Origin of the sequence: Paraburkholderia sp. BCC1886, from assembly GCF_900996245.1 — a bacterium.
GTDB lineage: Bacteria > Pseudomonadota > Gammaproteobacteria > Burkholderiales > Burkholderiaceae > Paraburkholderia.
The window spans coordinates 57,672-115,342 of sequence record NZ_CAAJGK010000037.1 but is presented as its reverse complement, the minus strand read 5'-3'; the positions used below and the strand labels follow the sequence as shown (position 1 = coordinate 115,342).

Genomic DNA, 57,671 nt, shown 5'->3' with positions numbered 1-57,671 from the left:
ACGATCTCCGCGCCCTCCAGCACCGCCAGATAAGCCGACAACCCCGTCTGTTCGACGAGTCCAGGCAGAATCCGGCGCGCTCGTGCGGTGAGGTCGGCACCGCCCAACGCGCGCGCGGCGAGCGTCAGGAATGGCATGGCCAGACGATACGAACCGCCGCCGGCGCCGTCGGCTTCGATCAATCCCGCCGTTTTCAGCGACTCCAGGAGACGCATCACCGTAATCCGGTTCAGGCCGATTTGCCGCGCGACGTCGCTCAGGTTCGCGGTCGAGCCGCCTTCCGCGATGAAACGCAACACGCGGAACGCGCGTTCGACGGGCGAGGCCGACGGGTCGGCGGGGCTGGGATTCTCGGCGGTGTCTGTCATCTCTACGCGGTGAGTGTGATTCGCGACGGCGGCTTGAAACGGAGTCCGGCCGATCAGGCCAGCGGCACGGTCCACGCGTCGTAACCGTAGACCCAGTCGGCGTTGCCGCCCGTCTTCAGCCAGTTGTTGCCGCGCGAACCGATCTGGATCTGCGCCGTGCGCTGCTGACGCGCGCCGGCATAGCGTGCGAGCGCCTCGGCCAGGCCATCGCCCGACACATCCTTCAGCGCGCGCGACAGCACGACCGCATCTTCGATTGCCATGCCTGCGCCCTGCGCCATGAACGGCATCATCGGATGACAGGCGTCGCCCAGCAGCGCCATGCGTGCGCCGGTCCATTGCGGCAGCGGATCGCGAATATACAACGCCGACGCCAGCACCGTGTCGCACGCGGCGAGCAGTGCGCGCGCTTCCGGATGGAACGCCGCGTAGGCCGCGCGCAATTTGTCGGGGTCGCCGGGCGCCGTCCACGATTCGTTCGTCCAGTCGCTTTGCGACGTGGTCGCGAAGATGAACACGTCGCGGCCGCGATTCAACGGGAACGTGACGATCTGCAGATCGTCGGTCGGCCCCCACCATTTGACGAACGCGCCCAGGTCGCCGCCGCTCAGGCGCTCCGCCGGCACCACCGCGCGATACGACACGATGCCGGTGAACTGCGGACGCTCGTCGCCGAACAGGAATTTGCGCACGCCCGAATGAATGCCGTCCGCGCCGAGTAGCAGGTCGAAGGCGTGCGTCGAACCGTCGGCGAGCGTCACCGTGGCCTCCTCTCCGTTCTGCGCGAAGCCGACCGTGCGTTTGCCCAGCAACAGTTCGTCCGGCAACAGCGCCTGTTCCAGCGCGGTCATGACGTCGGCCCGGTGCATGGTGAGTTGCGGCGCGCCGTATTTGCGCTCCGCTTCGTCGGACATGGCCAGACGCGAGGTTTCCTCACCGGTATCCCACATGCGGCTGATGCGCGCATTCGGCCGCGCCGCCGTCTCGCGCAACTGTGCGCCGACACCGAGGCCGTCGAGCGCGCGAACCGCGTTAGGCGTGAGGTTGATGTCCGCGCCGACGCGCCCGAAGCGCTCCGCCTGCTCGAACACCGTGACCCGATGCCCCGCCTGCCGCAATGCGATGGCTGCCGCCAGTCCGCCAATCCCGCCGCCGATGATGCCGATCTTCAACATGCTTTCCTCGTGTCGATTCTTTATGACCTCATTCCAATATGTTCATTTTTGAACACATAGAACATAAATGAACAGCCATTCTGGCGGCGAATTCAGTCGGCGGCAAGCGGAAAAGAATTCGGGGAAACCCCGCCTGCAGTGAAACACGCTGTGTGCGGGGACCCACCGGGCGACGAGACGAACGGCAACCTTTCTGGATTTTGGAGAGGTTGTGTGCCCTGGTCGGGTGGCCAAGAATTCGCTCATCGCGGGCAGTGCATTCGATTGCACCGAGGCGCGTTTCCCACCTTCGAGGACACAGAACATGTTGAGTCAGGAAAAAAACCGGCTGCTCACCCAGGTTGGCCCCGGCACGCCGATGGGCGATTACTTGCGCCGTTACTGGCACCCCGTAGCGGGTGTCGCCGAGTTCGATCAGAAAGCGGTGCGCCCCATCCGGTTGTTCGGAGAAGACCTCGTGCTGTTCAAGGATCTGGGCGGCCAGTTCGGCCTGGTTCAGCGGCGCTGTCCGCATCGCAATGCCGACCTCGCCTTCGGCTTCGTCGAGCAATGCGGACTGCGTTGCGCGTATCACGGCTGGGAATTCGACAGGAGCGGTCAGTGCACGCATCAGCCGTTCGAAGAAATCGTCGACGAGGAAGCGCGCCTGCGTCGTAAAACCAGAATCACCGCCTACGAAGTGCGGGCGAAAGCCGGCATGGTGTGGGCGTACATGGGACCGTCGCCGGCACCCGAGTTGCCGGACTGGGAGCCGTTCAACTACACCAACGGTTTTGCACAGGTCGTAATGGCTGAGATTCCGTGCAACTGGTTTCAGTGCCAGGAAAATTCCATCGACCCGATTCACTTCGAGTGGACGCACAACAACTGGACCGAACGGCAACAGAACAGCCACGCGGAACACGTGCCGACGCATCTAAGTACGAAGTACGAGGAGTTCGATTACGGCTTCATCTACAAACGGCTGCGCGCGCACGAAAACGAACAGAACCCGATGTGGACCACCGGCCGCGTGACCTTGTGGCCGAACGGCTTCTATCTCGGGCACCACTTCGAATGGCGCATTCCTATCGACGATGAAAACACGTTGAGCCTGCTATGGGTGTTCAATAAGGTGCCGAAGGAACAGGAGCCCTACGTTCAGTCGCATATTCCCGCCTGGTATGGGCCGCTGCGCGACGAGAACGGCGACTGGATCACGAGTCATGTGGCCAATCAGGACTTCGCGGCGTGGGTCGGTCAAGGCACGATAACGGACCGCACGAAAGAGACGCTCGGCGCGAGCGATCGCGGCATCGTCATGCTGCGCCGACGCTTTTTCGAAGAGCTGGAAGCAGTGGCCGCAGGCGCCACGCCGAAGGGGCTGATTACCGACAGCGCCGCCAATGAGAACGTCTTCCTTCCGTCAGCCTGTCGCGATGAAATGCTCGACGGGATGACGCTCGAAGCACTCTCGGCGCATCCGCTGCTCGGCGCCTATCTGCGCGACTTCTTCGGACAGTACGGTCAGCCCGATAGCGTGCGCGACGCGTACGAAGCCGCGATCGGTCAGAAAGTGCAGCGCGCGCAGTTTTTCTCCGTGCACGGCGTGCGTCAGAAAGACGATCTCGAAACGGAAGCGTCGCCGGGAGCATGAGGCCATGGATCAGTCATCCGTTTGTGAAGCGGTGCGGTCCGTGAACGACGCGCGCACGGCGAAAGACGCTAGCGCGCCACTGCTGGCGCGGGTTCGTACGCTGCGTCATGAAGCCGATCGCGTCATGAGCGTCGAGCTCGTTCCCGCACCGGGATCGGTGTTTCCCGCTTTTACACCGGGCGCCCATATCGATCTGCATCTGCCGAACGGGTTGATCCGCAGTTATTCGCTCGTCAATTCGCCCGGCGAAACGGATCGCTACGTGCTCGGCATTCTTTCCGACGAGCGCAGCCGCGGCGGTTCGAAGTACGTGCACGAGCAGCTTCGATGCGGCGCGGTGCTTCCCATCGGCCGGCCGCGCAATCACTTTGCGCTGGACGAAGCGGCCGCCTCGACGGTGCTGATCGCCGGCGGTATCGGCGTGACGCCGATGCTGTGCATGTACCGCGAATTGCGTCGGCAAGACCGCGCCGTGAGTTTCGTGTACTGCGCACGCAGCCGTGCACAAGCCGCGTTTCTCGCCGAACTGCATGCGCTTGGCGGCGATGTGCGTCTGTACTTCGACGACGAGCACGACGGCCGTCCTTTCGATCTCGCCGCCTTGCTCGCGCAGCAATCCCCGGGCGTCCACGCGTATTGCTGCGGACCGAACGGCATGCTGAAGGCATTCGAAACAGCATGCGCGGTCGCGGGTATCGAGAACGTGCATATCGAACGCTTTGCCGCGAGCAGTCCCGTTAGCGCGATCGCCGCGACCGGCTACACGGTCGAGCTTGCCCGCAGCGGCCGAACGCTCGACGTCCCCGCCGGCAAAGCACTGCTGGACGTGCTGCTGGAAGCCGGCGTCGAGGTCGATCACAGTTGTCGCGAAGGCTTGTGCGGCGCCTGCGAAACGCGCGTGCTGGGCGGCTGCATCGAGCACCGCGACTCTGTCCTCACGCAATCCGAGAAAGCCGCCGGCAAGGTGATGATGATCTGCGTCTCCACCGCGAAGAGTGGAACGCTCGTCCTCGATCTCGCCTGAACCGCCGGCTCATTCGCCTGTATCCCCCACATTTCCTTTGAGGACACGATGGAACTCTCCAGCACAGTAAAAGAGTGCGGCACGAACGTCGACGCGAACGTCGCGGCGCGCGCCAGCGACGGGCATGACACCGCGTCGATTTCGGCGCGGATCGAAAGGCTGCCGTTCACGCGCTGGCATGCGCGCGTGCTGGGCGTCGTCGGCTTCGTCCACATGACCGACGCGTTCGATGCGTTGACCATCGCCTACGTGCTGCCCGTGCTGATCGGCTTGTGGCATCTGTCGCCGGCTCACGCGGGCTGGCTGGTGTCGGGCGGCTATGTCGGACAGACCATCGGCGCGCTGCTGTTCAGCGCGGCCGCCGAGCGTTACGGACGGCTGCGCGTGCTGCGCTGGTTGCTGGTGATTCTCGCGGCCGGCAGTCTCGCGTCGGCTTATGCGCCGAGTTACGCGGTGTTCATCGTGTTGCGCTTCTTTCAGGGGATCGGGCTCGGCGGCGAGTCGCCGGTGTCCGCGACGTATATGAACGAGGTCTGCCCGGCACGCATTCGCGGACGGCTCATCTTCGTTCTGCAATCGACCTTCGCGGTGGGCAACCTGATTGCCGCGATTGCCGCGATGTGGCTGATTCCCGTGTATGGCTGGCAGGTGATGTTCTTCGTCGGCGCGCTGCCTATCGTGCTCGCCGCGATCCTGCCGCGCACCGCGCCGGAGTCGCCGCGCTGGCTCGCGATCAACGGCCGGTATGCGGAGGCGGATGCGATCGTCAGTGGGATCGAGAGGTCGTTGCCGGCCGGTTCGGCTAGCCGTTCGACGGTGGCCGAGGTTGCCTCGGTGGCCTCGGTGGCCTCGGTAACGGTGGCGAAGGTGGCGAAGGTGGCGAAGGTGGCGAACCCGGCGGCAAGCTCGGGCCTCGACTCGTTTCGCGCGCTGTTCGGCCGCGGACTGGCGACGCGCACGATCGTCGTGTGGATCATGGCCTGCTGTGCGAGTCTCACGACGTATGGGATCCTGGTGTGGCTGCCGTCGCTATATCGCACCGTCTACCATCTGCCGCTCGATGTCGCATTGCGCTACGGCATGGTGAGCATGATCGCTACATTGCTGGGCACGCTGGCGGGCATCTTCCTGATCGATCTACTCGGCCGCAAGAAGACCTTCGCACTGGCCTTCCTCGGCGCCGCGTTGCCGATGATGTATCTCGCTTTCAGCGGCACGCATGTCCCCGCTGCGCAGGTCGCCGTGTTCGCGTCGATCAGCGTCGCCATGATCGCGATCGTGCAGTGCGGCGTGTATGTGTATGCGCCGGAGGTGTACCCGACGCGCATCCGTGCGCGCGGCGCAGGCGCGGCCTCCGCGTTGACCCGCATCTCGTCCGTCGTCGGGCCGGTGATCATCGGCGCCCTGCTCACGTATCTCGACGTCGAGGCCGTGTTCGGCTACTTTGCCTGCGTGTCGATGCTCGGCGCGGTCGTGCTCGCGGTCTTTGCGCTAGAGACGGTAGGGCGCACGCTGGATGAAATATCCGGCGCGCAAGTGGCCGGTCTTGCGGAGACGCGAACCGTTGGACATTGAGGTCGACGTCCGTATGTTGCATTTTGGAAAGAATTTGCTTTTTGGAAAGTCTTTCCAATCGAACATAGCCTTGCTCGATCAGGTCTGCGAGCAGCCGGTGCGTGGCGCTGACCGGCATGTCGTGAGTCGACGCGTGTTCGGACAGCGTTTTGCCCATTTCCGGATCGTAGCGAATGCCTTGCCGCGCAATGCGCAGGTGATGTCGAGTACCGCATATCTCGACCGGCCGAACGATCCGACGCTCTGGACGCAGAGGATCATGCCCACGTTGGCGCTGTTTCGTCGCGGCGGCGGCGCGATCGTGGCGCAAGGCGGCAATGCAAGCGGACATGCCGGACATATTGCGATTGCACGCTTCGACGACGCGCTGCCCGACCGTTTGTGTGCCGGCGAAGGACAGCGCCTGGTCGAAACGCTCGCGCAAATCGATTGGGTGGTGAACGCACAGGTCCTGTCCGTGACTGACGAAGCGACGTCGATCGCCACTCAGGAGAAATCGATGCGTAAAAGTTCGGAAGGCAGTTTCGCGGGTTTGCTGATCCTGGAAACGCTCGACGCTGCCACACTGGACCGCGCGGTGAAGCGAGCCAGCGAGCTTGGCGGTGCGGGTGTCGAGCCGGAGCGCTTCGACTCGTACGACATGGTGTTTGCCTGCCACGCCAGCTAGCCCGGTACGCTTGCGCGGGACGCGACTGCTTCACGCCTTCCTTTCATCGAACATTGCCTGCGCCTTTTCAATGCTGCCGCCGTGAGTCGCCGCCCAGGACACGAGCGCGACGAACGGGTCCTGCAGCGAGCGTCCCAACGTGGTGATCGAATACTCGACCGCCACCGGCGACGACGCGATTACCCGGCGATGAACCAGGCCGTTGCGCTCAAGCCGACGCAACGCCTCGGTCAACGCCTTGTGCGTAATCGGATCGAGCCGCCGCTTGATCGCGTTGAAGCGCGACGGTTCGCTGCACAGCACGGTCAGGATCAACACCGACCACTTGTTGGCAATCTGTTCGAGAACGGGTCGCGTCGCGTTGATTTCGGCGAGCGGAGATTCGAGCGTGGTCGACATCGCGGTTTCCTTTCGTATATCTAGTCTATCGACGGTGCGTAATTGACACTAGATATACGCAGTGTATCTTCACTCCGACTGAACGAACGAGGAGTGAACTGTGTTGAAGCTCGAAGGGAAGACCGCCGTCGTGACCGGTGGCAATAGCGGAATCGGTCTCGCGATTGCACGACGTTTCGCCGCGGAAGGCGCGTATGTTTTTCTGACCGGTCGCCGTCAGGCTCAGCTCGACGAGGCGGTTGCATCGATCGACGGACGTGCCGAAGGCGTGCAGGGCGACGTGACGGATACGCACGATCTCGACCGACTGTTCGAGCTCGTCAGGACGAAGGCCGGCAAGCTGGACATTCTCGTCACGTCGGCGGGGCATGGGCAGTTCGGCACACTCGACGCCACCACCGAGGAACATTTCGACCACGCGTTCGACCTGAACGTTCGCGGTATGGTGTTCACCGTGCAGAAGGCCGTGCCGTTGATGAGCGAAGGCAGCAGCATCGTGCTCATCGGCTCGATTGCCGGGTCGGTCGGCAATCCGGGCTACGGCACGTATTCGGCCACCAAAGCCGCTGTGCGCTCCTACTCGCGCACGTGGACCGCAGAACTGGCAACGCGCGGCATTCGCGTCAACACACTGAGCCCCGGCCCGATCGACACACCGATGTTCGACGGTGTCAGCGACGAATTGCGGCAGGCGCTTACCGAACGGATTCCCATGAAGCGCCTTGGCCGTCCCGAGGAAGTCGCCAGCGCGGCGTTGTTTCTCGCGTCGACGGAGAGCAGCTTTATTGCCGGTGCGGAATTGTGTATCGATGGTGGCATGACTCAGGTTTGAGCGGATCCTGGTGTGCCCTGCTGCGCTTTTTGTCGTTGCGCCGCCCGCTCGACGGCAGAGTCGAACCAACCGCGCCGTCGCGTTACCGGGGCATGCCTTCACTTTCGAGCCACGCTCGAAACAACACGACGCGCTCATCCGCGGATTTTTCGTCCGCCACGTAAGTGCAGTAACTGCGCGAGGGCAACACCGGCCCGGCGAACGGTTTGACGAGCCGGCCGGCGGCGAGGTCTTCCGCGATGAGCGCGGTGGGTCCCATCGCGATGCCTATTCCGTCGATGGCTGCCTGCACGGTGAGATAGAAGTGGTCGAAGCTCACCGTCGCGGCCGGGCGCAGCGCGGGCAGTTGCACCTTCGCCAGCCAGTCGGGCCACAAGCGCGGCAAGCTCGCCGTGTGCAGCAAGGTGTGCCGCCGGAAATCTTCCGGCACGTCCAGCGGGATGCGCCGCAATAGCGCGGGGCTGCAGACGGGAACGCGCGCTTCGTCGAGAAACGGCCGCATCGTATAGCCATAAAACGTGTCCGGGCCACCGCGCACGACGATGTCGAAACTGTCCTTCAGACCCTCCACCGGTTCGTTCGATGTAGCGACCGTGACGTTCAAGTCGGGATAATCGGCGAGAAACCGCGCCAGCCTGGGCAGCAGCCAGCGCAACGTGAAGCTTGCCGGCGCGTTCAAGGTCAGGGTTCGCGACGCGGTGGCCGGTAAGCCGTATCGTGCGGTCGACTGCGACAGTTGCTCGAACAACGGGCCGATATCGTCCAGGTAGGCCTTCGCCGCCGGCGTCAGCACCACGCGCCGGTTGTGCCGCTCGAAGAGCGGCGCGCCTAACCACTCCTCCAGCAAACGCACATGCTGACTCACGGCGCCGTGCGTGACGTGTAATTCGGCGGCCGCATCCTTGAAACTGCCGAGCCGTCCGGCAGATTCGAAGGCGCGCAACGCATTCAGGGGAGGGAGAGGTCGCTTCATTGATTCATAAGAGTTTATCTAACCCGGGCAACCAATTTATCTGGTTTGTTGCCGCATCACAAGATAGATATCCTGTCGAGTACGGCGTCGATGGGACTGCGCTCGCCCGTGCGGAGTCTCGACTGCCGCCGTCTCGTTCAACTGGATGGAATCTGCATGCTGAGTTATACCGGCGCTTTCGTGCTGCTTGCCGCGCTCCTTCACGCGAGCTGGAATGCGATGCTGCATGGCAATCGGGATCGCTATCTCTCCATGACGTGGATGAGCATTGCCATCGCGGTCGTTTCCACCTTCGCCATTTTATTTTTGCCGCTTCCAAAGGCCGCCGCGTGGCCTTATATCGTCGCGTCGGGGCTGGTGCATATCGTCTACAACGTGACCCTCGTGCGTTCTTATCGCCGCAACGATCTGGCGCAGGCGTACCCCATTGCGCGTGGCTCTTCGCCGCTGCTGGTCACGCTAGGCGCGGCGCTCTTCGCACACGAGGCGATCGGTGCGTGGCACGTGCTCGGCATCGTGCTGATCTCCGGCGGCATCATCGCGCTCGCAGTGAATGGACGTAATGTCTCGCGTGCAGGCGTGCTCGCTGCGTTGACAACCGGCGCGACCATTGCGCTTTACACCGTGATCGATGGAATCGGCGTGCGCCTGTCGGGCGGCGAGGCGTTGGCTTATACCGCGTGGATGTTCTTCTTTTATTGGTTGATGCCGGTGTTATTCGTGACTTCCCGCGGGCTTCCGGCGCTTTTGAAACCGGTGACGCAAACGCCTATGGCCGTGGGCTCGTCGCTGATCGGCGGATTGGTGTCTATCGCCGCGTATGGCATCGTGATCTGGGCGCTGCAGTCCGGTGCGATGGGCGCGGTGTCCGCGTTGCGCGAGACGAGTGTCGTGTTTGCCGTGCTGATCGGGCGAGTGTTCCTGGGTGAGCCGGTTAGTGCGAAGAGATGGGTCGCGTGCGTGGTGGTGGCCGTGGGCGCGGTGTGTTTGGGGGCTTGAGTTTCGTGGCCCTTCGTTTTCGGCGTTTTTGAGTGCTGCGCCGGGAGATCGATAAGAGACTCAACCCCACGCGCAATCGGACTGGTCCGATATTTGACTTACCGGTTTCCCTGGCTTCGCTGGCGGGATTATCCGTCATACGATTACTCCCGTTGACCTTCTGCTCTCCGTCGAACACGACTCATCAACCGTTTCGCATTCCCGGTCGACTTCGCTCAGAAAAATCAAAATAAGGAGTAGTACGATGTCGCTTCATCCCGGCCTGAAAGACTGTCTCGAATCCAGTGTATTCAATCTGAAACTTGCAGAGCATCCGTATTTCAGGATGCTCTGCTCAGGGAAGATGTCTAAAGAACAGTTCCTGAAAAGTCAGATCGAATTCGCTCCGCTGGTTCAGTTTTTCAATCGCCCAATGGCGCAGGTTATTGCCAATATTCCAGATGCCGTGCTGCGTATCGCACTGGTGGACAACCTGTGGGAAGAGCACGGCAAGGGCGTGCCGGAGAAAGTGCACGGCAAAACCATCATGACCTTGATCGACCGACTGGGCGGTGATGCGTCGATGGTCGATCAGAATAATCCGTCGGCGAACGTGCGCATATTCAACGAAGCACTACGCGGAGCGTCGGCGTTCGAAAGCTATCGATTTGCGGCGGCCATGTTCAGCGGAATCGAACGCACCTTTGTCGATGTGTCGTCGCTGATTTGCCAGGCAATCGTCGACAACGACTGGCTGCCAGCAGAGCGCATCACTCACTACGCGCTCCACAAGGAAATCGACATCCAGCATGCCGAGGATTTCCTCATGGTCGTGAACCACGACTGGGCTCATCCCGACCATCAGCGCGTGATCAAAGAAGGCGTGCAATTCGGCTCGTGTCTGTTCGCGAATGTCTACACGGGTTTCTATCACAACATCGTCCGCTGACTCGACCCGGCGCATCGTGCTGCCCCTTTTCCGAGCGCTCACGTGGCGATCGACCCGTTCGACTTTCCCTATTCATCCATGCCCTATTCCTTGACGCACGCCGTAGGCAATACTCCGCTCGTTCATTTAGACAAGTTGTCCGCGGGGCTCGCGGGCAATATCTATCTGAAGCTGGAATTTCTGAATCCATGGATGTCGGTCAAAGACCGCGTCGCGCTTAATATCATCGAAACCGCCGAGCGCGAAGGCAAGCTGAAACCGGGCACGCATGTTATCGAGGCAACCAGCGGCAATACGGGTATTTCGCTGGCAGGTATCTGCGCGGCAAGAGGCTATGAAATCACGATCGTGATGCCCGAGTTCGTGTCGCTCGAACGCAAGCTGCTGCTGCGCATGCTCGGTGCCCACCTCGTGTTGACACCCGAAAGCCAGGGCCTGCTCGGCCCGGTCGCCAAGTCATTCGAACTCGCGGAAAAATATCCAGCGTCGTTTATTGCGGACCAGACGCGCAACCCCGCGAACCCCGCCGCGCACTTCAAGACCGGCGAAGAACTACTCCGACAACTCGACGGCCAGGTCGATGCGTTTGTCGCCGCATCGGGCACTGGCGGACATATCAGCGGAATTGGCGCGTACCTGAAGAGCAAGCGGCCGCAAACCCTCGTGGTCGCCGTGGAACCGCGCGAAGCCGCGGTGCTGTCGGGGCAGGTCGAGATTGGCGAAGCCGAAGGCAATCACGGCATTATCGGCATCGGGCCTGGTTTTATTCCCGAGACGCTAGATCGGGCGGTAATCGATCGGGTAATGGTGATCGATACCGACGACGGTTATGCAACCACGCTTCGTGCAATCCGCGCAGAAGGCGTTCTGATTGGAATCAGTACCGGTGCGGCATTGCAGGCTGCGATCGAACTTGCCAGTGAACCGCAGATGGCCGGGAAAAATATCGTGGTGGTGGCAGCCAGTTCCACCGAACGTTATCTCAGCACGCGACTGACAGCCGACGCGCGTGCCTATCTCGACACGCTCGAGACCTCACTCGCGCCCGAACGTCATATGCATTCCCTGATGCAACGTCCGGTTAAAGCCTGATGCTCCGGCAATATTGCGTAAAGGCTTTCTCTACCAACCCGCTGGAAGGTAACCCTGCAGCGGTCGTGCTTTTACGCGACGCACTGCCTGAGCCGTTGATGCAGCGCATTGCGTTCATCAACGGGTTTCCCGAAACGGTATTTTTGCGGTCGCGTTCCGACGATTCCCGTCATTACGATATCCGCTGGTTCACACCGACGCGCGAGGTATCGAACGCCGGTCACGCCACGCTCGCCGCGCAATACGTGCTGGCCGCCGTCGCGGAGCATGACTGGACCTCGATCACCCTGCATTGGACCGATCGGGCGCCAGGATGCGAGCGCGTATCCAACGTGTCGCGTGAAAAGGCCGACGTGCTCGACTGCGGTCCCGCGCCTGCGTTGCGGACGCCGGGCAACGCGGCAGCGGACCTGGGCGTCGCCACCAAGCTGTCTTGCGGCGACGATCTCGTACTGGTGATGGATAGCGAGGATCAGGTCAAGCGCTTCGATGCGCCGTTGGCGCAACTCGTCACCTTGCCGTATCGCGGACTGTGCGTCACCGCCCCCGCCGCACGACACGACTACTGCGCCCGATTTTTTGCACCCGCTTACGGCGTGCCGGAAGATTTCGTGACCGCATCGGCGCATCACTACCTGGCGAGTTTCTGGGCACAGCGCCTCGATAAGAGCGTACTCAGCGCTATCCAGCATTCCGCAAGCCCGGGTGTCCTGACAGCCAGCGTCAGTGCCGGGCGCGTCGAGCTGCGCGGTTCGTGCTGCATTTATTCCATCGATCAACTCTACGTGTGAACGCGTTCCCGCTCTTCGCGATCAACAAGGTACTACCCATGCTTGAATACATCTACGGTGGAGAGCACGTCCTGACTCATGTTCTGAACGCGCGCCGCTTAGGTGCAGGCGCGCCATCCAGCCATACTCCGGACGAGGACAGCGCAGTGATCGCGATGGGCGACTTCCTGCTGGAAGACGACCGGGTCGCAAGAATCGTTGCGGCATCGCGCGCCGACATCGATCTTTTCGTTTCCGGCGAGCCCGCCCCCTACGGCATCGCGCACGAACTCGCTGCGCAGTGGACGCTCGATCGAAGTATCGATATGAGTCATGTGGTCGGTCTTCATGTGAGGCGTGGTGTGCTCGCCGCAATGGGCAATAGCAGTTCTCCGGACTTGAACATACAACGGCACATCATCGCTCGCCCACTGCTCTGCACGCCGGGCTTCAGCATTCAGCAGCACGCGCTGACGACGAAGGGTGCCACGCTGCGGTTCTTCGCCGGTTTGCTGACCGACGCAACGATAGATCCCGGCCTGCTCGTGACTCGCGCCGAATGGTGCACCGAACGGCAAGCGTTTGTCGATCGCGTTATCCATCAAGAGTCACCTATCTGGATTGCGCGCAGCAGTGCCGTGTCCGAAGACAGCTTTACTTCGTCGAACGCCGGCGCCTATACGAGCGTGATGAACGTCGACGGCCGAGACGGCGACGCCATCGCGCAAGCAGTCGATACCGTGTTCCACTCATACGGCAGAGGATCGCCGCACGATCAGGTTCTGCTGCAAAGACAGATTGTCGATGCCGCTATGAGCGGTGTCTGCGCGAGCCGCGTCGTCGGTCGCAATGCACCGTACTTCGTCGTCAACTACGACGACAGTAGCGGCCGCACCGATACCGTGACGTCCGGCACCACGAACGCGCTAAAGACGCTTTATGTCAGCCGCACCGCCCACGCCGCCCAGATACGAGCGCCGCGTAGTGTGAGGCGGCTTCTCGCCGTGGTACGCGATATCGAACGATGCGCCGATCACACCGCGCTGGATGTGGAATTCATCGTCGATCGCGCCGGGATCATTCATATTGTGCAGATCCGGCCACTCGTGGGCGATTACGGGCAAACCTGCGACGCCGCTGTCGAGGCACGCATCCGCTCGAGCATGCGCCTGATGAGCAGCAGGCAGATTACCGGCGACGGCATTCTCCAAGGCGAAAAAGCGATCTTCGGCATCATGCCCGATGCGAACCCGGCCGAACTGATCGGCATCAAACCCAGACCGCTGGCGTTTTCGCTGTATCAACGGCTTATCACGGACTCCGTCGTTACGAACCAGCGGCTGGAATACGGTTACCGCGATGTCCGGCCAGTCCAGCACATGCTCAGGCTCGGCGGCAATCCGTATATCGACGTGCGCTCGAGTTTCAACTCGTTCACGCCCGCCGCCTTGTCCCCGACGTTGGCCAACAAGCTGTTGAATCTCTATGTCGCGCGGCTCGAATGCGACCCCGGCTTGCATGACAAGGTCGAGTTCGAAGTAGTGGTCTCGACGTGGTTTCCGGGTCTGGCGAACTGGCTGCAAGCGCGCTACGGAGAAGCACTTTGCGGCGCCGAAATCGCGGAAATCTGCGCGGCGGCAAAAGACATCTTTCATTCGGCGCTGCGACGCGTCGAGGCCGATCATACGGATGTCGAAAGCTACGGCAACCTGTTCGACGCGGTGATGTCATCGGGCCACGAACCGTTGCATAAAGCGTGGCGCCTGATCGAAATCTGTCACCACCACGGTTGCAAGCCATTCGCGCATCTTGCGCGCGCTGCTTTCGTCGCCGTGAGTACGCTCAAGGGTCTCGTGAACGTCGGCGTACTCGATCGCGTCGACTATGAAAACTATCTGCATTCGATTCAATCGATCAGCGGCGAGATGGAACGCGATGCCGTGAAGGTGCAAACCGGCGAACTCGCGAGAACCTTGTTTTACGAGCGTTACGGACATCTGCGGCCGGGCACCTACGATATTCTGAGTCCCGCGTATTTCGAAGACCCGGCGCGCTATCTCGATCCGTTCATCGACGCGGCGAAGGCCGTCGACAAATCGGGCTGGACGCTCCCGCCCACGACGATCGCTGCGGTCAACGCCGCTTTGAGCGATGAGTTCGAAGGCCTGAGCTTCGAAACAGTCGACCGCTTTGCGCGCCGGGCCATCCACGGTCGCGAGTATGGGAAGTTCGTCTATACCCGCTACCTCAGTCACGGGTTGAATCAGCTTCTGCTGTGGGGAGAACAACTCGGTCTTACGCGCGACGACCTCGCGTATCTGCATCTGCACGATCTCGACGAACTGATCTCCGGTATGAGACAACCCGATGTGGCGCAACTAAAAGCGACGATCGGGTCACGGCGCGTCGATTACGACCTCGATAGCCGAATCGAGTTGCCCGATCTGGTGTTCAGTCCCGCGGATTTCTTATCGTTTCACAAGCGGCCGGGCCAGCCGAATTTCATCACCAACCTGGCAGTCGATGCCGGGTCGGTGAATGTGCTGGCAACAAGCGATCCGCGAAGTCTCGAGCTTGCGGGCAGGATTGCGGTCGTCGAGAGTGCCGACCCCGGCTTCGACTGGCTTTTCGGGCATTCGATCGCCGGGCTGATCACGCGCTATGGCGGCGCTAATTCACATATGGCGATTCGTTGCGCGGAGTTGGGCGTTGCTGCGGCGATTGGCGTTGGCGACGTGCTGTACGGCAAGGTGGAGCAGGCGGCGAGGATCGTGCTGGACTGCCACGCCAAGCGGATTACCGTCGTGCAGACGGCTTGAGGCCGTCGTGAACACAAAGGCGGCTTGTTCCGAACGAGGCCGGGCCTCCATCAGACGATTATTCGCGGCGTGCACGATGGCTTCGGCATTGACCGTCACGATGGTCGGTATCGTGACGAGTCGCGACTTAAACGTGTTTTCGGGCGGACTATATTGGGTGGCGCTGGTCTGCCTTTGGCGCGAACTCTCAGCACGTAGCCAGCGACAGATGCTATGGATTGTCGCGGCAAGTCTGCCAGGGCTCGTAGTCGGCGTGACGAGCGGCACGCCGCATTTATGGCAACGCGCACTGTCGGCGAACAGCGGCATGATCTCGATGCTTATCGCGGTCGGTTTCATTTCACTGCTGCCCACGGCAACACTCCAGCGACCGCAGGCAGGCTTGAAAGGCTTACTGTGCACGTTTGCGAATGTCCATCTGGTCGGCGCCATCATCAACTATTCGTCGGTGATCATCTTCGGGGACCGGATGGCGCGCGGGCGCGGACTGCGACTCGATCAGGCAATGGTGTTGTCGCGTGCTTTTGCGTCGGCGGGATTCTGGTCGCCGTTCTTTGCGACGATGGCAGTCGCACTCGGTTATGCGCCCGGTGCGCAATTCGTCGTGCTGTTGGAGGCCGGAATGGCGATGGCGTTGCTTTCGCTTGGCGTGTGTATCTGGGATATCAAGAAAGCGGGTGGTTTGGCCGCGTTCGAGGGAATTGGACTGAGTGTCAGAGGCATGCAGCTGCCTGCGTTGATCGGAGCGATTGTCTTGGGCGCGCAATGGCTGACGCCCGCGTGGACTGTTTTGAGTACTGTTACGCTGGTCTGCCCGGCGATGGTTTGCTGTTTGTCTTTCTTGAGACCGGGAAAGCTTTCGTCCGCGTCTGTTGCGCTGGTGGCGCTTGTTGCGCATGTTCGCAGTGAGTTTCCACGGCATGCGAATGAGCTTGCGTTGTTTCTGGCAGTCGGGATGTTCGGGGTGTCGTTGATTCCGCTTCTCGGGCTTTTGCCCTCGACCGTCGTGCTCGCGAATTTTCGGCTTGTGGAAGCTTCTCTGGGGTTGTCGGCGGTGGTCGTGGCTGCGTTGTTCGGCATTCATCCGTTGGTAAGCATTGCCGTGCTGACTCGTTTGGTTCATACGGACTCCGTGAACGCTAACGTGCTTGGGTTCGTCATCGTTGCCGGGTGGGCCATCAGTTCGGCTGTCGGGCCGCTGTCCGGTCAGAACCTCGTAATACAGGGGCGTTATGGCGTGAGCAGCACTGCGTTGATGCGGGCGAATTTGGGGTACGCGGTCTGGATGGGGATAGGAGCGGTGGGGTGTATCTTTTTTATTCTGTGAGCATATTTTCTGACTTCCGGCTCGTTGGTTCTGAATGTTCTCAATGTTGCTGGGGAAATTTCCGGCACATCTTCGTTTCCAGTTTCCTGATGATGACGGGGCACGCTAAAAAGTGCCTGAATGGTCGACGGGATTGGACTGGGTGGAAACGATGAGTTACTTCAAAAAGTATCGGTGCGCTGCGGTTTCGCTGGTGGTTTTTTTGGCAGGAATGTTTCTTGGACACTCATTTAACAAGATCGAAGACAGGACCAACAATCTCGCCAAGTTCACAGACGCAAAAAATGATACGGGCAGTTTAGCCAATAGGAAATCTGTCGCACCCGTTTCGAATGACCCGGGAGCCTGGGTCAATCCGTATACAGCTTCTTCACCGATGCACAAAGAATTCGATAATCATCGTGATTGGGTTCTGGCCAACAAAAAATTGATATCTTTTGCTGGGTCGTCGGACCCGGACCGGCTCATGGAAGTGTCGAATCAACTTGCGGGAAAAGGAGTGCCTGCTCTCGCCACCAATCTACTGGAACAACGTCTTTCATCTCTAACAAAAATATTTCCGTCACTGTCGGCCCATACCTGCAGCACGTTTCTGAAGGGTGGATTTAGCAGCAGCGATTTCATGGATCAGGCCCTTCCCACCTTGGACTCTTTTAGCGGCGAAGAGGCTAAAGCATGGTTTGTCTTCATTAAGACATCTATTGACGCGGCTCTAAGCCAGTCACCGCTTATAGTCCTTCCAACCGAAGATGCAACCCGGGCGGTTCTAAAAATCACCCGATCGTTGGATGAGTCGCGATCCAAGGCGTTTGCTGCGGGGTTAATGGCATTGCGGACCGCCAGCGACGAAGAAGTGTGCGCAACGGTGCGGACACTTTATTACAAGGGGAATGCGCTTTCTGAGCCATATCGCGGATACATGGCGAGAATGCTTCTCACAGGGCAGCGGGGAAACGAGAAATTCTAGACGTGACAGACCTTCTTATCTAGACGTAGGTTCGCCAGCTGAGAATTGCTGCTCACAATCAATAAGGGATTTTCAACTATGCTTAATTTTTCGTTTTCCAACAATCTGCGGCCACTGTATGACACCGCCGTATCAGTTGCGTCAGTCGGCGAAACCGCGGCCAGCGGAGACATGATGGGGGCCGTTATTGGCATGGGCACCACCATTGCCAGTGGTCGCGCAACCCTCACGGGTAATCAAGCCTCGGGAGCACTTAGTTCCGTACTAGGAGCAGGCAGTTCAATCATCACGGCCTACAACAACCTAGGCAAACAGATCGAGTCAATGTCCGCGTCGATCACCACTTACAACAACGCTGTCACGTCCGGTCATCAAGGTTCGATCAGCGCCGCCGCCCTCAATGTAACCAGCACCGTCTCGACCGTCGTCAATACCATAGGCGCGGTTATCTCGGGAGTGGCTGGCGCCATTGCAGCGGCAGGCGCCGCCGGTGCCGCAGCAGCCGCGCCCATAGCCAGTCTCGGCCTTGGGATATCTGCGATGGCAGGACTCATCGCCATGACCGCGAGCAACGCGGTGACCGATGCAGTCAAATCCGCCGCCGCCGAGATCAGCCATCTGCTCGACAGCATCTCATCCCAATCCGGCAACGGCTCAGGGAGCACAGCGCCCGGAGGCGGTGACTCCGCGAGCAACAGCAACCCCGCGAGCACGGACAGCAAATCCCCAGAGTCCGGCGCGGGCAGCAGCGCAATGGGTCGGTACCCCGATAGCGGACGAAGCTATACCAGCCCACTCGTCCTCGACCTCACCGGTTCAGGAATCGACCTCACACCGCTCAACACCAGCGCGCCCTACTTCGACCTCGCCAACGACGGCTTCGCTCGCCAGACCGGATGGGTCGGAACGGGAATGGGACTGCTATGCCTCGACCCGGACGATCGCGACATCACGAACATCACCCAGCTCTTCGGCAACGAGACGACTGACGGTTTCGACATTTTGCGCAAGCTTGACGCCAATCACGACGAGGTAATCGACGCGCTCGATCCAGCTTTTGCAAACCTCCACGTGTGGATCGATGCCAACGGAAGCGCCGTCTCGGACGTGGGTGAACTCCATACGCTCGGCGAACTCGGCATCGCATCGATCAACCTCAATGCGGCTGCCGTCACCGAAACCATCGCGGGCAACAAAATCAGCTCGACCAGCAGCTACTCGCTGGTAGACGGCACCACTCACGAAATAGTCGATGCATGGTTCGCCAATAGCACCATGAACACCAGGCCGGTCACGCCGGTAGACGTAACGGCATCCGCCGCCGCGCTTCCGCAGATTGCAGGCGCTGGCAGATTGCGCGACCTGCGATCCGCCATGACGCTCGATCAGGGACTGCAGGATCTGGTACAGGCCTTCATGGATCAGTTGGCTACCGCCAGTCCCCTCGCTATTGAAAGCGCCGCGCAGGCAGTTTTATATCGATGGGCAGGAGTCGCGGAGCTAGACCCGATGTCGCGCGGAGGCTCCATCGACGCCCGCCAACTCGGCTTTGTCGATGCCTATCTGGGTCGCTCGTTTTATAGCGTCGGCGACGGAATCAACCCGGGAATCAGGGCCGCGGCCCAGTTGCAGCAAGCCTGGAACGATCTGTACGATGCAGCTCTCGCCCGGCTTGTCCTGCAGTCCCCATTGGCTGCCGCCCTCGCCCCGGAGTTCAGGTACGACGCTTCCACGGACACGGTCCAGGCCTGTGAGACTTTCGCTCCTGCATTGGCCGCTGCGTTCCGCCGACTCGGAGAAATAACCGCCGCGAACTTCAGTTCGTGGGACCTGCTTCTACGCGTCGCCGATGCCGCGCGATTCGACATGGGGATGTCGACCTCGCTGTTTGAAAAGTACGTCGCCGCAGCAACGAACAATACCGTCGCATCGATCGCCAACGCTATCGCTGCCGGGCTGAAAATCGACATCGATAGTTCGGGGCGCATTCACGAGACTGGCTCTACGATCTATCACGACTTTTATGCTGGACCCGGCATCAGTTCGCTCATAGGCGAACGGGCTGGAGGCGACCCAAGCACCCAGTTGCCAGGGCATGACGTCTTCCATTACGCTGCCGGCGATGGCATGGTCGAGATTCGCGAGAATGACCCGAATTCCAGCAAGCCTGCCAACACGCTGCGATTTGGTACAGGTATCGACCCATCGTCGATCAAAGCGATAGTGCTCGCCAACGGCGATATGGTTTTAACCGACGGAATAAGCGGAGATCGGATAACGCTAACCGGCGAATTTCACGACGGCGGACAAGGCATCCAGTTCGTCCAGTTTGCGGACGGCACGACCTGGAACAAATACCAACTGATTCAGGTCGCCGCGATCTGCGGAACACGCGGTGATGATGCATTTTACGGTACCGGGAACGCCGAAGTATTCGACGGAAAAGGTGGCGATGACTTCGTTCGCGGCGGCGGTGGCAACGACACTTTCCTCTTCGATGCAGGATACGGGAAACTTGAAATATCCGAAACCGACGATAGCGCTAACGCCTACAACGTCCTTGCTTTCGGTCCCGGCATTAGTGCCGCATCCGTCTTCGTGCGCACCAACGCCAATTCGGCCATCGTACTTACCGACTCCATTTCTGGCGACCAGGTCGTTCTCGATCTCGCCATGCTCTTCTACAACATGGGTGTACAGGCAGTGCGGTTCGCGGACAACACAGTCTGGACACAACAGCAACTGCTTCGGATGGCAACCACCGGCAGTTCGGGCAACGACATTATCTACGGCACCAGAAACGCTGAAGTATTCGACGGAAAGGGCGGCAACGATTATGTCCAGGGCGGGGGTGGCGGTGACACGTTCATCTTTAATGCAGGGTACGGGAAACTCGAGATCAACCAATATGATTTCGACAGCGCACCTCGCAACGTTCTTCACTTGGGCGGAGGAATCAACGCGTCGTCAGTGACGGCGAGGGCCACGAGTAACGCAGGCCTGCTGCTGACGGACGGCATCTCCGGGGACCAGGTCACCATTGCCTCCTTCATGCAGGGCAACGGATGGGGCGTGCAGGAACTGCGCTTTGACGATGGCACGATATGGAACAGGCAGAAGCTGCTTCAAATGGCAACGACGGGCACTCCGGGTGACGACAGTATCTATGGGACCAGCGGCGCGGACGTGTTCGATGGAAGGGGCGGCAACGATTATGTCCAGGGCGGCGGCGGCGGAGACGTCTTTATCTTCGAGGCCGGTTATGGAAACCTGGAGATTGCAGAATCGGACACGAGCATGGCACCTCACAACGTTTTGCGACTGGGTGCAGGAATCAGCGCATCGTCGGTCAAAGTGGGCAGGTCTGGCCAGAGCCTGGTGCTGACAGATCACATAGCAGGCGACAGGGTCGTTCTGGATTCGTTCATGTACGGCACTTCGTATGGCGTGCAGGAGGTCCAGTTTTCCGATGGAACGACTTGGGGCCGCGACCGGTTGATCGATATGGCGAACCATCCGGGTCTGCATGCTGAGCGACAGGTCGACAACCTGATCGCTGGCATGGCGTCTTACGGCGTGCAGGCTGGTGCAACTTCGCAGATAACTTATGCAGTTCAACCGCAACCGCAACCGCAACCGCAGCCAATGCTCTCGGCCAATCTGTACTGACGCACCCGACCCTGCATTCGCAATCGCGAGGTCGCGAATGCGCCACTATCAGCCCGCCTTGAACGCTCCCGACTCTACTCAACCCATGCGTGATCCGGCACTCGCGTGCCTCGTCGTTATCGCCAGATATCACGGCATCGCCGTTGACGCGACGCAGTTACGTCATGCGGCCGCTCGCAACGATGAGCCGTTCGATAGTGATGCGTTAGTGCTAAGTGGCCGATCGGTCGGCCTGAAAGTTAGTCCGGCGCCTCTGCGGATCGACCGCCTCGACCACACGCCTTTACCGGCGCTGGCCTTCGACAAGCACGGCAGGCATTTCATCATTGCGAAATGCGACGGCAAAACGGCATTTATTCTGGAAGCAGACGCGGCCTCGCCAACCGTCCTACCGCTCGACAGTCTCGCTCTCCGCGTGACCGGTCGCCTTCTGTTATTTACCTCACGCGCCTCGCTTGCCGGGGAACTGGCACGTTTCGACTTTTCCTGGTTCGTTCCGGCAATCGTCAAGTACCGGCGATTACTGCTAGAGGTAGTTGGCGTATCGCTGGTGCTGCAGATTCTCGCTCTTGTCTCGCCGCTCATGTTTCAGGTGGTCATGGACAAGGTGCTCGTTAACCGCGCCTACAACACACTTGCCGTCGTAGGAACTGCACTGCTCGTATGTGCGGTGTTCGAGGTGCTGATGACCGGTCTGCGAAATTTTACGTTCTCGCACACCACGAACCGGATCGACGTGGAGCTGGGCGCGCGCCTGTTCAGGCATCTGCTAGCGCTTCCGCTCGCCTACTTCTCGGCACGGCGGGTAGGGGACACCGTCGCGCGAGTACGGGAGCTCGAGAATATCCGCAACTTCCTGACCGGACAGGCACTGACTGCCATCATCGATCTGGCCTTTTCTATCGTCTTTATCGCAGTGATGTGCCTCTATAGCGTCTGGCTAACGCTCGTCGTCGTAGGGTCTCTGCCACTTTATGCCGCTGTCTCGGCGGTACTCGTACCATCCCTGCGCCTACGTCTCAATGAGAAATTCGCGCGAGGCGCGGATAACCAGTCGTTTCTGGTCGAAGCAATTTCCAGCATGGAAACGGTCAAGGCTATGGCCGTCGAACCCCAGTTCATCAGAAAGTGGGAAATGCAACTTGCCGCCTACGTCGCCTCGGGTTTTCGAGTAACGGTGGTGGGTAATATCGGCCAGCAATCAATTCAATTTATCGGCAAGCTGGTGACACTGGCCACTTTAATACTGGGCGCAAAGCTCGTCATCGACGGTCGGCTGACCGTCGGTCAACTGGTCGCGTTCAACATGATGTCGCAGCACGTTGCCGCACCGGTCTTGCGTCTTGCACAACTTTGGCAGGACTTTCAGCAGATCGGCATTTCGATGAGCCGTCTGGGCGACATTCTCAATACCCGCAGTGAACTACTCCAAAACCGGCAAGTACTTCCTGCGCTAAAGGGCAACATCCGCTTCGAGCATATCGGCTTTCGCTACCGAACCGACGGCCCGCCCATTCTTAAAGACATCTGCCTCGACGTGCAGGCCGGTGACGTCATCGGCATAGTAGGGCGCTCGGGCTCGGGAAAAAGCACGCTCACCAAATTGCTACAGCGTCTTTACCTGCCGGAATACGGCACGATAAGACTCGACGGGATCGATCTCGCGCAGACCGATCCCGCCTGGCTCCGCCGCCAGGTCGGTGTAGTGCTGCAGGAAAATACCCTCTTCAACCGCTCGATACGCGAGAACATCGCGCTGACCGATCCGGGCGCCCCGCTCGATGCCGTGATGAATGCGGCGAAACTCGCAGGTGCACATGAGTTCATTTGCGACCTGCCTCAAGCTTATGACACGCCGGTCGAGGAACACGGCGGCAACCTGTCCGGGGGCCAACGCCAGCGGCTCGCGATTGCGCGAGCGCTATTAACCAATCCCCGGATCCTGATCTTCGACGAGGCGACCAGTGCGCTCGACTTCGAAACCGAGCGCATTGTCCAAAACAACATGCGCGCCATTTGCAATGGACGAACAGTCATTGTCATCGCTCATCGTCTCAGTGCCGTGCGGCACGCAAACCAGATTATCGCCATGGACAAAGGCCGGATCGTGGAGCGTGGCACACACGACGCCTTGCTCGCTCAAGGCGGCTACTACGCCCACCTCGTTTCTCTCCAGAACAGTTGACGATGCGACTTCACCGCCACGCACTCGCCGACCTGGTCCGTCGATACACAGCCGTTTGGCGAGCCGCGTGGTCTTTGCGCGATGCACTCGACGCTCCGAAGAAGCTGCAATACGAGCTTGCATTCCAGCCGGCACATCTCGAACTGGTCGAAACCCCGGTTCACCCGGCTCCTCGCTGGGCCATGCGTATGCTCGTGATTCTGTCCGTACTCATCCTGCTGATCGGCATCGCCGGGCGGCTGGATATCGTCGTGACGGCCAAAGGCAAGCTGGTCCCCAATGAACGCGTCAAAGTCATCCAGCCCGCTATCACCGGGGTGGTACGGCAGATCCTCGTCCAGGATGGTCAACGAGTGAAAGAGGGACAGGCACTGCTGGTGCTGGATGCCACGCAAGCGGCGGCAGATTCGAGCAAAGCGCGTTGGTCGCGAGTCGAGGCCGCACTCGCATCAGCGAGAGCGGTTTCTCTATTGGATGCGGTCAGAAGCGGACATCCTGGGACGCTGCCCAAGGTAGATGGCGCTTCGCCTGAACAACAATCGCAAGCGCAGCGCTTCGCCGAGGGCCTGTACCGCGAATACGCCGACAAGATCGCCGCCGCGCAAGCCGAATTGCTCAAGCGCCAGGCCGAACTTTCGACGACTCGCCAGCAAGTCGCAAAACTTCAGGCAATCGCTCCCCTCGCCCGCAAGGCAGCCGACGACTACAAGTCGCTGGCACGCGACCAATACGTTGCACAGCATGACTGGATGGGCAAGGAGCAAGCGGCGCTCGAACACGAACACGAGCTGACCGCTCAACAGAGCCGCAGCGGTGAACTCATGGCATCGATTCAGGAACAGAAGGCTGCGATAGCGGCGATCACGTCCCAGTTCTCCCGCGAACAACTCGACGCACTCGATCGGGCCACGCAGCAGCTTACGCAACACCATGCGGACGAGATCAAGGCCAATACGCGACAAGACCTGATGACGTTGTATGCGCCGGTAACAGGCACCGTCGAGCAACTTGCCGTACACACGCCAGGAGGGGTCGTGACGACCGCACAGGCCGTCATGGATATCGTTCCGGAGGATGCGCTGGAAGTCGAGGCCAGCATCGAGAATAAAGACGTTGGCTTTGTCAGAGCCGGACAGGATGCGATCGTCAAGATCGATGCGTTTCCTTACACGCGATACGGCTACCTGAAAGGCACGATCACTTTGGTATCTAACGACGCTAAACGAGAGAGGGACCGCAAACTCGGTCAGACGTTCGCCACGCGTATCACGTTGTCAACTAGCCAGATGCTGATCAACGGGGTGCAAGCTCATCTCACGCCGGGCATGGAAGTGACGGTGGAAGTCAGAACCGGGCGGCGCAGTGTCGCCGGATATTTCTTCGATCCGCTGCTGCGCGCGAGTGGAGAAAGCTTGCATGAACGCTGATACCTTGGCTCGCAGCAGTCGCCGCCACGCGCGCGCTTCAACGGCTCTGATCAGTCTTTACGTGTTGGGCGCGCTTCCACTCTCTGCGTATGGGTTCGATATTTTCGGTACCAATTCCGCAGTGACGTCCACGCCCGCCGGAATTTTCGCGGACGCCGGAAGCGGTCGGCCCTGCCTGTTCGGTCCGGTCGGCACTCCGCTCACGCTAAGCGAAGCTGTGGACAGGGCGCTTTGTGGAAACCCGAAGACCAGCCAGGCGTGGGCGAATGTGAAGGTGCGGGCCGCTGCTGTGGGGACCGCGAAATCGGCGTACTTACCGACCCTGAGCGCGTCGCTGCAGGGAGGTCGCGACGACACGTCGACCGACGTGAAGAACCACCCACGTTTGGATTCGATCAACCGGTCGAACGTCTATTCGACTTCGGTCTCGGCGAACTGGGTGCTCTACGACTTCGGCGGAAGGAAGGCCGGGCTGGATAACGCAGAGGCCCTTCTCGCGGCGGCCCAGGCAGCCCAGGAAGCCTTGCTTCAGCAGATGTTTTCCACCGTCGCCACCGATTACTACGCGGCCCAGTCCGCAGCAGGAAAGTTGGCGCAAGCGAAGATTGCGGAAGACCTGGCGCATGACAGTTTCACCGCGGCATCGGCACGGGTAAGCCGAGGCATTGCCGCCATTTCCGATCAACTGCAGACACAGACCGCCTGGGCGCAGGCAACCTTCGTTCGTACCGAGGTCGAGGGCGAGTGGCTGACTGCACTCGGCACACTCGCCTCCGACATGAACCTGAACCCCGACCACGCAATCCAGCTACCCGATGGGGAAGACGGCAACACACCCGCTGACGACTTTACGGAAACGGTCGCAGCTATGATCGACAATGCGCAGCGCACTCATCCGTCGATTGCCGCAGCAAAAGCCAGACTGAACGCTGCCATGGCCAGCGAGCGCCAAACCCGTGCGGAAGGATTACCCGTTTTTAGCCTGGCGGGAAAGTACAGTCAGAACAACCAGCCCGCGAGCCTCGGCTTGGGTGAACCGCAATTCCCTGCGACCGGACGCGACTGGTATGTGGGCGTGCAGGTACAGATTCCCTTGTTTGAAGGGTTTGGACGCATCTACAGGACAAGCGCTGCACGTTCGCAAACTGAACTGCAGACCAGCATACTCGATGAAGTACGGCAGCAGATCGGGCTCGATGTCTGGAAGAGCTATCAGGCATTGCGGACGGCAACGCAAAACTCGGTGAATGCGGCCACGCTCGTCAGCGTTGCAGCGCAATCATTCGAAGCCGCACGGCACCGCTATGCGGCAGGCGTCGGAAACATTCTTGAACTACTAACTGCACAGAAAACGCTATCAGAAGCGAGGCAACAGCGCATTCACTCACTCACCGAATGGCGTGCAGCAAGAATTCACCTCGCCTCAAGCCTGGGACGATTAAACGCCAACGACATCCGTCCCTGAACTGCACACAAAAAAACCGCAAGCCCCTCACGAAGCCTGCGGTCCAATCAACACACAACGATACCCGTCGACGCGGGCCTGAAATCAGAACAGATTGCGCAACCCGATAGCCACGCCGGTCTGGTTATTCCGCCCCGGGTAATCCGCGAGGAACGCGCCATTACCGCGAGTAAAGTCGACCGTGCCATAAACCTCGGTGCGCTTCGACAACGAATACTCGGCAAGAACCGTAGCCGAATAATTGACACCCGCACCCAGCGAACCGCCGAGCGTTGCCGCATTACGCGCGTGATCGTAATAACCCGCGAACGTCAATGCGAGCGGCGGCGTCACCTGCCACGTCGAGCCGACATAGAAGCTGTCGTCGATACGATTCGGACTCACGCGCGCCAACGTCGGTGCACCCGACTGCTGCATATCCACATCGGCCAGACCGGTGTTGTCCTGCGAATGCAGCCAGCCCGCCAGCAACTTCAGCGATTGCGTGAACGTGTAAACGGCGCTCACGTTCACGATATTGAATTTCTTGCCCGACACGTCGTTCTGCTGGAAGCCGACATCGGCCGACAGCGGCCCCACGTCGTACGATGCAGTCAGCCCATACATGCTGTTCTCGCCGACGCTCCCCGCCACGCCGCCGAAGCCATACATACCTTCGACATGCAGTCCGCCGAACTGCCCCGTGTACTTGACCGAGCTGTTGGTGAACAGGAACGGTCCGACCGGGTTATAAACCCAGCTGTCCTGCCAGTAATCGCCAACCGTCATCGGGTCGTAAGTATTGCCCATCTCGTCGAAGAACGGCGTTTGCTGGCGACCGAAGGTCAGCGTACCGTACTGATTGTTCGAAAGACCCACGTAAGCATTGCGCTGAAACAGCGTGTTGTTGCTGTTGTCCAGCTTGCCCGACCAGAGCTGGAACTGGTTTTCCAACTTGAAGATTGCCGACGTACCGCCGCCCAGATCTTCGGTGCCCTTCAAGCCGAAGCGGCTCGGCGTCTCGACGCCTTCACCCATTGCCACCTGACCATCGTTGTTCGAATTCGCATTGGTCAGATAGCGCACGCTCGTATCGACGAGACCGTACAACGTGACCGAGCTTTGCGCAAAAGCGCCTTGAGCTGAAAGAGCCAACAGGCTCGCGCCGACTGCAGCGATAGTCTTCTTCATGAAATCCCCGAGTATCTTCATGAAACAGCGACACGTGATATCGCGCGCTGATTCCAGTGACAAGAATTCCGACATGCCGTTGGTCACGACATATCGACGGGGGCGATCTTATTTCGATCAAATTAAAAGCGGAAACGTAATCAGGGCCAATGTCGCCTGTTGGCAACAGGCATTGACACAACGCACGATGGGCGCATCGTGCGTTGCGCCCATCAGCTTGCAAAACCTACGAAAAGATTACTGCTGCGCGTGCTTTGCAGCGTCTTCGATAACAGCGGCCACTTCTTTCGGACGCGACTCGTACACAGAGTGACTCGCGCCTGCGAGTACCGTGGTGTGACTATGCGCGCGCTGGTAATAGAAGCGTTCGAGATCGGGGTTGATGATCTTGTCGGCTCCCGCCACGATGCCCCAACTCGGCTTGCTGGTCCATGCGGCCACCGTCATGGGTGCGGAGAATACTTTCGCGGCTGTCAGTATTTGCGATTGCGCTTCGAAGCGCGCCTGTTTCACGGGCAGATCGGCAGCGAAATCCTGCGGGAAATCCGCCGGGTTCAAATACGTGTAGCCGTCATTGGTCTTTCTGATCGCGCCTTGCTGCTGCGACGTATAGCTCGGCATCTTCTTGCCGAGGTCAGACTCGTCTTCGCCGACAGCGGGTGCGTGCGCGGCCACATAAACGAGACCGGCTACTTTAGGATCAACGCCGGCTTCCGTGATGACCGAGCCGCCGTAGCTATGCGCGACGAGAATGGTCGGGCCATCCTGCAGGTCGATCACACGTTTGGCTGCGGCGACGTCGTCGTCGAGCGAGCTCAGCGGTTCCTGCACCATCGTGACGTGGTAACCGTCTTTGGTCAGGATGTCGTAGACCGGCTTCCATCCCGAACCGTCCACCCATGCGCCATGAACCAGCACGATGTTTTTGACTGGCGCGGCGGCCGGTTGTGTGTCTTGCGCCATCGCGCCCGTCGAGGCGAACAGGCAGGCGGAAAGCGAAAGAACCGACGCGGCAAAAGGCAAAATTTTCACGACAAATCTCCAGAGATAGAAAGGGTAGTCAGAGCCCGGGTTGCGAAGATCAGCTGCCGAAGAAAACATTGCAGAAACTGACCGGTCCCACGCAACTGGATGACATCGCCATATGACGCGGCGCACCGGACGCCGAGGTACCGGTTTGCGTAACACCGCCCACTGCATCGTTAGTCATGCGGCTATCGCTTTGTGCTGCAATCTTCGATTCGGCGGCCTGAATATCTGCCGGATAGTTGATGTCGTTGGCGCTCGGCACATAGCCGGCCTGTTCGACACGTACGAGGTCCGCACGCACTTCGGCACGGGTGATCGGGGCAGAAGACTGGGCGAAGCTGAGAACCGGTGCGCCGAACGTAGCGGCAACGAGAGCGATACCAACGAAGAGTTTCGACATGATTGACATTCCTATATAAATTGAATTTGGTCAGTAGAAGAAGTGCTTGCCAGAGGCTGCTTTTGCACTGTGTTCATGTGAGTGCAAACACGGGCCGTCCAGGTTTATTCCAGATCTTTCGCAAAATTATTTTCGAGGCAGGCAGATTGCGTTGGTGCTGTCCGAGAAGCCTTTGCTGGTCGCACCGGAGTTCGACTTGTTACGACGGACGAATAGTCGCTCTGCCGGTCGTCGGTCTCCATCGGTTTGCGACGAAACGGCGCTACGCGTCGTGAAGCGCCGTTTCGAAGACGCGAGACGCAAGGGCATATCCGTGCGCTGCCTGAATACGGCTGCCGCTCTATGCGCCTGGTTCGAATCCGCCACAGATTTCGTTCTGTACCGATCTCGCTTCCACGCAACTGGCGCCGCGGCGGCAGCGCTTCGCGCCGTCGAACCGCACTTCGTCGCAGGCCGGTTGAGCCACCCATATAGAGGCGTCAACATCGGTGCATCGACGTACAATCGTCGCGATCCGCTCAGGAACCCACATGTCACCTTCCGCCTTGTCCCGGCTGCAGCCCGTCTGGCACAGACTCGGCATCTATGGACTCACCACGCTCGGCTGCGCGTGGCTTTACAGCACGATCTACCGGGAGTCGTTCGCTCAGGACCTTGTCTATTCGGCCTGCGTCGTGGCCATTGTCCAATGTCTCGGAGCCGGCGGACGTTATCTGTTCACCGCGCGTCTACGACGCCAGGGTGTCGCTAACGAAGACGCCGCGCAAAACTGGCCCGGGTGGAAGTGGATGCTGCCGTGGCTGATCGTGAGCGTGGTGATCGGCTATTTCGCCGGCATCCGTATCGGCGACCTGTTGCTGGGCATCCGCTACATGCCGATCGTGGCCGCGCACGATGTCCGCATGGTGCTGGTCAGCCTCACGGTGGCACTCGCGCCAGCCGGCTTCGTGACGTACGTGCTCTATGCACGCAACCGGATGGCCGCAATCGAGTTGCGTGCAGAGTCCGCGCAACGCACCGCCGCGGAGAGTCAATTGAGACTGCTCGAATCGCAACTCGAACCGCACATGCTGTTCAATACGCTCGCCAATCTCCGTGTGCTGATCGCGCACGACCCGCAGCGCGCGCAAGGCATGCTCGATCACCTGATCGCATTTCTACGCGCCACGCTGGCGGCGTCGCGCGCCGGGGCTCATCCGCTGGCCGCGGAGTTCGCCCGCACGTCCGACTACCTCGCGTTGATGCAGATCCGCATGGGACCGCGGTTGAAGGTGCAGCTCGATTTGCCGGAAGCGTTGTCGGCCTGTCAGGTGCCGCCGTTGCTGCTGCAACCGCTGGTTGAGAATGCGATACGGCATGGACTCGAACCCAAGGTTAGCGGCGGCCGCGTGGTGGTCAGCGCCGCGCGTCGAGCCGACGACCTGGTGCTGACGGTTCATGACACCGGCGTCGGCCTCGATGCACCGTCGGATCATGGCGCCCGTTTCGGTCTGCAACAGGTGCGCGAACGACTCGCCACGCTGTATGGCCCGGCCGCGACGCTCGATCTGCGCGCCGCCCTGACCGAAGAAGGCGGCACGCTCGCCGTCGTCACCCTGCCCTGTTCCTGGAGCCGTGCCTGATGAAAGCGACTGCATTGATCGCGGAAGACGAAGCGCTACTCGCCGTCGCTCTGCAAACGGAATTATTCGGCTTATGGCCGGACCTGGAGATGGTCGCTATCGTCGGTGACGGTCGCAGCGCAGCCGACGAAGCGCTGCGCCTGCAACCCGACATCGTGTTCCTCGATATCCGCATGCCGGGCATGACGGGACTCGAATGCGCGCAGACGCTCACCGAAGAATGGCCCGACGCGGGCAAGCCGTTTCCGCTCGTCGTGTTCGTCACCGCCTACGACCAGTACGCGGTGCAGGCCTTCGAACGCGCGGCGTTCGATTACGTGCTCAAGCCCGTGCAAACCGCGCGGTTGGAACAGACCTGCGACCGTTTGAAAGAGCGGTTGCAGGAGCGTCTGCTCGAACGCTCACAAGAAAGCGACGCCAGCACATCGCTAGACGTCATCGTGACTCAGATGCGTGCACTGCTCGCCGCCGGCGCATCTCGAGAAGATTCCGTTTCACCACGAAACGCTCCATTGCGGATCATTCAGGCGAGTACGGGTAACACCATTACGATGGTGCCCATCGACGACGTGTTGTACTTTGAAGCAGCGGACAAATACGTGCGCGTCGTTACAGCGGAGCGCGACTATCTGATCCGCTCGTCGTTGAAAGAATTGCTCGTACGACTCGACCCGGAGCGCTTCTGGCAGATTCATCGCGGCTCGGTCGTGCATTGCGATGCGATTGCCAGCGCGCATCGGGACGAGTCGGGCAAACTCACGCTGACCTTGCGCACACGGCCCGACAATCTGATCGTCAGCCGCCTTTACGCGGAACGATTTCGCGGTATGTGAAGTCAATGCCGTTCAGATCCTCGTATGAATTGCGCGTTCGAATTGCACTCACAGACGGGCAATCTTTGTGTGTCGGTATACGCGCAGATGCAAATGTGAAATGATCCGCGGATACGGTTGAGTCGCCGCACCGGCCGATCCAACTTCCGTTTCAAGTCGCAGTCAACTGGAACGGGCTCACGCCCGATGCATTCATGAGCCAGAGGCTGCCTCACGAGGACGAGAATTGGTTTGCGGTCTGGGAGCCCAAGCGGATACTCACCGCTTCCGATTCGCGCACCGTGGTCATCGCACACCCGGACATTCCGGTGGCGGAGACAATGGCGCTGCTGCTGCGGCTCAGAGGTTTTTCAACCATCGCCAGCGCCAGCATGGACAACCTCGAGTTGATGCTGGGGTACTGGAAACCCGGCGCGTTGATGATCGACACGCGCATGTGCCGTCATAACGATTTTGAATTCATACGGCGTTGCGTGCGTAACGGGTTCTTCGACGGCGTTCTGCTCATCGCGCTGACGAGAATCTGGCCAGAAGAAGACCCGCAGGAATTGCGGCGTATCGGTTTCGGCGGTCTTTGCCGTCGGCCTTGCCCACTCTGGAAGCTCGCCGACATGCTGCACGACCAGCTCGTCTCGAACTAGAAAAACGTCGAGAGCATCCGCAGCAACGGCTCCATCCGCGCAACTAGAGCCACGTCTCGGCACAACATCCCTATGATGTGTCACTCCATTGGCCACCTATCGTCGACCCATGCTGACTGTCCATCATCTGAACAACTCCCGCTCGCAACGTGTTTTGTGGCTGCTCGAAGAACTCGGCGTGCCTTACGAACTGAAGCGCTACGAGCGCGATCCAAAAACCATGCTGGCGCCGCCCGAGTTGCGCGCGGTGCATCCGCTCGGCAAGTCACCGGTCATTACCGATGACGGCCAGACCATCGCCGAGTCCGGCGCGATCATCGAATATCTGCTCGACAAGTACGGACAAGGCCGCTTTGCACCGGCCGTGGGCACGCCGCTGCGGCAGCGCTTCATTTACTGGTTGCATTACGCGGAAGGTTCCGCCATGCCGCCGCTGCTGCTGAAACTGGTGGCGCTGCGCATCGCCAGCGCGCCAATGCCGTTCTTTGCAAAGCCCATTGCCCGCAAGATAGCGTCGACGTTGCAATCGAGCTTCATCGATCCGCAATTGAAGTTGCATCTCGGGTACATCAATAAAGAACTGGGCGCGACTGGCTGGTTCGTCGGCAACGACTTCACCGCCGCCGACGTGCAGATGAGCTTCCCACTCGAAGCCGCGACTGCGCGTGGCGGAATGGAAGGCCAGATTCCCGCGATCGTCGGCTTCCTCGAGCGCATTCATGCACGGCCCGCGTATCAGCGTGCGCTGGAACGCGGCGGCAAATACGAAATCGTCGGAGGAGATTAAGCGCTTTAATCCGTTCGATGGCACTATGTCGGCACCCCACGGAATTTCCACGGACGTTCCACTTAACCGACACATTGATCGGGAGAATCGATGGCCGATAGACCGCCCTCCACCGCGTCCGCCGCGCGGTCGCTAGTCCTGATTGCAGTGGTCGTGGTCGCGCTGGTCGCGGCCTTTGCTTATACGGCCGGCTGGCTTTCGCCGCAGCGCATTACACCGGCCAAGGTCGTCGATGCGTTGGCGCCCCCGAGCGGCCCGGCACTCGGCTTCCGCCGTAATCACGCGAAAGGCGTCTGCTTCAGCGGCGACTTCGTCTCCAACGGCGCAGCGGCCGCACTTTCCAAAGCACCGATGCTCGCCTCCGGCACGTTCCCGGTGACCGGACGCTTCAACCTCGCCACGCCCGACCCGAATGCGCCCGACGCCACGGTTCGCGTGCGCGGCCTCAGTCTGCGCATCGGTGCGCCGGACGGCAGCGAGTGGCGCACGGCGATGATCGACGCGCCGTTCTTCGCCGTCTCCACACCGGACGCGTTCTACGGTCTGCTCAAAGCATCGGCCAACAAGAGCGACCCCGACGCAATGAAGAACTTCGCGGCGGCGCATCCGGAACTCGGCGCGTTCGGTAAGTGGGCGCACTCCGCGCCATGGACCGCATCGTTCGCAGAGGAGCGCTACAACAGTCTGAACAGCTTCATCTTCACCAACGCTGCGGGACAGGACCAGGCGGTGCGCTGGTCGTTCGTGCCGGCTGCCCAACCCGAAACCGTCACACCTGACGAGTTGAAAGCGAAGGGCGCCAATTTCCTCGACGCGGACATTACGCAGCGCGTGCATAGCGCACCGCAACGCTGGACGCTGGTGGTCATGGTCGCCAACCCCGGCGATCCGACCGCGGACCCGACCCAGGCATGGCCTGACGATCGCCGCAAGGTCGAAGCAGGCACGCTGGTGGTCAACACCATCGAACCCGAAGCCGACGGGCCCTGCCGCGATCTGAATTTCGACCCGACGGTGCTGCCGCCCGGTATGCATGTGTCCGACGACCCGTTCCCCGCCGCACGTTCGGCCGCTTACGCCGTGTCGTTCGACCGGCGTACCGCCGAGGATAAGGACTATCCGCACCATCCGGCAGGAGGAGCCACGCAATGAAACCGATCCACGATCGCTTCTCACCGCTGCAACGCGCGCTTCACTGGCTCATGGCGATTTGCATTCTGGCGATGCTCTTCATCGGCGTCGGCATGGTGTCCACCATTCACGAGAATTATCTTTCGCTGGTGTCCATCCACAAGCCATTGGGCATCGCGATACTGGTGCTCGCGTTGATCCGTCTGGTCGTGCGCTTGACGCACGGCGCGCCGCCGTTGCCGGCCGCCATGCCCGAGCCGATGAAACTCGCGGCTCATCTGTCGCATCTCGCGTTTTACATCCTGATGATCGCGCTGCCGCTAATCGGTTGGGGGATGCTCTCGGCTGCGGACTATCCGGTCATCGTCCTGGGACTGCACCTGCCCGCCATCCTGCCGCATAGCAATGGCTTGCACACGCTGCTGTGGAATGCGCACCGTATCCTTGCGCTGTGTTTCTTCGCGTTGATCGTGCTGCATCTGGCAGCGGCACTGCTGCATGCGCTGGTGCGACGCGACGGCGTGTTCCAGACGATGGCGCGCTGGCGTTGAACGACTGAATGGCGAGCGATGCGTGGCCGGTTGCCAGCCGCGGTTCGCATCGCTCGCCGGAGGTCCCTTACGGTGTCTGCGAAGCGAGTTCGCGCAGCACGGTCTCCAGTTCCACTTCCCCTTTCACGATTGCGCTTTCGTCGCCTTCGAAAGCGATCCAGCCTTCGTTGAAGCCGTCGAGCATGCGGATGCGCGGCAGCGGATGCTTCATCCCCTGATCGCGGAACAGCGCTTCCCATGTATTTCGCGGAACGACTTGCGCGGCGACTTCACGGCCGAAAACTTCTGAAAACGTGCTCGCGATGTCGAGTGGCGTAACACGTCGCGGGCCTTCCAGTTCGACGACCCGCACGCCTTGGCCGGGTTGTTCCAGCAAGAGTTGCGCGGCGACCCGGCCGACGTCCGCGGTCGCGACCATCGGCACGGGCTTGTCGAGCGGCAACAAAAAGCTGAAGAGTGTGCCGCTGTCGCGTGCCGGTGCGACGTCCCATGCGGCGTTTTCCATGAACCAGCCGGGGCGAAGAAAGGTGACGGGCATCGGCAATGCGCGCAGCGCCTCTTCCATCAACGTACGCTGCGTCAGCAGATTGTGTTCGGTGGACTGCGCGCCGATCGTCGACAGACAGACGACCTGAGCGGGCTTTGCGGCTCGTAATGCCGCGCTCACGGCGTCGATAACGCCACGCGCCTCCGGAAAGCCCGGCGACGGGTCGAACTCCGGCGGCGGCAGAATAAACACCCCTTGCACGCCTTCGAATGCAGCCGCGAGACGGGCCGCGTCTCCCATATCCGCCTCGACGATTTCACAGCCGCGCGCCGCCCAGGCCTGGGCCCGATCCGCACGACGCACGACCGCGCGAACCGGTTGGCCCGCCGCGAGCAACGCGTTGGCAACCGCGCCGCCGACCTTACCTGTGATTCCAGTGATTGCGTACATGTCTGCTACTCCTTGATGGTGTCGATGTGGCTACATTGTCGACATCACCAAGGAGAAGCAGAAGATCATCAATGTCATTTGATAAATGCCGCGAAGTAATGCATGCGTGAACCCGGACGTTTCGGCCGCTCACACCCTGCTTCACTGCAGCATCGAAAATTTTCATCCAACCCGGGAATAACTCGCGGCTTCCTCCAGTCACCCCTTCATGTCCGATGGAGGAACCGAGATGCTAGCCAGCCCGCTCATGTCGTTCGCTTTGGCGTCGTTTGCCTGCACGCTCTCGCCGGGGCCGAATGCGATGCTCGTCATCCGCAACACGGCGAGCTTCGGCGCCCGGGCAATCTTTCCCACGCTCGCGGGACAGTTGACGGCCCGGCTGTTGCTCGGGCTCGCCGTCGCGCTAGGGCTGAGTGCGCTGCTGTTGGCAAATCCGTCCATGGCCAATACGTTGAAGCTTGCCGGCGCGGCTTATCTTGGCTACATCGGCCTCAAGGCCTTATCGGCCCGCGGGACGCCGTCCGCCATCCAACCGGTTCAGGTGGCCGCGCCCAGAACAGGCACCCCGCGAGCGCTGGCAATGGAAGCAGCGCTCGTCAGCGGCCTCAATCCCAATACCTTGGCGTTTCTCGCGGCGGCTTTGCCGCAGGTGCTCACGACGGGTTTGCCGATGGCGAATCAGCTACCGGCGATCCTGTTCATCGACGAGACAGCACTGCTCGTCGTGATGTCCAGCTATTCGATGCTGACCTGCGTGGTCGCGAGCCGGCTCGCGCACGGGAAGTGGCGTCTGCAACTCAAGCGAGCGGGTGGTGCGGTCATGCTGCTGTTTGCGGCCGGAACGCTGTCGTCCATGGCATGAACGCCGTCCCGGCCTTCGACGGTGTGCAAAACAGTCAGGACGCCGCGTGCGCGCGCAGATTCGAAATAAAGCCGTTCAGTTCCTTGTCTCCCGCATCGGTAATGGCCCAGTAATTCATTCCCGCCGCGCTCCAGTGCGCGAGGTGGTAGCCCTGTCGCGTGTCGATATGGGGCGTCGTGCCCGCGTCGTCGCCTGGCCAGACGTAGAGGTTGATCGGGTGCAGCTTGTACTTGTAGACCATCACCGCAACCGGGCGCCCATTCAGATAATCCAGCCGCCCGCCGACCAGCGGATAGCCCTGCTGCGCCAGATCGATCACTGGCGGCGCAAAGTCGATCTTGCCGTCGAACCAGGGCTTGACCGTGTGACGATCGGTTGAAATCACATCCGAAAGATGGTCGAACTGCAACGAGCGGATATGGTTGCTCACGAGTTCCTGACTCAACCGCGTCTCGCTCGACGGCACCGAGAAGTACAGGCCCGCGCTCAACGTCAACGCCGCCAGGCTCACCGCCATTGCGCCGGGCGGAACCCAGTTCAACGAGCCCTTGCTGCTGCGCCAGTCGAGCGACTCGCGCAGCCGTTGCCCGAACGACGGCCGCAACGGCAACGCGGCCCGGATGCGCTGCTCGAGTTCGGCCGGAGCGTCGACGCGCAGGTTCGCTTCCCTGATCTGCGCGCTCACCTGACGTTGCTGCGCATAGACTCGCCGACATTCTTCGCAGCCCGCGAGATGGCGTTCGAACTCGAGTGCCTCGGAGAGGCTCAGTTCCTGGTCGAGATAGCCAGGCAACAACGCGGAAATCTGTTCGTGATCCATCATGCCTCCTCATCCGTCGGGGCCAGCAGCGCCGCGAGTTGCTGGCGCCCCCGTCCAAGGCGTGACATCACCGTGCCCATCGGAATGCCGACGATGGTGGCGATTTCCTTGTACGACAATTCTTCCAACTCCCGCAGCACGACCACCTCCCGGTATTCCAGACGCAGACCCTGCAACGCCTTGCGCACCCGCTTCTGGCTCTGGCTGCGGATGAGCAGCGCTTCGGGACTGCCGTCGTGGCCTTCGCTACCCGTCTCGAGGCCCGGCATGTCTTCCTCGAACTCCAGCGTATCCGACGCCGGTCCCCGGTTCTGCTGATACCAGGTGTAGAACGTGTTGCGCACGATGCTGAGCAACCAGGCGCGCGCGTCATCGCCGCGAAATCCGCCGAAAAAACGGAACGCGCGCAAATAGGCCTCCTGCACCACGTCCTGGGCATCCTGATCGTTATGCGTCAGCCATCGTGCAACATTGAAGGCCGAATTCATATGAGGTAACACGAGCTTCTCGAAGCGCTGCGTGCTGACTGGACCGGCCATGTGAGATTCCTGCGGTAGTCGCTATGCGTTACCGCAATACTACTGGTTGCTCGCAAGAGATAAGGCAATTACCGCAACGTCCTACTGGACGGTAATGGTCTCCTTCATGGCCGGATGAATGCCGCAGAAGACCTTGTAGACGCCGGGCTTGTCGAACCGGAACTGATACGTGTCGTCCTGATCGAGCGCCGCGGAGCGGAACACGCCGGCGTCGTTCACCACCGTATGCGGCTCGCCATCCAGATTTTTCCAGGTCACGGTGGTGCCCGCCTTGATGGTGATCGACATCGGCGAGAACATGAAGTCCTTGATGACGACGGTATTCGATTCGTCCGCGCGCAGCACGGAAAAATGGCTGGACGCCGCGATGACTATCCCGACTCCAACGGAAGCGGCGACTCTGCCGCGAAGCGTGGTGGTGAGCATGAGTGGACCCTCCATGGTCGGCCGCGTGCGGACGATTCAGACGAGCGTCGTGTCGGCAAGCGACGCCTTGAGCGGATGCCGGGCAATCGTAATGCGGGTCACGCCGAGCATTGCGGGAAGCCGGTCGCTGGCCACCTTCAACGGCCCCGGTCCAGGCCCGTCGCCGGGCGTGGGTTGCGGATACGCGGTCGAGCGTGCCGTATGGAAGGTGATGTTGCCCTCCACCTTCGACATGATCTGATGGATATGACCGTTCAGCACCGTGACGGAGCCGAAGCGTTTCAGATAGCTCATGGCCTCGCCTGCGTCGCCGGTGCCCCATCCCCACGGTTCGTAAATCGTCCACATCGGCATGTGCGTGAAGACGACGATCGGCGTGCTGGACGAGCGGCCTTTCAGATCGTCGTCGAGCCACGCGAGTTGCTCATCGCCGAGACTGCCCAAGCCGTTCTGCCTGAAATGCATCACATTGACGAGACCGACGAAGTGCACACCCTGATGGTCGAAGCTGTAATAGCCCTTGTTGCCGGAGGCTTGACCGAAGCGGTTGAAGTACTCCGTCCCGGCACCGTCGGTCACATCGTGCTCGCCCGGAACGGTGTGCAGTTCGGTGATGTTCAACCCCGACATCAATTGAGCCGCGAGGTCGAATTCCGCGGGTTTGGAGAGGTGCGTAATATCGCCGGTGTGTATCGTGAGAGCCGGCTTGACCGGCATCGCGTTGACGAAGTCGATCGTCTGTTTGAGCGTGCCGGCAACATCCGGATTGGCTTCCTTGTTGAAGCCGATGTGCGAGTCGCTGATCTGCAGGAACAGTGGAATGCCCGAGGCAGCCGGGGAATCGTCGGCCGTCGTCGCCGCGAGCGCGAGTTCTACCGGGCTGAGGACGCCGCCGGCCAGTACGAATACCGTGCCGACGCCGCCGAACGCGAGACACTTCAACGCGTCGCGGCGCGACGGTTGGGAAGGACGATCCGATGGCATAGTGCCCCCACGCTCGGTGTCGGCAAGTTGACCGCCGGACGATCCGGCAAGCTTCCCGATTGATTGGCTTCAATGGGTAGACTGCCGGGGCGTGGGGTTTATTCCCGGTGGGTTTATTCCTTTGGGTTTATTCCTTTGGGTTTATTCCTTTATCCACCCGCCTTCGTCACGCGCCAGACCGTGTTGCCGACATCGTCGGCAATCACGAGCCCGCCGTCGCGATCCTGCGCGAGTCCGACGGGCGCGCCATACGATTGCTTATCGTCATCGGAAACGAAGCCGCTGATCACCGGTGTCGGCGCACCGACCGGTTTGCCATTTTGAAATGCAACGTACACCACCTCGTAGCCGCTCAATGGCGAGCGGTCCCAACTGCCATGCTCGCCGATGAAAGCGCCGCTGCGATATTGCGCGGGCAGGTTCTTGCCGCTATAAAAAAGCAGGCCCAGCGGCGCGACGTGAGAGCCGATCGAGTAGTCCGGCCGGATCGCCTTGGCCACCATGTCGGGGCGCTGCGGTTGCGCGCGCGGATCGACGTGCTGGCCCCAGTAACTGTAGGGCCAGCCATAGAACGCGCCTTCCTGGACCGAGGTCAGGTAGTCGGGCACGAGATCCGCGCCGATCTCGTCGCGCTCGTTGGCGACCGCCCATAAGCGACCGGTCTGCGGTTCCCATTGCAGTCCCGTCGGATTGCGAATCCCGGCCGCGTAGATATGGGTGCCGCCCGTGGCGATGTCCACCTCGAGTACGTTCGCGCGCCGGTATTCGACGTCGAGACCGTTTTCGCCGGCGTTGCTATTCGAGCCGACGCCGACATACAGTTTCTTGCCGTCGGGACTCGCGAGCAGTGCCTTGGTCCAGTGATGGTTGATCCTGTCGGGCAGATCGGTGAGTTCGACGCCCGGCGCCGAAATACTGGTGTCGCCGGTTCGATACTTGAAGCTCAGTATCGCGTCCGTGTCCGCGACGTAGAGCGTGTCGCCAATCAGCTGCATACCGAACGGCGAGTGCAGATGATCGATGAAAACGGATTTGTCCCACTGTCCGCTTCCGTCCGGCCGCTTGCGCAGCAAGGTGATGCGGTTGGCGCCTTTCGCCTTTTTGCCCGAGCGGGCCGTGATCATGCCCGCGATCAACTGCTTCGGCGTGGTCAGGGGTTCGGCGTCCGGACTGTTCGACTCCGCGACAAGAATATCGCCGTTCGGCAGCGCATACACCTGGCGCGGATGCTGAAGCCCGGAGGCAATCGCCTCGATCTGCAGACCGTCCGCTACCTTGGGTTTGCTGCCGGCCTGCCAGCCGACGTATTTGGGCACCTGCATCGGCGGCGTCAGGAAGTTGTGCGCGCCCGGTAGCGGCGGCTCGGCGCCGGCCTGCTTCGACGGATCGTACGTGGCCTGTTCGTTGCAACCGCTCACGAGAACGGCGACGGCGATAGCGCAGGCGCTGGACAGGAGGGTTCTATTCATGAGCCGTGCCCCTGGAATGGAAGCCGCTGAAGCCGAGAGCGAAGTGCGCGATGCTCAACAGCACCACGGTCATCGCCGACAGAATGACGTTCTCCGGAACCATCGCGTAAGCGTCGCGACTATGCACGAAAGCATTCAGGATGGCCGCGGCGATGCCGAACAGATTCAGCCAGAAGTCGCCCCGCTCGATGCCGGTAACCACGCGGCGCGCGGTGATCCAGACGTGAACCAGATTGATGAGCCGCGGAATGATGGCGAAGAAAAGCGCTATCGTGACGAGCCAGGCGGCGCCTTTGCCCCAGAAGACATTTCGACTGACCGCATAGGCGATGTCGAATATGAGTGTGCCGACAAAGAGTCCGAAAGGAATCGGATTGAGCAGATCGAAAATCGCGGTCGCGAATCTCGATCGTTCGTTGGGGGCGGATGGAACCATGGTTGATCCTTCTTTCGTGTGGGGGCGCTTCTGCTCCTATTGCTGCTTCTCATCTGTTAGCAGGTGGCATACCTGCCTCACCAAACGTCACGTCATGCTGCGGAACACAACTTGCGAGTTGACGGACATCCCTCACAGGAAATACGCATGAACCCGATGACCCTGACCGTAGGCTGGCAAGACGTGGTGCTCCGACTGGCCGTTGCGTTGGCAGCGGGCGTGGTGATCGGCCTGAACCGTGGCGAGTCCGGCAAGGCCGCGGGCTTGCGCACGACGCTGCTCGTTTGCCTCGCCGCATGCATCGCGATGCTTCAGGTCAACGTGCTGCTGCCGCAGGCTGGTAAACCCGATGGCTCGTTCGTCGAACTCGACCTGATGCGTTTGCCGCTCGGCATTCTGTCCGGCGTCGGCTTCATCGGTGCCGGCGCGATCATGCGGCGCGATGGCCTCGTGACAGGCGTCACGACGGCCGCTACGCTTTGGTTCGTGACGGTAATCGGTCTGTGTGCGGGTGGTGGGCAGATCGCTCTGGCGATGACGGCGCTATTGCTCGGCATTCTCGTTTTGCTCGTTCTCGGCCTGCTCGAAAGGCGGTTGCCCAGGCACCGGCAAGCGTCGCTGACGATCGAGTACGACCGATCGACCGACACGAGAACCCGCTTGATCGAGCAGTTGAACGCGCACGCCTGCGACGCGAAATCGCAAGGTGTTCGGCTGGTGCCGGCAACCACGCGGGTGGAAGAACGTTTTGAGATTAAATGGCGAGCCCCACTCGCAAGCAATGCGGTGGAGCAGCTTCTGAGCGGAATCGTCGAGCGTCATGACCACGCCGCCGCGTGGTCGACCGCCGACTGAAGCTTATTTCCTGCGACGCTGGTTCATCAGCTTGACGATGTCGGTCGTCGGGCCGCTGGTCATGAGACGCGGGATGTCGTCGAAGTGGACCCAGCGACACCTTGCGATCTCGTTGCTTGGACGCGCTTTGGCGCGCGTCGGAATCTCGCAGGTGAACACGTGGTGATGCTTCTGCTTGCCGCGCAGGTCGAACAGATACTTGGCGGCCTTCCCCGACAGATGCGTTTCTTCCTTGAGTTCGCGCAGCGCCGCGTCCGCCAGATGTTCTCCGCGTTTGAGTATGCCGCCGGGCAACGCCCATTTCGACTGGCTGCGTGCGACCAGGAGGATCCGCTTGCCTCGGCGACAGATCACGGTGGCGCGCTTTTTCAAACCGGGACCCCCTTATCAGTTTCAGGTATTCGCGAGATGCGTTCGGTGCGCCAGTATGACGGACAGTAATCGATTTATCCAGGGATCCAAATATCCGCTTTCTGAAACGGACGTGAATGGTCAATCCCGCAAGGTCCGTTCGAATAAGGCCAATGCCGCCTGCCAGCCGCGTTCGGCGGCCGTCAGGTCGTAAGTCGGGAAATCAGGCACCATCCAGCCATGCAACGCGTCGTGATAAACCTCCGCGCGGTACTGCACGCCCGCCTTCTCCAGTGAATCTTCGAGACGCGCAGCCATTGCCGGCGGGTAGGTTTCGTCGTTGTCGGCACTCGCGATATACACCTGCGCAGCGAGACCGGGCACGAGCCGGTGTGGGCTGGTCGGCGCATCGGTCGCGAGATTGCCGCCATGAAAACTCGCCACGGCGGCGAAACGTTCGGAGTGGGTAGCCGCCGAACCGATAGCGAAGCCGCCTCCCATGCAAAAGCCAATGGCGCCGGTTTTGATGCTCAGAATATCGTCGCGTGTCGAGAGATAGGCGAGGAAAGCGTCGGTGTCCGCAGACGCCTTGTCGACTCCCGTCGTCGCCATTAGCGGGCCGAGAATGGCGCCGACGTCACCCGCGAAGACTTCTCGCGGAACCAGCGGCCCATATGAGCCGAAGCGGTAAAACAGGTCGGGGAGCAACACGACGTAGCCGGCGTCGGCCAGTCCTCCGGCCATCTCCAGCATCGCCGGCCGGATGCCGCCCGCGTCGCCGTAAAAGATTATCGCCGGCCAGCGACCCCGGCCTTCGGGAGACATGACGTAGGCCGGGCATTCGCCGTCGGCGGTTCGAAGGGTCAACTGTTCGGTATGCATGGGAGATCCATTGGACGGGCATGCCGGCTAAGGTAACCGATTGCGAGCCGGGCCGCTTTTCTTTCCAAACCCTTATTGCAGCGAATGCGCGATCGCCGGCCGAGTCCGGCGTGGACGGTCGTGATAGCATCCTCGCGTGATTTGCGTCGACATCACGCTGCCCTTATAAAAACGATGTCACCAGCACAGCGAGTAGCGATTTCAGACCAGGGGGAACTCCATGCGCAAGTCGCAATGGCTGACCGGCGTATTGCTCATTGCAACGTCCGCACAGTGTTTCGCTGCAACTCAAACATCGATCGTCGAACAATTCCAGTCGCAAAGACAGGCGTTTGCCCAGAACAGCGGCATTGACTTGCGCGTGTTATCGCAAGACATCCAGTCGACCGTTCGCGATTCATATGCCATGGATCAGGCAGGCAACGACCAGGAAGCGATTGCCCGGTTACAGACGCTAGAGAAATATGCTCCGCTGGAACAATTTCCCAGCCTGGATGTGCAGTTGCTCTGCGAACGCATCTATACGAAGCTATCACGACCCGCGGACGCCGCCGGCTGTCACGACCGCGCGGGCGCGATGGCGGAACTTCTTCAACGTGAAACAGGAAGTGGTGCGACGCCCGACGATCCGGTACGCGTGATCACCATCGACGAAATCGGCGAGTGGACGCGTTCCCGAGGGGCGAAGATCGACCACGTTAGCCCCTATGTTTATCGCGAACAGAACCTTCAGGCCGTCACCTATTCCAGCGCGGCGTCGGCTGGCGCGTCGGCCGTCGCCTACTTCCGGTTCACGCCACGACTGCAGGAGGTATTCAACCATCTGACAGACGATGTCTTCGCGCCGGTTACCGTCTCCGCCAGCAACGGGACCTATCAGGCTGCGATCACACAGGCTCATGAACAACGCGTTAGATTCCTGAATGACACCGGCTTCAACTATCTGGCTTTGATCCAGCTATGCACTATCTCGACGCGTGAAGCTTTGAAACTCGCCCAGCAAGGCGACTTCAGCGCGGCGCTCGCGAAGCTTGGCGAAGTGGGACGCGTACGCCCGATAGAGGACATTCCGATATTCGACTTCATCTCGGCATATAGCTTTCTGTTAGGCAAAGTGGGCAAGACCGACGAACACAACAAAGCCCGGCTATACCTGTTCGGAATCACTCAGGATATCGCTCGCAGCGGGAATGGCTTGACGCCGGAGTCAGCAGTGCATGTGGTCGCGATATCGGAAGAATACGCGTGGGTCCATGCGAAGAAAATGCGGGTGACGCGGCAAAGCCTGATCCAGAAAGACGACCGTCGATATGATCTGCTCGAGGCGGAAGGTACCGACAACAGCAAACAAACCTACTACTTCGAAGTCAGCCAATTGTTTGCAAGAGAGAGCGCTATGTCCCAATAGCGGGTCATTGCGCCCGTCATGAAAGTTCGAGCCGGTAAATCCGGACGGCGAACAGGCAGCTAGCCACCTGTCCGCCGTCTCCGGGTTCCGCCAAGTCAACGCATCCCCCGCGCTTACACCCCCGCCGACGGAATCGACAGGCTCGGGCAATAATGCGTCGCCGCTACGCCTTGTGGCTGCGTCGAACGAACGCCCGAGCCATTCGAAGTCGGCGGATCGATAAACACCTGGGCATTGTTCGCACCGGCATTCGCGGTGAAGACCATTGTCACCTTCCACCAGTTGCCGACCTTGACCGCGGTCAGCGACGTCGCCTTACCCGAGCCCCACGTACCCTGCACGATCGCGCCCGTGTTCGTGTTCAGCACCCACGGGAATTCCGCGCCGCCCGAACCGTCGGTCTGAACCGAGCCGCCCGGGAACACCGTTGCGTTGGTCGTCGCCAGCACATAGTCGGTGAAGGTGTAGGTCTGACCGCCCTGCACGCGAATCGACTCGTTGATGTTGGAGATCGAGTTGCCGTTCGCATTAGTCAACGTCGCCGCGTACGTGCTGGTACCCGAAATGTCCGTCGCCGGCGAAGCCGTCGCGCCGTTGGCCTGCGTCCAGGCATTCGACGATGCGAGACTCAACGGCGAGTTGATCAGGTTGTTCGCCGAGCAGGCGGTAGCAGTCGTGTCGGCCGGCGGACCATAGAAGCTCGCAATGCTCGCCTGAATGGCGTCGTCCGTTGCGTTCGCCGTTGACTTCGCGATGATCGCGCCTTCGTAGAACTGGATCGGCGCCGCGCTGCCGTCGCCACCTTCGCCGAGCGACAAGCCGCCTTGCCACTGTCCATTGAAAGCGTGGCCGGCATCGACGAAGAAGTTGAGCGCTTCGGGCGGCGCCTGGTCGTAGACCGGCGTCAGCACACTCTGCGATGCATCCCCGCTCTTCACCGCGAACAGGTTCGATTGACCCACCGGCGAGTATTTGGACAACACCGTGACGAAATTCGCGTTAGCGGGCTGCTGCGGACCGTACAGATAGACACCGGCTTCGGCATCCACACCCGGCCAGTTCACGCCTTTGCAAGTCCCCGAACTGGTCGGCGCCACACCGGTGAAGCCGTCGCAGTAACCGAACACCGCGGCGTTACCGCTGGAAAACGCAAGGCCGAACATCTCGCCTTCGATTTCGCCCTTGGCATACGTGCTCGGGTCGGCGCTGTCTTCCATGTTGCCGTAGGTGCCGCAGCAGCTAGACACCGGACCGTATTGCGCGCCCGCCACCATGTATTCAGCGATCTCGGAGTCGCCGATCGACTGGTTCACCGTGCCGATGCGATTGCGATACGCCTGTCCGCCCACCGTACCCAATGCCGGAATCAGCACGCCTTGCGAGAGCGTGCTGAAACTCAGCGCCGCCTGGCCGCCGGACAGCGCGGGCAAGTCGTTGCCGATGGTCAGCGCGAGCGTCGGCGAGGTCGTCGTGAGCGTCGGTGCGGTGTGCACCTGAACGGTGAGCGAGCCGCTCGTCCCCGGCAGCGTGATCGTGGCAAAGCCGTTGAGGACCGGGACCGTGGTCGTCGATTGCGAACCGGCCGCACCCGTCGTCACGATCAGCGATCTGGTGCCGTCCGTGTTGAGTTGCAGCGTGGCCGGCACGTTACCGAACGCGCCACCCTTCAACGGCGCAACCAGGTCGATCTGGTCGTAAATGGTCGAGACCGTGCAGGTGGTGTTGCTACAGAACGTGTTGGCGCTATTCACGTTCGCCGAGCCCAGCAGTTTCGAATCGGCGCCGCTCGGCAGTGTGGACGCCACGTACGGGTAAATGTCCTGCGTGGCTTTGTCCGAAGCCCGTTGAACCTGGAACAGCGGACCGGTGTAGTTCGCCGTGAGCAGTCGTGTCACGCTGTGCGCGGCCACGCAGGCCGTGCCCGCGGTCGCGGCGGCATCGCAAGGAAGCGGCGGAGGCGGCGTGGTCGACCCGGTGGTCGTGCCGCCGCCCGGGTTGCCGGGGTCCGAGGTCGTAGTGCCGCTCGCGGGCGAGGTGGAGCCCGTTGTCGCCGGCGCCGAGGCTCCGCTACTGCTGCTGGGATTTGGATTCGGGGAATTGTTGTCGCCGCTACACGCGGCAATCAGGACAGGCACGATCAGTATTGCGGAAAGCAATCCGGCTCTTCTGAACATCACTATCTCCTCCATTTTTATCGGTCGTCGTGAGTGACGCGCGATGCTTGTTAGGAACGCAAAATACCGTGAAGAAATCGCCAGGCGACAGGTTGCCCGGGCGTGTCGCTCAAGGAAGCGCGACGCCGTTTAGGGAATCAGGAGGGGAGAGTCAGCAAGCACCGGTTGGCCGCGGATCGTGTCTGCGGTAGCGCTCGATTCAGGCGGCCGGGCGCGATGACCCAGCGCAACCAGGAGCGGTCGCTCTGCGCGGCTTGCAATTGTCGTCTCCGTTCGTTGTCGTGCAACAGGCCATCGAGCGCTTAGGCCGGTTGGTAATATTATTAATCGATAATATCGATTTATTTGTTAGGGAAATACCCTTACGGGTTGGTCTTGCTGGCGACGGCCCGCCAAATAGGCATCGAATAGACTGGGAATGGGCGGACGGGACGTCGCGGTGGCGAATAGACGAGAGCCAGGCGCCGGAATCGGCCCAGATATTATGCATAATATTTTTATATTTATTATTCAACTGCGTTGGGCCGAGAGCCCTTGGGCGAATCTTAGCCTCCGGCCCGCTTTGCGCTATGACCGTGTTTCTTCAACGCTTCGATAATCCGTTCGCAGTGATCGCCCTGTACTTCGATCACGCCGTCCTTCACGGTTCCGCCGGATCCGCAAGCCGTGCGCAACTGCTTGCCTAATGCAGCCAGCGCAAGCCCGTCGAGCGCGAGTCCTTTGACGACCGTGACGCTCTTGCCGCCACGGCCTTTGGTCTCGCGACTCACTCGAACCACGCCATCGCCCAACGGTCGTTTCGCCGCCGCGCTCCTGCATACGCAGTCGGCAAGGGCGTGCCGGCAGTTGGGACACATACGGCCCGTCTCGCTGGAATAGACGAGACCGCTTTTCGAATTGCTCTTGATCATAGAGAACACACCTGGAAATGCCGGGCTGAAAATCGCGCCGAGTTTAGCAGGTGCGTTCGGGCACTAACCCGACACGCTTTCCAGCGTGCTGCCGCGAGTCTCGATACCGAACCGCATCACCACGAGCGCTGCGACGAGAAAACACAGCGCACCGAAGACGAACACGCCGTCGTTCTTCCATAGCGGAATGATCAGGCCGACCACCGTCGGTCCGATCAGCGCACCGATGCGCCCGAGAAACGAGGCGAACCCGCACCCCGACGCTCTCGCTCGCGACGGGTACAACTCCGGCGTGTACGTGTAGAGGACGGCCCACATGCCGAAGGTGAAGAATTGCATGAGCGCGCCGGTTGCGATCAACGCAGCGGGGCTCGGGTTCAGATGTGAAATCCGGCCGAAGACAAAGATCATGACCGCGCCGCCCACCAGCGTGATGACGCAAGTCGGCTTGCGTCCCCATCGCTCGACCGCCCATGCCGCCCATAGAAAGCCCGGCACGCCGCCCAGCGAAATATAGACGGTAAACAGAACCGACCTGGTCACGGCAAGCCCGGATTGCTGGAGCAGCGCGCCAAGCCAGGTGTTCAAACCGTAGAAGCCCAGCAGCGAAAAAAACCAGAGCGAGCCGACTGTCAGCGTTCTGCTTCGATAGGTCTTCGACCACAGTACCTTGAGCCCCTGCTCGTCGCGCAACTCGATCGCGGTAGCACTGGCGGGCGGCAATGCGGACAACCGCAGACGCGTCATCACTGTTCGCTCGATACGCGCGACGATCTTCTCCGCTTCCTGGTGACGGCCTCGCGATTCGAGCCAGCGCGGCGATTCGGGAACGTAGCGGCGCACCGCGAACAGAAACACCGCCGGTAGCGCTTCGATCAGAAACAGCGTTCTCCAGCCGTGGGCGCTCAGCACGTAATAAGAAAGCAGTCCCGCGCAGATAAAGGCCAATGGCCAGTTGCCGTCCATCATGGCGAGATATCGTCCGCGGGATCTGGCGGGAATGAATTCCGACAGCATGGTCTGCGCGAGCGGTAGTTCCATTCCCATCCCCACGCCGAGTATCAGCCGGAACAACCCTAGCGAGGTGGCGTCCCCGGCAGTCGAGCACAGATAACTGCCGATGCCCCACACCACCATGCTGATCTGGAACACGGGCTTGCGGCCAAAGCGGTCGGCCGCGGCGCCGGAACACAATGCGCCTAGCGCCATGCCCGCGAAGCTCGCGCTACCCAGCATGCCCGCCTGTGCGCTGCTCAAGCCGAACTCGCTTTTGATGGAACCGAGAACGAAGGTCATCGTGGCGAGATCGATGTTGTCGAAAAAAAATGCCAGCGCTATGACCACGAACAGCATGCGATGATAGCCGCACACCGGCAGCCGCTCCAGACGACCCGCCACGTTGCCGCCCACCACTTCCACCCCTGTCATCTTCATACGTCTCTCCCGTTCTCATGAGTCGATTCGACATGTCACGGCACCGCATGGGGCGGTGCCGCTCGATTACTATCGAACTCCAAAAGAACGGTGGCTCACGTGAAAATGCCGTCGGGTATCGCGTCTACGCCAAGTTGAAAAACGAGTCTGGTTTTACTTGAAGCGGTTCTTGTCGAAGGCGTCCTCGGGTAAGCCGGACAACGTCGCGCCGGCGGCGAACGGATAGCGGATATACGGAGCCTGCGGCTGACCCGGCGGCGAATACTGCCCGTCCGCGAGAATGCGCTTCTTCGCCGTCATCTCGTCGATCACGCAACGCATGGCGATGATCTGACTGGCCGCGCCATCCTCGATCGGCGTGTAGTCTTTCTCGGGCCGGAACTTGTCGAGCGCCTGATTCTGATGCGCGATCACCTCCCCGGTGACCTGCGTAATTTGCGCGCGGCAGCGAGCAATCACGCTGTAATACTCTAGGCTCGTGTTCTGCCCTTTAGGCGCCTTCAACAACGCCACCGGCCGATCGATCTCGATGGTCAGATGCTGATTCGCCCGGATGGCCGCCGCGAATTTGCCGAACCGCGAACAGTGGATCAGAAACGCGGCGCCCACGAAGGTGAAGCTTTGCGCGGTGATATAAGGATACGGTTCATCGTGAACCGCCACGCGGCAAATCAGTTCGTTTTTCAGGAAGTTCTCGATGGCGGGCCAATCGGTCCATGCGAGGTCCGTGCGACGCATCTCGTCGCGCAAATAGGTGGGAGTCATGTCGATCTACGAATGAAAAAGTGAAGGAGAAAAGGGCTCGTTGTCGCCGCGGGCCGGACCCACGCCGACGCCGACTATCGGACAGCCTGCCTGTTCTTCGATGTATCGCAGCAAGGTCGCGAGACTGGCGGGCAAACTGGAAGCCGGCACGGCGGCGCGATTCAATGGAGCGAAGCCGGGAAAGTCAGTCATGACAGGTTCGGACCCGGCCGGTCCCTTCCGATAGCCGGCAATCACTGGAACGACGCCTTTTTCCGTCCTCGTGAAATGCGTCAGGCAATCGCATTTGTTGACGAACAACTCGTCGATTCCATGCAGAGCGACAGCACGTCGAATCTGCGCCAGATCGAGCAGGCCGATCCGTCGCGGACGGCCGCTTCCCGTGCCGTATTCTCCGGTCAGGACGCGCAGCGCCATGCCGGTCGAGAAGTCGTCGCCGGACGCGAGCAACGCGTCGACATCGAGCGTCTCCCGCTCTTCTATCTGTCCGACTCCGTTCAACGCGGCATCGGCGCAATACCGGGCCGAGCGCGTGCCGCCGAGCTCGGCGGGGAATTCACCGGCACCCACCCGGGAGACGATGGCTTTGAGCACGCCAATCGATTTGCGGTGAAACCTGCACGACAGATCGCCGCCGACATACGCGTACGACGGACCGGTATGACTGGACGTGACGAACGGTTGATCGCCGTGTACAACGTCGAGCATCACGGATTGCGCACCTTCGAAAAGTACTCGCGCGCCGCCGCTCACCTTGTCGTTCAGGAATAAATCGTCTTCCGAAACAAATGGCCGAACGATTTTCCAGGCGGCCTTCATCGGAGCAAACTGTGCCGTCCATGCGTCCACGTCGAGGTTCGCATGAAAGCCGTTCGACTCGGTGTTGGCCTGCATTATTGCGAAAGCGCGCGCTTCGCCGTCGATCAGATCCCTCAACTGCATTGCTGTCCGCTTGCCACCGCGCATCCGGGCGGCGAGGTCTGCGTAACACGGTCCGATGCCGTTGCCCGTAGTCCCGATGTGCTGCCCTTGCGCGCGGTCAGCGAGAACATGGATTGGCTGAACCAGCGCGCTGCGATGGCTGATAAAAAGCCGACCCGCAAGCCCCGCCCCCTGTGCGTTCAACGCTTCGATTTCGGCGGCGAGCTTGACGAGATTGACCGCACAGCCGGAGCCGATATAAAGGATTTTTCCCGGATGGAATGCACCGGAGGGCACCTGCATGAGTTTCGCGGAGCCTCGCGGCGTCTCGATCGTATGCCCGGCATTGGCGCCGCCGTTGAAGCGCGCGATGACGTCGTAACGATCGGCCAGCAGGTCGACGATCTTGGCCTTGCCTTCGTCGCCATACTGCAGTCCGACCAGTACGTCCGCATATCCGGAGCCGTGGCCCATCTCATGGCTCCAGTGCAAACGTCGCTTCGACTTCCACGGGCGCATTGAGCGGCAGACTCGCCACGCCGATTGCGATCCGCGCGTGCGCGCCGCGCTCGCCGAAGATCTGCGTGACCAGTTCGGATGCCGCGTTGATCACGGTCGGCGCATCCGCGAAACCTTCCGAGGTCGCGACGAAGCCACCCAGTCGCAACACCTTCTGGATGCGGCCCAGATTGCCGTCCGTCGCGTGGTGCGCCCACGCGAGGATGTTGACGACACACAGGCGCGCCGCGCTCTGCGCATCCGACACCGACACGCGGTCGGGCACCTTGCCGGTGAACAAAGCCTTGCCGTCGCGCACGGGCAACTGCCCCGACACGATCAACTGACGGTCATGCAGAACGTAGGGCCGAAAAGCGGCCGCGGGAATATCGAGTGTCGGAAGGGTTATGCCTGCTTCACGAAGGCGGTCATCAATCGTCATCACAGCTCCTGGGTTTGCCGCCCATGCGGCATTCACGGTCACTATGGACAATTCACGTTCAGCCGGCGCTCGCGAGAATGACGAGATTCGTCGCGTTGACGCCATTATTCGAACCGGGCACATCCAGCGTAAGCCGTCGGCCCTCAGTCGTCGCCGGTCAGGCGAAAGTATTCCGTGGGACTGCTGCCCAACGCTTTGCGGAACATCGCGCTGAATGCACTCGGGCTGTCGTAGCCGAGTTCCGCGGCGATGTCGGTCACCGGGCGACCGTTGGCCAGCATCTGCACAGCGGCAAGCAGGCGCGCCTGCTGCCGCCAGCGCGTGAAGGTCATGCCGGTTTCATCGGGGAACAGACGGATGATCGTGCGCTCGCTCGCGCCCACCACCTTGCTCCACGATGCCACCGAGGTCTCTTCTGCCGGATTCGCGACGATCCAGCGGCAAATGCGTGCGATGCGTGGGTCGTTCGGCATGGGCAGATGCAGCGGTTCGATTCGCAGCGGCCTGATTTCCTGAAACAGCAACTCGACGACGAGTCCATCGCGGCCTTGCTCGTCGTAGTCGACCTGCATCTTGACGACAGCGGCGATCAATTCACGCAGCAGCGGCGAGATGGACACCACGCAACATGCCGTGGAGGCGAGCGGTGTGCGCTCCGGGTCGAAGTAAAGCGTACGCATTTCGATGCGTCCGACCGCCTGCATGCAGTGACGCACCCCTGGGGGAACCCACACCGCACGTTGCGGCGGGACGACCCACGAGCCGCCCTCGGCGGTGACGAGGATAGCGCCCGCGTACGCATAGATCAGCTGACCGCGCCGGTGCTCGTGATTGTCGATAAAGAACCGGTCCGGCAGATCGCGCGCCATACCGCCCACGGGCCGCTCGATGAGTTGATAGTCGTCCCGGTCTTCGCTCTTGCCGAACATGGCGTGTCCTCGATTGATGTTGTCACTTGCACGCGAGCAAGCCAGCCCACGGCACCTGTAATTTACGGAGTGACGCGGACGCGCAATGTTCGCCTACTCCAGCAACGCACTTTCATTGAGGTACAGAATGCCGGTTTACCGCTCGTTTAATCAAGAGGCTTTGGATCGACAATACAATGTCCGCGCCGGAATTCCGGATCACCTGGACATCTTCGCGCGCTGGTCGGCAACGAGCGCCGACTTTCGCCGCGAGCACGCGGTCGAAGAAAATGTTCGCTATGGCACGAATGAAAAGCAGGCGCTGGATTTCTTCCCCGCGAAGGACCGAGGACGTCCCGTCCTCGTCTTCATTCACGGCGGGTACTGGCAATCGCTCGACAAGTCGGACTTCAGCACGGTCGCCCGTCCCTATCTGGAAGCGAACATCAATGTCGCCGTGGTGAACTACCGGCTAGCACCGTCCGTGCGAATGGGCGACATCGTGCTGGATAACATTCAGGCAATCGCCCATCTCTATCGCAACGCCAATGCGCTCGGCCTCGACCGCGACGCGATCTTCGTGTCGGGAAGCTCGGCGGGCGGTCACCTGACGGCGATTCTGGCCGGCACCGACTGGGGCTCGCACGACCTGCCCGCCGATGTCGTCAAGGGGGCTTGCGCGATCAGCGGCTTATACGATCTGGAACCGATCCGGCTGTGCTATCTGAACGAAGCGGTCAAACTCGACGAGCAGGAAGTCGCTGAATTCAGTCCAAAGTTTCATCTGCCTGCGACCGCGTTGCCGTTCATCCTGACCGTCGGCGGCGATGAGTCCGACGAGTTCCACCGGTTGCAGGCCGAATATCAGACACTGCTGAACGACCACGGCCTCGACGTGCAAATCGTGCGTCAACGCGACGGCCACCATTTCGACGCGGTCGATCGGCTCGGCGAAGTGGGCGGCGCGCTGTCGCAAGCCGTCATCGGGATGATGGGCGGTTGAAGTCGAAGCGCGGCTGCGAGCGCACGCACCGATTGGAAGAGCCGCTCACGCCGGTGGCGAAGCGGCCTCTCGCCTGCACGCACACTATCGTGATCGCGGAGAGCAGCAGTCCGGCGAACACATCGGCAAGATAATGGCCGCCCTGCGTCGGCGTAGACACCAGCATGACCGTGTTCAATACGGCGGCGCACCAGAAGAACCGCGGCAAGCGCCGAAGCGAGTAGGTGAAGATAACGGCCAGCGTGGTATGAAAAGACGGCATGGACACGAGCCCTTGCATACCCGTCAGGTCGAATACCCGCATCGAGCCGTCGCGCAATATGGCGAAGTCCGAGACGGTCGAGACGGTGTTCGGTGCCGTGACATGGAAATGCACGAACGCACTCGCGGCAGGAAAAGGTGCCGACACGACGAGAAGCAGCACGCTCGACACCATGAACAATGAAAGAAACTCCGATATATCTTCACTGCGCCCAAAAAGTCCAAGAATGCAGGGGATGAAAAGCAACTGCCAGCGGCCGCTCTCATACGCGAACGACAGAATGGCGAGACAGTACCGGTGTGCCTGAACCCATTGATACATGGCGAGCCAGTCGAACCCGATGGTGCGATCGAAACGCACCAGCCCGCCGTCAACGAGCGGCGCATCGAGGGTCACGCACAGGTAGGACAGAATGGCGATGCACGTCGAGAAGCAGATCAGCAGCAGGTACCAGGCAATCGTTTTCGACACCGCGTCATAGCGCAATCGGGTCGTGACAGGCCGATAGCGCGGAATGCGATGCACGACGCCGAGTGCGGCAATCGAGAAAAGAATAACGCCGAGTTCTTTGGCTTCCACTTCGACACTGACCCACTTCACATATCGGTGGCTCAACGATAGCCACACCAGATCGAGCGTCAGGATAATTGCGGTGACGGCCCATCCGGACAGATATCGCTTCGTGAAAGAGGGGCGTGGATGGCTAAAACGAAAGTCGATTGCATTGCTTCGAGGCATGGCCAATACCTGTGCATATTATGGTTTTTTATGTTTGGGCCAACTCCGGGATGATTGTTTTTAAGGAGTTACCCCAACTCGGGGAGCGCCATTATATCCGGCGTCAGGTCACCTGCAATCATAACGACAGGTACGATTATAACTTTAGGGTGAGTGCCAGAAATCGTTCGAATAAACCGCGGTTTATCCGTGTCAGATATCCAGCGCGGGCCGATAATGCTCGACTTCCGCAAACTTCCATCTCCCCGCGAAGAAAGCCAGCACCAGCGCGCCCACGGCAAACAGCAGCACGATGCCCACGCCAGTCTGCCAGTCCCCGGAAAATGCGCCGAACGCGCTCGCGCGAATCGCCTTCACGGCCCAGGTGAACGGCAGCATCGGACTAATCGCGCGATAAAATCCGCTGGTCAGCTCGATAGGAATAATGCCGCCTGCCGCCGACAGTTGCAGAATCAGCAGAATCAAACCCGCAGCCCGGCCGAAATCTCCGAATGCCAGAATCAGGAAAAGAATAATCAGCTGAAACGTCAGCCCGGTCACGATAACGGTCACGGCGAAACCCACGGCACTCACCGGTTGCATATCGAGCATGAGTCGCGTCATGGCGAGAATGCACGCCGCCTGCGCGAGGTTGATGCAACACAGCAAAAACAGTTTCCCCAATAACAGCGCAACACGCGGATGCTGCTCGACATCGCGCGGCAATCGGCGCAGATAGAACACGAACGTCGTCAACACCGCGCCGAGCCACAACGCGACCGGAATGAAGTTGGGCGCGAAGCCGGTGCCGTTGTTTCGCACTGGCGCGTCGATCTCCACGTCGGGGCTAATCGACGAAGCCAGGCCGCTCGCCGTGCCGGGCAACGCGGGAACATCCATCGGCAGCGCGTTCTGCAAGGTTTCGATGCCGCGCGCGAGTTGCGCCGAGCCGTCTTTCAGCCGATCGAGACCGTGCGTCAACGCGTCGGCTCCGTTGGAGAGACGTTCGCTGCCGGCGGGAAGCGGGTCGAGCTTCGCGTCGTCGGGAAACTTCGATGCGATCAGCCAGACGCCCGACGCATACGCGCCGAAGCCATCGGCGAGCCGGGTTACGCCGTCGGAAAGCCGGTGCGAACCCTCGGCGAGACGCGCGGTCCCTTGCTTCGCCTGGTTCAATCCGCTCTCGAGTCGGGTCGCCCCATCGAACAACCGGTTCGCGCCATCCGCGATTTTTCCACCGACTATCGGAATCGGCCGCGTGCTGTCTCTGAGCAACGCAGAGCCCTGCGCAAGTTGCTGCGCGCCGTCGTCCAGTTTGACGAGGCCTTCCTGCAGCGTGACGTGCCCGGCGGCGAGTTGCTGCGCGCCTGCCTTGATGGTCTGCAAATCGGCGCACGAAGGGCTCTTCGATTCGAGCAGACGCGTCCCGTCGCGCAGTTGCTTCACACCGTTGGCGAGCAGCGTCACGCCGCCCGACAAGCGATGCGCGCCCGCATCCAGTTGCCTGCTCCCGTCGCGCGCCTCGCCGATGCCCGCGTCGAGCGCGTTCGCACCGGTCTTGAGTTGCGCCACGCCGTCGCGCAACCGTTCGAGATCCGTCGACGAACGCGCGATGTTCTGCAGCACGACTTTCCAGCGCGCTTCGTTCAGTGTCTCGTTGGCCTTGTACGCCACTTCGGTCGCGAAGCGCTTCGCGATACCGGCGCCCATATAGTTGTTGCCTTCCGACGTGAAGATGATCAGCTTGCCGGCCCCTGCGCTCGCGGCATTCGCCGCCGCTTCGCTGAAACGCTCGGGGATGATCAACGCGAACAGACTGTGTCCGTGACGAACCCGGGCTTTGGCTTCGTCGGCGCTCGCCGCATCGTAGAAGCCGAAGGTGCCGCTCTCTTTCAAACGATGCTGGAGACCGTCGCCGATATTTACGAACGTGCCGTGCACCGTCGCACCGCGATCCAGATTGACAATTGCCGCGGAGAGATCGACGGTGCGACTGGCCGGATCCCAAACGGACTGGATATAGATGTAGGCGTAGAGCGCCGGAATCAGGACGATGCCGAGCACCGATATCCGCAGGCGCGGAAAGCGCCCGAACAGCCGCAACTCGTGCTTCGCCACTTCGATGGTCTTATGGAGTAGATGCAATTTATCGCTTCCCTGGAGAGCGCATCGGGGCGCCGTCATGCTTTGTCGCCGTCAAGCTTCGTCGCCGGCCTTCTCGGGCCGTCTGGCAAGCGGCCCCGGGCATGGTAGCGTGCAAAACCCGGCACGATGCTAGTGCCGTTGCTCCAAACACCCTCGCTCCTGAATGCACAGACGGAGTGCAACCGACAGCCCGACGTAATCCGCTGCACCAGGCCATCGCCGTGCCAAACGTTTGCTGCGTGCATGCATCGACCGCATGCGCGATGAATAGGCCCGGCCCAATGCTTGCTTTTATGCAGGCACAACATTCCAACAAACAGGGACCTGGCCATGTCGAATCCGCTCGAAATCGTCGAACTGACGCATCACGTCAAGAAGTTAGCCACGGGGAAAATTTCCGACATCAACGACATCAACCGCGAAACCACGTTTCTTGCGCTCAACGCGCTGATCGAAGCAGCCCGCGCCGGGAATGCAGGCCGCGGCTTTGCGGTGGTGGCCAATCAGGTCAAGCACGTGTCGGCCCGCATCGGCGACATCACGACCGTACTCAATCGCGAACTCGCCGGTTCGCTGAACAAGCTTACCGACCTCGGCGACAGCATGATCGAGCGGCTGCGCTCGCACGAAGGTCAGCGCTGCGCCGACCTTGCGTTGAACATGATCGACGTGATCGACCGCAATCTCTACGAGCGTTCCTGCGACGTGCGCTGGTGGGCCACGGATTCGGCTGTTGTCGACTGTCTTGCGGGCGCGAACGAAGCGAACGACGCAACCGCAGCGCATGCATCGCGGCGTCTCTCGGTGATCCTCGACAGCTACACGGTGTACCGCGACTTGTGGATCGTCGATGCGGCGGGCAACGTCGTCGCCAACGGCCGGCCCGAACAGTATGCGGTGAAGGATCGTAACGTCGCCGACGCAAGCTGGTTTCGCGATGCGATGAAGACCGCGTCGGGCGCCGATTTCGTCGCAGCCGATATCGAAGCATTACCGCTGCTCAAGCATGCACACGTCGCGACCTACGCAACCGCGATCCGCGAAAACGGTGCGGCGGACGG

At 60.7% G+C, this 57,671-nt stretch carries 53 protein-coding genes (2 of these 53 cut by a window edge); 28 read left to right on the top strand and 25 right to left on the bottom strand.

Translation table 11 applies throughout. The features are described 5' to 3' along the window. Both FQ746_RS06975 and FQ746_RS06970 read right to left on the bottom strand, forming a co-directional pair. Positions 1-368, bottom strand: partial view of an IclR family transcriptional regulator gene (locus tag FQ746_RS06975; RefSeq protein ID WP_144108206.1) — the start only. The gene continues 409 nt to the left of window position 1, outside the view; 368 of the gene's 777 nt are visible here — the first part of the coding sequence; it begins with the start codon at positions 366-368; the stop codon falls past the left edge of the window. 53 nt (positions 369-421) lie between these two features. Then, positions 422-1,543, bottom strand: coding sequence for an FAD-dependent monooxygenase (locus FQ746_RS06970; RefSeq protein ID WP_144108205.1), 1,122 nt, complete (start codon positions 1,541-1,543; stop codon positions 422-424). 304 nt (positions 1,544-1,847) lie between these two features. On the opposite strand from FQ746_RS06970, the gene FQ746_RS06965 reads away from it, so the two are divergent. The 4 genes from FQ746_RS06965 (at position 1,848) to FQ746_RS06945 (ending at position 6,445) form a co-directional block, all read left to right on the top strand. After that, positions 1,848-3,179 carry an aromatic ring-hydroxylating dioxygenase subunit alpha gene (locus FQ746_RS06965; RefSeq protein WP_144108204.1) on the top strand — a complete coding sequence of 444 codons (1,332 nt, stop codon included), beginning with the start codon at positions 1,848-1,850 and terminating at the stop codon, positions 3,177-3,179. Between the two features lie 124 nt (positions 3,180-3,303). Then, positions 3,304-4,203, top strand: coding sequence for a PDR/VanB family oxidoreductase (locus FQ746_RS06960; protein WP_260853929.1), 900 nt, complete (start codon positions 3,304-3,306; stop codon positions 4,201-4,203). Between the two features lie 48 nt (positions 4,204-4,251). Further along, positions 4,252-5,778, top strand: a complete 1,527-nt coding sequence (locus FQ746_RS35115) for an MFS transporter (RefSeq protein ID WP_144108202.1) — start codon at positions 4,252-4,254, stop codon at positions 5,776-5,778. 121 nt (positions 5,779-5,899) lie between these two features. Further along, a complete protein-coding gene (locus tag FQ746_RS06945) occupies positions 5,900-6,445 on the top strand; it encodes a hypothetical protein (RefSeq protein ID WP_260853923.1) in 546 nt (181 codons plus the stop codon). 30 nt (positions 6,446-6,475) lie between these two features. Here FQ746_RS06945 and FQ746_RS06940 read toward each other — a convergent pair whose 3' ends face one another. Then, positions 6,476-6,844, bottom strand: coding sequence for a winged helix-turn-helix transcriptional regulator (locus tag FQ746_RS06940; protein ID WP_144108199.1), 369 nt, complete (start codon positions 6,842-6,844; stop codon positions 6,476-6,478). Between the two features lie 100 nt (positions 6,845-6,944). On the opposite strand from FQ746_RS06940, the gene FQ746_RS06935 reads away from it, so the two are divergent. Continuing rightward, a complete protein-coding gene (locus FQ746_RS06935; RefSeq protein WP_144108198.1) occupies positions 6,945-7,676 on the top strand; it encodes an SDR family NAD(P)-dependent oxidoreductase in 732 nt (243 codons plus the stop codon). A gap of 82 nt (positions 7,677-7,758) precedes the next feature. On the opposite strand, the gene gcvA is transcribed toward FQ746_RS06935, so the two are convergent. Continuing rightward, positions 7,759-8,649: a transcriptional regulator GcvA gene (gcvA, locus tag FQ746_RS06930; RefSeq protein ID WP_144108197.1), complete on the bottom strand. Its 891-nt coding sequence runs from the start codon at positions 8,647-8,649 to the stop codon at positions 7,759-7,761. Positions 8,650-8,805: 156 nt separating this feature from the next. On the opposite strand from gcvA, the gene FQ746_RS06925 reads away from it, so the two are divergent. The 11 genes from FQ746_RS06925 to FQ746_RS06875 all read left to right on the top strand — a co-directional run bounded on the left by FQ746_RS06925 (position 8,806) and on the right by FQ746_RS06875 (position 26,297). Beyond that, on the top strand, positions 8,806-9,648 hold the full coding sequence (locus FQ746_RS06925) for a DMT family transporter (protein WP_144108196.1): 843 nt from the start codon (positions 8,806-8,808) through the stop codon (positions 9,646-9,648). A 244-nt stretch (positions 9,649-9,892) separates the two neighbouring features. Further along, a complete protein-coding gene (locus tag FQ746_RS06920; RefSeq protein ID WP_144108195.1) occupies positions 9,893-10,576 on the top strand; it encodes a TenA family transcriptional regulator in 684 nt (227 codons plus the stop codon). A gap of 42 nt (positions 10,577-10,618) precedes the next feature. Beyond that, entirely contained in the window at positions 10,619-11,668 is a 1,050-nt protein-coding gene (gene cysK, locus FQ746_RS06915) for a cysteine synthase A (protein WP_260853922.1), read from the top strand. Next, positions 11,668-12,459 carry a PhzF family phenazine biosynthesis protein gene (locus FQ746_RS06910; protein ID WP_144108194.1) on the top strand — a complete coding sequence of 264 codons (792 nt, stop codon included), beginning with the start codon at positions 11,668-11,670 and terminating at the stop codon, positions 12,457-12,459. Before cysK ends, FQ746_RS06910 begins: the two co-directional genes overlap by 1 nt. A gap of 38 nt (positions 12,460-12,497) precedes the next feature. Beyond that, positions 12,498-15,257: a PEP-utilizing enzyme gene (locus tag FQ746_RS06905; protein ID WP_144108193.1), complete on the top strand. Its 2,760-nt coding sequence runs from the start codon at positions 12,498-12,500 to the stop codon at positions 15,255-15,257. A gap of 76 nt (positions 15,258-15,333) precedes the next feature. Next, entirely contained in the window at positions 15,334-16,584 is a 1,251-nt protein-coding gene (locus tag FQ746_RS06900) for a hypothetical protein (protein ID WP_144108192.1), read from the top strand. 151 nt (positions 16,585-16,735) lie between these two features. Further along, positions 16,736-17,551 (top strand): hypothetical protein, encoded by an 816-nt coding sequence (locus FQ746_RS06895; RefSeq protein WP_144108191.1) that lies wholly within the window; start codon positions 16,736-16,738, stop codon positions 17,549-17,551. Between the two features lie 78 nt (positions 17,552-17,629). After that, positions 17,630-21,220, top strand: a complete 3,591-nt coding sequence (locus FQ746_RS06890; RefSeq protein ID WP_144108190.1) for a calcium-binding protein — start codon at positions 17,630-17,632, stop codon at positions 21,218-21,220. Positions 21,221-21,257: 37 nt separating this feature from the next. Next, the gene (locus FQ746_RS06885; RefSeq protein ID WP_313955566.1) at positions 21,258-23,405 is read left to right on the top strand and encodes a type I secretion system permease/ATPase; all 2,148 of its coding nucleotides are present in this window, start codon (positions 21,258-21,260) and stop codon (positions 23,403-23,405) included. Between the two features lie 74 nt (positions 23,406-23,479). Then, positions 23,480-24,832, top strand: a complete 1,353-nt coding sequence (locus FQ746_RS06880) for an HlyD family type I secretion periplasmic adaptor subunit (RefSeq protein ID WP_313955565.1) — start codon at positions 23,480-23,482, stop codon at positions 24,830-24,832. Then, a complete protein-coding gene (locus FQ746_RS06875) occupies positions 24,822-26,297 on the top strand; it encodes a TolC family protein (protein WP_144108188.1) in 1,476 nt (491 codons plus the stop codon). The genes FQ746_RS06880 and FQ746_RS06875 overlap by 11 nt, the downstream gene beginning before the upstream one ends. Before the next feature lie 84 nt (positions 26,298-26,381). On the opposite strand, the gene FQ746_RS06870 is transcribed toward FQ746_RS06875, so the two are convergent. The 3 genes from FQ746_RS06870 to FQ746_RS06860 form a co-directional block, all read right to left on the bottom strand. After that, positions 26,382-27,467 (bottom strand): porin, encoded by a 1,086-nt coding sequence (locus FQ746_RS06870; protein ID WP_144108187.1) that lies wholly within the window; start codon positions 27,465-27,467, stop codon positions 26,382-26,384. A 237-nt stretch (positions 27,468-27,704) separates the two neighbouring features. Next, the gene (locus tag FQ746_RS06865; RefSeq protein ID WP_409932376.1) at positions 27,705-28,430 is read right to left on the bottom strand and encodes an alpha/beta hydrolase; all 726 of its coding nucleotides are present in this window, start codon (positions 28,428-28,430) and stop codon (positions 27,705-27,707) included. A 118-nt stretch (positions 28,431-28,548) separates the two neighbouring features. Continuing rightward, a complete protein-coding gene (locus FQ746_RS06860; RefSeq protein WP_144108185.1) occupies positions 28,549-28,896 on the bottom strand; it encodes a DUF4148 domain-containing protein in 348 nt (115 codons plus the stop codon). Positions 28,897-29,426: 530 nt separating this feature from the next. On the opposite strand from FQ746_RS06860, the gene FQ746_RS06855 reads away from it, so the two are divergent. The 6 genes from FQ746_RS06855 (at position 29,427) to FQ746_RS06830 (ending at position 34,461) form a co-directional block, all read left to right on the top strand. Beyond that, positions 29,427-30,518: a sensor histidine kinase gene (locus FQ746_RS06855; RefSeq protein ID WP_260853921.1), complete on the top strand. Its 1,092-nt coding sequence runs from the start codon at positions 29,427-29,429 to the stop codon at positions 30,516-30,518. Then, positions 30,518-31,351: a LytR/AlgR family response regulator transcription factor gene (locus FQ746_RS06850; RefSeq protein ID WP_144108184.1), complete on the top strand. Its 834-nt coding sequence runs from the start codon at positions 30,518-30,520 to the stop codon at positions 31,349-31,351. The genes FQ746_RS06855 and FQ746_RS06850 overlap by 1 nt, the downstream gene beginning before the upstream one ends. A 194-nt stretch (positions 31,352-31,545) precedes the next feature. Then, positions 31,546-31,992, top strand: a complete 447-nt coding sequence (locus tag FQ746_RS06845) for a response regulator (protein ID WP_144108183.1) — start codon at positions 31,546-31,548, stop codon at positions 31,990-31,992. Positions 31,993-32,101: 109 nt separating this feature from the next. Continuing rightward, a complete protein-coding gene (locus FQ746_RS06840; protein ID WP_144108182.1) occupies positions 32,102-32,779 on the top strand; it encodes a glutathione S-transferase family protein in 678 nt (225 codons plus the stop codon). A gap of 90 nt (positions 32,780-32,869) precedes the next feature. Then, a complete protein-coding gene (locus FQ746_RS06835) occupies positions 32,870-33,931 on the top strand; it encodes a catalase family peroxidase (protein ID WP_144108181.1) in 1,062 nt (353 codons plus the stop codon). Continuing rightward, complete coding sequence (locus tag FQ746_RS06830) at positions 33,928-34,461, top strand: cytochrome b (RefSeq protein WP_144108180.1); 534 nt, start codon at positions 33,928-33,930, stop codon at positions 34,459-34,461. Before FQ746_RS06835 ends, FQ746_RS06830 begins: the two co-directional genes overlap by 4 nt. 67 nt (positions 34,462-34,528) lie before the next feature. Here FQ746_RS06830 and FQ746_RS06825 read toward each other — a convergent pair whose 3' ends face one another. Continuing rightward, on the bottom strand, positions 34,529-35,398 hold the full coding sequence (locus tag FQ746_RS06825) for an NmrA family NAD(P)-binding protein (RefSeq protein WP_144108179.1): 870 nt from the start codon (positions 35,396-35,398) through the stop codon (positions 34,529-34,531). Between the two features lie 229 nt (positions 35,399-35,627). Between FQ746_RS06825 and FQ746_RS06820 the strand changes: the two genes are divergently transcribed. Continuing rightward, a complete protein-coding gene (locus FQ746_RS06820; protein ID WP_186310660.1) occupies positions 35,628-36,260 on the top strand; it encodes a LysE family translocator in 633 nt (210 codons plus the stop codon). A gap of 34 nt (positions 36,261-36,294) precedes the next feature. Here FQ746_RS06820 and FQ746_RS06815 read toward each other — a convergent pair whose 3' ends face one another. The 6 genes from FQ746_RS06815 to FQ746_RS06790 all read right to left on the bottom strand — a co-directional run bounded on the left by FQ746_RS06815 (position 36,295) and on the right by FQ746_RS06790 (position 40,934). Further along, positions 36,295-37,083, bottom strand: coding sequence for an anti-sigma factor family protein (locus FQ746_RS06815; RefSeq protein ID WP_260853920.1), 789 nt, complete (start codon positions 37,081-37,083; stop codon positions 36,295-36,297). Next, the gene (locus tag FQ746_RS06810; RefSeq protein WP_144108177.1) at positions 37,080-37,619 is read right to left on the bottom strand and encodes a sigma-70 family RNA polymerase sigma factor; all 540 of its coding nucleotides are present in this window, start codon (positions 37,617-37,619) and stop codon (positions 37,080-37,082) included. The genes FQ746_RS06815 and FQ746_RS06810 overlap by 4 nt, the downstream gene beginning before the upstream one ends. 81 nt (positions 37,620-37,700) lie before the next feature. Continuing rightward, positions 37,701-38,045: a cupredoxin domain-containing protein gene (locus FQ746_RS06805; protein WP_144108176.1), complete on the bottom strand. Its 345-nt coding sequence runs from the start codon at positions 38,043-38,045 to the stop codon at positions 37,701-37,703. A gap of 36 nt (positions 38,046-38,081) precedes the next feature. Then, complete coding sequence (locus FQ746_RS06800; protein ID WP_144108175.1) at positions 38,082-39,029, bottom strand: metallophosphoesterase family protein; 948 nt, start codon at positions 39,027-39,029, stop codon at positions 38,082-38,084. A gap of 149 nt (positions 39,030-39,178) precedes the next feature. After that, positions 39,179-40,498 (bottom strand): PQQ-dependent sugar dehydrogenase, encoded by a 1,320-nt coding sequence (locus FQ746_RS06795; RefSeq protein WP_144108174.1) that lies wholly within the window; start codon positions 40,496-40,498, stop codon positions 39,179-39,181. Continuing rightward, positions 40,491-40,934: a DUF2231 domain-containing protein gene (locus FQ746_RS06790; protein ID WP_144108173.1), complete on the bottom strand. Its 444-nt coding sequence runs from the start codon at positions 40,932-40,934 to the stop codon at positions 40,491-40,493. The genes FQ746_RS06795 and FQ746_RS06790 overlap by 8 nt, the downstream gene beginning before the upstream one ends. A gap of 147 nt (positions 40,935-41,081) precedes the next feature. Here FQ746_RS06790 and FQ746_RS06785 point away from each other — a divergent pair, with 147 nt between their 5' ends. Next, the gene (locus FQ746_RS06785; RefSeq protein WP_144108172.1) at positions 41,082-41,789 is read left to right on the top strand and encodes an MgtC/SapB family protein; all 708 of its coding nucleotides are present in this window, start codon (positions 41,082-41,084) and stop codon (positions 41,787-41,789) included. Between the two features lie 3 nt (positions 41,790-41,792). Here FQ746_RS06785 and FQ746_RS06780 read toward each other — a convergent pair whose 3' ends face one another. Beyond that, positions 41,793-42,161, bottom strand: coding sequence for an NUDIX hydrolase (locus FQ746_RS06780; protein WP_144108171.1), 369 nt, complete (start codon positions 42,159-42,161; stop codon positions 41,793-41,795). A gap of 120 nt (positions 42,162-42,281) precedes the next feature. Beyond that, positions 42,282-43,022 (bottom strand): dienelactone hydrolase family protein, encoded by a 741-nt coding sequence (locus FQ746_RS06775; RefSeq protein WP_144108170.1) that lies wholly within the window; start codon positions 43,020-43,022, stop codon positions 42,282-42,284. Positions 43,023-43,242: 220 nt separating this feature from the next. Here FQ746_RS06775 and FQ746_RS06770 point away from each other — a divergent pair, with 220 nt between their 5' ends. Then, positions 43,243-44,430: a DUF4919 domain-containing protein gene (locus tag FQ746_RS06770; protein WP_144108169.1), complete on the top strand. Its 1,188-nt coding sequence runs from the start codon at positions 43,243-43,245 to the stop codon at positions 44,428-44,430. Positions 44,431-44,543: 113 nt separating this feature from the next. On the opposite strand, the gene FQ746_RS06765 is transcribed toward FQ746_RS06770, so the two are convergent. Beyond that, entirely contained in the window at positions 44,544-46,325 is a 1,782-nt protein-coding gene (locus FQ746_RS06765; RefSeq protein WP_260853919.1) for an arabinofuranosidase catalytic domain-containing protein, read from the bottom strand. Between FQ746_RS06765 and FQ746_RS35110 the strand changes: the two genes are divergently transcribed. Further along, on the top strand, positions 46,309-46,641 hold the full coding sequence (locus FQ746_RS35110; protein WP_260853918.1) for a hypothetical protein: 333 nt from the start codon (positions 46,309-46,311) through the stop codon (positions 46,639-46,641). The genes FQ746_RS06765 and FQ746_RS35110 overlap by 17 nt on opposite strands. A gap of 508 nt (positions 46,642-47,149) precedes the next feature. Here the strand turns inward: FQ746_RS35110 and FQ746_RS06760 are convergent. From FQ746_RS06760 to FQ746_RS06735, 6 genes are all read right to left on the bottom strand, one after another. Further along, positions 47,150-47,512, bottom strand: coding sequence for a translation initiation factor Sui1 (locus tag FQ746_RS06760; RefSeq protein ID WP_144108271.1), 363 nt, complete (start codon positions 47,510-47,512; stop codon positions 47,150-47,152). Between the two features lie 66 nt (positions 47,513-47,578). Beyond that, complete coding sequence (locus FQ746_RS06755) at positions 47,579-48,949, bottom strand: MFS transporter (protein WP_144108167.1); 1,371 nt, start codon at positions 48,947-48,949, stop codon at positions 47,579-47,581. A 153-nt stretch (positions 48,950-49,102) separates the two neighbouring features. Further along, the gene (locus FQ746_RS06750) at positions 49,103-49,714 is read right to left on the bottom strand and encodes a pyridoxamine 5'-phosphate oxidase family protein (RefSeq protein ID WP_186310659.1); all 612 of its coding nucleotides are present in this window, start codon (positions 49,712-49,714) and stop codon (positions 49,103-49,105) included. A 6-nt stretch (positions 49,715-49,720) separates the two neighbouring features. After that, entirely contained in the window at positions 49,721-51,109 is a 1,389-nt protein-coding gene (locus tag FQ746_RS06745; RefSeq protein WP_144108166.1) for an adenylosuccinate synthetase, read from the bottom strand. A 1-nt stretch (position 51,110) separates the two neighbouring features. Then, positions 51,111-51,575, bottom strand: a complete 465-nt coding sequence (locus FQ746_RS06740) for a RidA family protein (RefSeq protein ID WP_144108165.1) — start codon at positions 51,573-51,575, stop codon at positions 51,111-51,113. 143 nt (positions 51,576-51,718) lie between these two features. After that, positions 51,719-52,504, bottom strand: coding sequence for an AraC family transcriptional regulator (locus FQ746_RS06735; protein WP_144108164.1), 786 nt, complete (start codon positions 52,502-52,504; stop codon positions 51,719-51,721). Between the two features lie 127 nt (positions 52,505-52,631). On the opposite strand from FQ746_RS06735, the gene FQ746_RS06730 reads away from it, so the two are divergent. Further along, a complete protein-coding gene (locus FQ746_RS06730; RefSeq protein ID WP_144108163.1) occupies positions 52,632-53,486 on the top strand; it encodes an alpha/beta hydrolase in 855 nt (284 codons plus the stop codon). Here the strand turns inward: FQ746_RS06730 and FQ746_RS06725 are convergent. Further along, positions 53,464-54,486 carry a phosphatase PAP2 family protein gene (locus tag FQ746_RS06725; RefSeq protein WP_144108162.1) on the bottom strand — a complete coding sequence of 341 codons (1,023 nt, stop codon included), beginning with the start codon at positions 54,484-54,486 and terminating at the stop codon, positions 53,464-53,466. The genes FQ746_RS06730 and FQ746_RS06725 overlap by 23 nt on opposite strands. Positions 54,487-54,678: 192 nt before the next feature. After that, complete coding sequence (locus FQ746_RS06720) at positions 54,679-56,610, bottom strand: YhgE/Pip domain-containing protein (protein WP_186310658.1); 1,932 nt, start codon at positions 56,608-56,610, stop codon at positions 54,679-54,681. Between the two features lie 330 nt (positions 56,611-56,940). Here FQ746_RS06720 and FQ746_RS35495 point away from each other — a divergent pair, with 330 nt between their 5' ends. Then, positions 56,941-57,671, top strand: partial view of a methyl-accepting chemotaxis protein gene (locus tag FQ746_RS35495; RefSeq protein ID WP_144108160.1) — the 5' portion only. Its footprint extends 322 nt past the window's final position; the window shows 731 of its 1,053 coding nt (coding positions 1-731); the start codon lies at positions 56,941-56,943; its stop codon lies beyond the right edge, outside the window.

What these genes read in the sequence shown, in the direction of transcription:
- gcvA (WP_144108197.1), bottom strand. Translation starts at nt 8,649, where the DNA reads ATGAAGCGACCTCTCCCTCCCCTGAATGCGTTGCGCGCCTTCGAATCT.
- FQ746_RS06895 (WP_144108191.1), top strand. Translation starts at nt 16,736, where the DNA reads ATGAGTTACTTCAAAAAGTATCGGTGCGCTGCGGTTTCGCTGGTGGTT.
- FQ746_RS06845 (WP_144108183.1), top strand. Translation starts at nt 31,546, where the DNA reads ATGAGCCAGAGGCTGCCTCACGAGGACGAGAATTGGTTTGCGGTCTGG.
- FQ746_RS06860 (WP_144108185.1), bottom strand. Translation starts at nt 28,896, where the DNA reads ATGTCGAAACTCTTCGTTGGTATCGCTCTCGTTGCCGCTACGTTCGGC.
- FQ746_RS06775 (WP_144108170.1), bottom strand. Translation starts at nt 43,022, where the DNA reads ATGCATACCGAACAGTTGACCCTTCGAACCGCCGACGGCGAATGCCCG.
- FQ746_RS06965 (WP_144108204.1), top strand. Translation starts at nt 1,848, where the DNA reads ATGTTGAGTCAGGAAAAAAACCGGCTGCTCACCCAGGTTGGCCCCGGC.
- FQ746_RS06770 (WP_144108169.1), top strand. Translation starts at nt 43,243, where the DNA reads ATGCGCAAGTCGCAATGGCTGACCGGCGTATTGCTCATTGCAACGTCC.
- FQ746_RS06825 (WP_144108179.1), bottom strand. Translation starts at nt 35,398, where the DNA reads ATGTACGCAATCACTGGAATCACAGGTAAGGTCGGCGGCGCGGTTGCC.
- FQ746_RS06740 (WP_144108165.1), bottom strand. Translation starts at nt 51,575, where the DNA reads ATGACGATTGATGACCGCCTTCGTGAAGCAGGCATAACCCTTCCGACA.
- FQ746_RS06905 (WP_144108193.1), top strand. Translation starts at nt 12,498, where the DNA reads ATGCTTGAATACATCTACGGTGGAGAGCACGTCCTGACTCATGTTCTG.
- FQ746_RS06795 (WP_144108174.1), bottom strand. Translation starts at nt 40,498, where the DNA reads ATGAATAGAACCCTCCTGTCCAGCGCCTGCGCTATCGCCGTCGCCGTT.
- FQ746_RS06900 (WP_144108192.1), top strand. Translation starts at nt 15,334, where the DNA reads ATGGCTTCGGCATTGACCGTCACGATGGTCGGTATCGTGACGAGTCGC.
- FQ746_RS06910 (WP_144108194.1), top strand. Translation starts at nt 11,668, where the DNA reads ATGCTCCGGCAATATTGCGTAAAGGCTTTCTCTACCAACCCGCTGGAA.
- FQ746_RS06890 (WP_144108190.1), top strand. Translation starts at nt 17,630, where the DNA reads ATGCTTAATTTTTCGTTTTCCAACAATCTGCGGCCACTGTATGACACC.
- FQ746_RS06865 (WP_409932376.1), bottom strand. Translation starts at nt 28,430, where the DNA reads ATGGCGCAAGACACACAACCGGCCGCCGCGCCAGTCAAAAACATCGTG.
- FQ746_RS06725 (WP_144108162.1), bottom strand. Translation starts at nt 54,486, where the DNA reads ATGCCTCGAAGCAATGCAATCGACTTTCGTTTTAGCCATCCACGCCCC.
- FQ746_RS06830 (WP_144108180.1), top strand. Translation starts at nt 33,928, where the DNA reads ATGAAACCGATCCACGATCGCTTCTCACCGCTGCAACGCGCGCTTCAC.
- FQ746_RS06940 (WP_144108199.1), bottom strand. Translation starts at nt 6,844, where the DNA reads ATGTCGACCACGCTCGAATCTCCGCTCGCCGAAATCAACGCGACGCGA.
- FQ746_RS06815 (WP_260853920.1), bottom strand. Translation starts at nt 37,083, where the DNA reads ATGATGGATCACGAACAGATTTCCGCGTTGTTGCCTGGCTATCTCGAC.
- FQ746_RS06755 (WP_144108167.1), bottom strand. Translation starts at nt 48,949, where the DNA reads ATGAAGATGACAGGGGTGGAAGTGGTGGGCGGCAACGTGGCGGGTCGT.
- FQ746_RS35115 (WP_144108202.1), top strand. Translation starts at nt 4,252, where the DNA reads ATGGAACTCTCCAGCACAGTAAAAGAGTGCGGCACGAACGTCGACGCG.
- FQ746_RS06885 (WP_313955566.1), top strand. Translation starts at nt 21,258, where the DNA reads ATGCGCCACTATCAGCCCGCCTTGAACGCTCCCGACTCTACTCAACCC.
- FQ746_RS06920 (WP_144108195.1), top strand. Translation starts at nt 9,893, where the DNA reads ATGTCGCTTCATCCCGGCCTGAAAGACTGTCTCGAATCCAGTGTATTC.
- FQ746_RS06805 (WP_144108176.1), bottom strand. Translation starts at nt 38,045, where the DNA reads ATGCTCACCACCACGCTTCGCGGCAGAGTCGCCGCTTCCGTTGGAGTC.
- FQ746_RS06820 (WP_186310660.1), top strand. Translation starts at nt 35,628, where the DNA reads ATGCTAGCCAGCCCGCTCATGTCGTTCGCTTTGGCGTCGTTTGCCTGC.
- FQ746_RS06850 (WP_144108184.1), top strand. Translation starts at nt 30,518, where the DNA reads ATGAAAGCGACTGCATTGATCGCGGAAGACGAAGCGCTACTCGCCGTC.
- FQ746_RS06960 (WP_260853929.1), top strand. Translation starts at nt 3,304, where the DNA reads ATGAGCGTCGAGCTCGTTCCCGCACCGGGATCGGTGTTTCCCGCTTTT.
- FQ746_RS06870 (WP_144108187.1), bottom strand. Translation starts at nt 27,467, where the DNA reads ATGAAGAAGACTATCGCTGCAGTCGGCGCGAGCCTGTTGGCTCTTTCA.
- FQ746_RS06810 (WP_144108177.1), bottom strand. Translation starts at nt 37,619, where the DNA reads ATGGCCGGTCCAGTCAGCACGCAGCGCTTCGAGAAGCTCGTGTTACCT.
- FQ746_RS06790 (WP_144108173.1), bottom strand. Translation starts at nt 40,934, where the DNA reads ATGGTTCCATCCGCCCCCAACGAACGATCGAGATTCGCGACCGCGATT.
- FQ746_RS06745 (WP_144108166.1), bottom strand. Translation starts at nt 51,109, where the DNA reads ATGGGCCACGGCTCCGGATATGCGGACGTACTGGTCGGACTGCAGTAT.
- FQ746_RS06750 (WP_186310659.1), bottom strand. Translation starts at nt 49,714, where the DNA reads ATGACTCCCACCTATTTGCGCGACGAGATGCGTCGCACGGACCTCGCA.
- FQ746_RS06730 (WP_144108163.1), top strand. Translation starts at nt 52,632, where the DNA reads ATGCCGGTTTACCGCTCGTTTAATCAAGAGGCTTTGGATCGACAATAC.
- FQ746_RS06835 (WP_144108181.1), top strand. Translation starts at nt 32,870, where the DNA reads ATGGCCGATAGACCGCCCTCCACCGCGTCCGCCGCGCGGTCGCTAGTC.
- FQ746_RS06875 (WP_144108188.1), top strand. Translation starts at nt 24,822, where the DNA reads ATGAACGCTGATACCTTGGCTCGCAGCAGTCGCCGCCACGCGCGCGCT.
- FQ746_RS06970 (WP_144108205.1), bottom strand. Translation starts at nt 1,543, where the DNA reads ATGTTGAAGATCGGCATCATCGGCGGCGGGATTGGCGGACTGGCGGCA.
- FQ746_RS06840 (WP_144108182.1), top strand. Translation starts at nt 32,102, where the DNA reads ATGCTGACTGTCCATCATCTGAACAACTCCCGCTCGCAACGTGTTTTG.
- FQ746_RS06855 (WP_260853921.1), top strand. Translation starts at nt 29,427, where the DNA reads ATGTCACCTTCCGCCTTGTCCCGGCTGCAGCCCGTCTGGCACAGACTC.
- FQ746_RS06800 (WP_144108175.1), bottom strand. Translation starts at nt 39,029, where the DNA reads ATGCCATCGGATCGTCCTTCCCAACCGTCGCGCCGCGACGCGTTGAAG.
- FQ746_RS06735 (WP_144108164.1), bottom strand. Translation starts at nt 52,504, where the DNA reads ATGTTCGGCAAGAGCGAAGACCGGGACGACTATCAACTCATCGAGCGG.
- FQ746_RS06925 (WP_144108196.1), top strand. Translation starts at nt 8,806, where the DNA reads ATGCTGAGTTATACCGGCGCTTTCGTGCTGCTTGCCGCGCTCCTTCAC.
- FQ746_RS06785 (WP_144108172.1), top strand. Translation starts at nt 41,082, where the DNA reads ATGAACCCGATGACCCTGACCGTAGGCTGGCAAGACGTGGTGCTCCGA.